A 57,099-nucleotide genomic window follows, 5' to 3' on the forward strand; every position below is an offset into this window, starting at 1 on the left:
AATTAAATTTTTCATATTTTTCACAAAGTCATTTCTTTATGAATTTTTCGCTACTATTCTTTTATATTATAAGTTTAATTATAAAAAAATGAAACAATATTTTAATTATTTTCAATAGATGCTAATTTTACTGAGCGGCTTTTGTATAAACACGAATTTTTCAAGATTACAATTTCTCCTTAGGTTCTTCTTTTTTCCAAGTTAAAAGAGAGGAAAAATAAAGAAATACAAAAAACATTCCTAAAAAGAAGACCGTTATAATACCCCTTTTGACACAAATAAATAATTGATAATTATATGTAGTAAACGGAATCAGAGTTAATGGAATTACGATTGAAGCAATGGAATATAAACAAAATATTATTAAGCCTGCTTTCATTCCTTTTGGCTTTCCTAACGCACTTATTCTATGTGACAATTGTGTCTTTTGAAAATTAAGCCAATCAATCGAATCTTTCAAATTTCTTATTTCACTTATAGCATCGTCATACCATTTATTAGAGAAGAACGGCATTTGATATGACTTCATGTTAAAACTTGGCATGAATAATCCGCCATGAATTTGACGCGTGGTTTCTTCTATATAATCTTCATATGCTTCAATAGCATATTTGCAAATCTCATAATCAAAATCATCTAGATCCTTAACCAGTATACGTGGTATACCGACTTCATTTATATCTTCTTTTTTACAATCTTTATCTAAAATTGTTTTTTTAACCTCATGCCAGATATTATTGCATTTATCCCAAAATGGCATTAGGTCTTCAAAACGTATATTCAAACGATCCTCTTCTTTATACAAATCCACCAGTTTCGTATTTTTTATTAACTCAATTATATTTTTTCTTATGAAGTCCTTAGCATCATCTTCAGTAACTTTTTTTATTAATTTTTCCATTTTGTTTTGTTTGAAAGACAATTCCTCCAAAACCTCATTTAAACTTGTTATTGCATCATTTCTTTCAGTGCTTAGTGTTATAAGTTTACTAGCAACGAATCCTCCTATAATTGCAATAATAGTAGCAGTACACCCTGCCACTGTCGAAAGTAGTGTTGTCAAGTCATATAACATTATTTCCTCCAATTATTGTATTAATACTAGACCTTATTAAAGATCTACTATAAAATCACAATGCTTTACGGGATGATGTAACTAAAATATTATCCAGTGCATCACTGGCTTTCGCATCGGCTGAATTGATAACATGGGCGTAAATATTACCGGTAGTGGATAAATTAGAATGTCCCAGTCTGGATGATACCGTTTTGAGATCCACACCGCTTGCAATCAATATGGATGCATTGGTATGACGGAGTGAATGCAGATGAACCGGCTTTAATCCATGTTTGTCTGTAAATTTCTTTAAATACGCGCCGATGGTATCCAAGCTCATTGGCTGACCGTTCCAACGGGTAAAGACATAATCATTATCATTCCATCGATCCCCTACCTTTAAACGTTCTTCTAGTTGCCAGACCCTATGAGCTTTAAGCAGGTCGAAGATAAAATCAGGAAGCTTAATACTTCTTTTAGATTTGAATGTTTTAGTGTCACCTTCAAACAATCCTTCACCCGGAATATACTTTAGTGCTCTTTTAATGGTGATAATCTTCGCATCAAAATCGATATCAGCCCATTTCAAGCCCCCAATTTCTCCCCGCCTAAAACCACTGAATATCAGCAAATTTAAGGCTAACTTATATTTAAGGGGTTCCTCTTCAAGTAATTCCAGAAACTCCAGGGCCTCTTTATCATCCATATATGCTGGTTCTTTACGGTCGGATTTTGGAAGTTCTACCCTTTTTTCAATAGGATTAAATGGTATTACACTCCATTTAACCGCATTATTCATGATATTATTTAATAACTTATGATAGTGCAATACTGTTTCATTTGAAACCTGTCTTTGTGGATTTGTAGATTTGAAGAGGGTATCAAGATCATTTTTTAGTGCTTTAGAAATTCTCAGAGCTACTTCAAAGGTAGTATTCCCACCCTTCTTTAATCGCCTGAGAGCATCATCATTGATACCGGCCTTCGTTGAAATATCCTTTTGTTTTATTTGAGAAATGATTTCAAGATATTCATCGGACACCTTAAACTTTTCTCCACCTCTTACACCTGTGCTGCCTTTTATTTTTGAATAGAAATCTTGAATATGTTTAGCAGTGATCTTCCCCATTTTAATATGGCCTAACTCTACAACAATCTTTATTGATAAATCCTGATATCCTTTTACGGTTACCGGGGAAAGGCTCTTATTTCCTACGTAATTTTTAAACCAAATCTCAACAAAATCAATGAACTTGATATTGCTATCCATGACATAACCGAGGTTGCATTTTTCTTCAAATTCTAGAGCGACTTTTTTTAGCTCTTTTTTTAATTTAGCCGGGCTCATTTCTTCCGGGGGGTTATAAGTCATTGTATGCCTGATTTGTTTTCCATTGGTATCATAACCAGAATAGGCAGTTATCTTATAAGTATTGCCTCTTTGTTGTATATTAGCCATGATGGTACCTCCTATGTTTAGTGGAAAGGAAGTGAAAACATAACGGCACGTTAACACAAACTTTCAATAATTTCTTAAAGTCCCTTGATTTACTGGTCAGGTTTTTTATTCTGTAATTTTCGCTTAATATGGTTTGTCCATGTTGGGATAACTTCTAAATATAATGAGCTACAATCAAATCACTTAAAGCATATAGAATATCATCATCAAGACGTTTGTGAATAAAATCGTTAATCTCTATTCTTAAGCTATTATCATTTCCTTCTAATGCATCTACTATTTCAAAGTTACCATCTGGTTTTATCAGCAGTTCTTTAATTGGATATTCCTGTTTAAGTTCCCAATTACCGTCTGGTTTTATTATAAGTTGTTTATGATGATTTTTATCTACATATCTTAAAAAAGTTATACTTTTGTATATGTTTGATAGAACTGATGCAGAAGGCTCATAATCTAAGGAAAAACACTCATTTTCATCTATTAGGTCTTCCTCCTCATCAATGTTTATACTTTCCTGTTCAATGATACGGCTTAATAATGGTAACAATTCACTCTCTTTATTCTTTAATTTTTCCAGAATTATAATAGCTCCATCAGATAGACCTAATTTTTCATGTATTGTGCTTATCTCCATATCTATGCTTTTCGAATCTGTTTTGCCTAACATAAAATCAGCAGAAACTTTAAAGTGTTCACATATCAGACTAAAGTTATCTATATCTGGTAATCTTTTACCATTTACATAAAAACTTATTGTCTGCTTCGAAATCCCTATTTTTTCGGCCAATTCCCTTTGGTTGATATTTCTTTCTTCCATTAATTCACTAAGTCTATCTTTGAAGTCATTTCCCGTAATTTGACTATCCATTCCAACACCTCAATACATATTTGTAGTCAATATAAATTATAGCATTATATATGTTTACACATTCTATTTTTACTGCTATAATTATTGTAGTCATAATTATTTCATAGATTGCATTTGTAGTCAATGAAAATCTAAGGAGGTTTTGTTGAATGAAAAATAAAGAAGTTAGAAAATTCATTAAAAATTCCGGCTTTTATCAGTGGCAAATAGCTGAGGCTATAGGAATTCATGAAGTTGCATTTTCTCGAAAAATGCGCCACGAACTAAAAGAAATGGAAAAATTTCAAATTTTTGAAGCAATTGAAAAATTAAGCAAGGAGAAAAATAAATGAACATACCGAGAATGCGAACCGTACCAGAATCCGCTGCCGAATTAAAAGCTCTTGACCAGCACACCGCCCTTACACAATGTGCTATACGTCGTTTAGTCTTAGATGGCAAGATCAAGAGCATTAAAGCTGGTCGAAAGCACTTGATTAACTTTGATGATTTGCTGGGATATTTATTGAACCATATTCCCATCGAAGAACCAGAAAAGGAAACCACAGCCAGCGTTACCCATATTGGCAGTGACCGAATGACCGAATACAAAAAAAATATTGGTTTAATTAAATGATTGACCCATTTGATCACATTAAGAAAAATCTTGATATTTTAGTGGTGGCCCATCGCTACGGGATTGAGGTTTACCGGAATCATAAAGCCCTATGTATCTTTCATAATGATCATCACGAAAGCATGAGCTTTAAAAATAACCGGTTTAAATGTTTTTCTTGTGGAGTTGGTGGTTCTTCAATTGATTTAGTCCAAAAACTATTCTCGTTGGAGCCTCTACAAGCCGTTAAAAAGATTAACGTCGACTTTGGACTTGACTTGGACCTTAAAACAGACTATAAGCCAGATATTGGTAAAATGCAGGAAATTGAAAGAGAACGGCAATTAATGAGGGTATTTGACCACTGGTGTGACAAAATCTATAGCGAATACGCACAGATTGCACGCTTTTACTGGATGAACATACAGGAATACAAACCAATAAATGAAGAAGATGCAATGCACCCATTGTATATTGATGCAGTCCACCAGTGGGATGCAATCAATTATATTCTGGATATTCTTCTAAAGGGAACCTCGGATGAAAAAACCATATTATATAAAGACTTAAATAGTTTTGAGGTGATGACCGGGTGAATGAAAGACAAAAGGAAATAATAGCAATAATGGAAAAAGAGAGAAATATCAAGATTCTTGAAAAAATTCAGGTAATGGAAAATGAAGATCACCATAAAAAAGAAATGATGACTATTAATATTGATCATTTAATCACAAATAAAGATCTGACCATCCAATGGGAAAAACCAAAACCATTAAAAAAAGAAGTCATGTTGCCTTCTTTCCCGCTGGATTCGTTACCATCGGTAGTAAGTAATTATGTTAAAGCCGTTTCAGAAAGTACAGCCACCCCTATCGACATGTGTGCCGTTGCATCCCTGGCGGTCATTGCCGGTACTATACAAGGGAAATATCGAATCAGAGGCAAACCGGATTATTTTGAACCTTTAAATCTCTATACCGTTATCATTGCAAACCCAGGTGAAAGAAAAAGTGCCATAATCAACGCCATGACAAAACATGTTCATGAATATGAAAGAGAAATCAATAAAGAAAGACAGTCAGAAATTGACAGGCAACGCATAGAGCTTAACGCAAAAGAAAAACAGATTAAATTGCTTGAGGACAGAAGTAAAGTAGATGAAGCCTATATACTAAAAACGGAGTGTAGAGAATTGGAAGCAGAACAGATTAAACCTCTCCGATTAATCGCAGATGATGTTACGGCAGAGGCTTTAACATCATTATTGGCTGATAATGACGGAAAATTATCTGTCATATCAGCAGAGGGTGGGTTCTTTGACACCCTGGCCGGGAAATATTCAAACACGGTTTCAATTGATACAGTACTAAAGGCACATTGTGGTGATTCTATCGGTGTTGACCGAAGGGGGCGACCTCGGGAATATATTCCAAACCCTACATTAACCATCCTCTTAGCCGTTCAAAGTAATGTTATTGAAGGCATGTTTGATAATGGGACTTTTAAAGGAAGAGGTTTAACAGCACGATTTTTATATTGCAAGCCTAATTCGATGGTAGGTCATCGTGGTTTTGATACCATCCCAATAAAACCTATATATGAGCTCACATATAGAGATTTGATTTATAGCTTACTAGAAATTAAAAACGATGATCCAATAATTATTAAATTATCAGCTGAAGCAACGGATGCTTACCGGCTATTTTATGAAGATATCGAAAAAAGACAGCAAGAGGGCAATGACTTAAACAGCATAACTGATTTTGCCAGCAAATTACATGGTGCAGTTTTAAGAATTTCCGGATTACTCCATTGTATGGATTATGAAAGATTAATCAATAATGAACCTGTAAGCATGGTTACCATGGCCAATGCTATGGATATTGGCGGGTACTTTCTGAAACACTCAATGAATGCCTATAATTTAATGGGCGCTGATGATCAGATGAAACAAGTAAGGTTTGTATTGCGGAAACTGGAACAAAACCCACTAGAACAGTATAAAAAAAATGAAATTCTAATTATGTGTAGAAATCCTATGATAAAGGTAACTTCGGATTTAGAACCAATATTGGAAATACTCATTGATCATGGTTATCTACTCGAAACTAAACCAGATAACGCAAAACGAAGTGGGAGAAAATCAGCAACAATTTACGAACTCAACCCACTACACTTCAATTTCTAAACATCTGTTATAAATGTTATATATGTTATAAATCAAAGGGTTTACTCATTAATAACATTTGTAACATATATAACGCGTATAAAAATATTTTGACATTCGACAAATACGACACAAAAATTAAATTAGAATTATAGATTGGAGAAATCTGTTAAAACTCATCGAAGGAACTAAAAAGCAACGACCAGCGGTAAATTATGACATTATTTATCTGGGTGGCATGATCAGGGTTATAGAGTCCCAACAATTGGATCCGGAAAACGAAGATATCACGAAAGGTGGATAAATGAACTTATATCGATATACAGAATCCGAAACAAAGAAAATCTTAAAGACCATGATTATTATTTGTGATACCAGAGAACAGAACAATCAACACATTAAAAGCTGCCTGGAAAAGAAATCAATTCCTTATCAAGATAAAGCATTGAATTTTGGCGATTATTCAGCCGTTATTCCGGCTCATCCAGAGATGGGGATATTAAGGCCCTTATTATTCGATCGCTCGGTTGTAATTGAACGAAAAGGATCACTAGAAGAGTTGTCTGGAAACCTTACTCAAGGCCGTGAGCGGTTCAAGGATGAACTAATCAGATCAACAGGGGCAGATGTTCACTTGATGATTGAAGGTCGAGGGTATGAGGATATTATTAAACATAACTACCAAACCAAATTCAGTGAGAAGGCGTTCATTTCTTCCCTCTTCTCTCTCCAGTGTGAATTTGGCTTGAAATTAGCGTTTGTTGAACCTGAGTATTCAGGTTTGTACATTTATTGGGTTCTTTACTATCATGTTAGAAATATATTACTAAAGGGGTAATGCTATGAAAAAATATACTTTTATGTTTGAAGATCCGGAATATGGAATGCGTGTGCCTGTGATGGTTGATGTTATTGCAGAAAGCTTTGAAAAAGCCTGTATTAAAGGTCGTGATTTATTATTACTGGCTGATCGCGTCGCGGATGAGGGTTGTTCTGTAATGAACGTTTTAAAACAATCAAACAATTAGGAGAAAAAATTTGAATAAATCACAAAAGATTTGGAATAGTATTGGAAATGAAAGCTTAGATGCTTTATGGGAATACGTTGAAAAAAAGTCAGATTATGATAAGAACCCGGAATTAAGAGGTATGGTTAAAGAATTGTCAGAAATTTTTAAAGAGGTAAAAGACAATAATTTGAGATACCGACTTGAAAGCGCTGCAAATGAACGCGCGAGCGTTTCATTGTACCAAGGTTTTGTTTTAGGATTCGAAGAAGCCGTTAAAGTGCTGGTTTGGAGCCCTAGGACAAAAAAACCAAAATATAGAAAATAAATTGCTTATGAAAAAATTAAAGTTTAAGAGAAAAGTGTTTAAATGTGTCCTGGACCTTTTCTAGGTTTTAACAAGCGGTGAAGCACTTCGATCTATGTGTAAAATTAGCAACCCTAATATTAAAAAATAAAAGCGCAAAAGGAGCCAATAATGCAAATATTAGCAACACCAAGAGAAATAGCAAAGATTTTAGGGATACCAGTGACAACCATCCGGCACTTATACCGGTATGATGAAACATTTCCCTTTGTGAAAATCCGAGAACGGTATTATATACCAATCGAAAAGGCCAAAACGTGGGTTCATAACAATATTGAAAATAATAATATTTAAAGCACCATGAATCACATATCAAGATCTAAACTTCACTGCTTCTATAATCTAAAAGGACGTATATAAATGGGCAAAAGAAATGTTGGGGCTCCTATTGGAAATAAAAATGCATTAGGCCATGGAGCCCCTAATGGTAATCAAAATTCTAAAGGTCATGGCGTACCATTAGGAAATCGTAATGCTGTGAAAACAGGAACCAATGAGCACATTTTAAACCCGGATGTATTGCCATATGAAGAACGCCACCTCTTCAACAACTTGCTTCTATTCTTTAAAGATCGGAAACCAGCAGAGGAAGTCTTTAAATATATCCGGGCTATGAGTACCCAACAAATCACTTATATTAAGCCAAATGGAAAGCTAAAGATCATGCCTATTCCCTATTGCGTTATGGTTAAATATGCCTTTAATTGGCAATTTACAGCCGCTCACTTATGGTTATTTGAAAACCATCCCTGGATCTTTATGCAATCAGATGAAAATGTATAGTGATATTTGAGAATTCTTCAAGTTTTTGAATACTCTAAAAACTGATATAGTTGGAATTAATTATAAAAGTTAACTGTTCATAATCCTTCATTTGACTGTTGATTCGAGCATTCACCGATTTTCTCATGGCAAATCAATAAAGGAGTATAAAATATAAAAAACCTCCATCAACTTTGCTTACGTATTTTATAGAGCCTGTATTTTTAATATCAAAATAGTTAAGGTGCCTCTGGCACTTTTTTTTTGCTGCAAACATGATAAATTTCTTGATTAAATCTCCATTCATTACAGTTTTGTTGATTTATTGTTAATATGTTATAATTAAGTTGTTTTTGCAATTAATTAATGAATATAGGTGGGTGCAATGAAATTAGGAAGAAATAGCCCTTGTCCATGTGGAAGTGGAAAAAAACACAAAAAATGTTGTTTAGGAAAAAGCAAACAAGAATTGGTATTTGAAAATATATTAAAAAACCAGAGTACTGTTAAAAAAGAATCAAGGATAAAACAATGTCTTCATCCGAATAAGTCGGAATGTACTTCTAAGATTATTCATGCCCATGCTATCCAGAATAATAGAATATTGAATAAAATTGCTGTCAATGGTCTTGTTCAAACGATGGACGGTGTATCAAATTTATTTTTCCAAAGCGCTCAAAGCAAAGGAAGAAAAATTGCCACTGTATTTACAGGATTTTGCCAATATCATGATAAAGTATTATTTCAAGATATCGAGGATCGCGAATTCTTGTGTGAGACAAAACAATTATTTTTATTTACTTATAGGACTTTTGCGTGGCATTACCATAAAAAGCAAGAACAAATAAATAATGAGCGTATAACTCAAAAAAATATTATGGATATATTAAATGATAATTCATATATGCGAGAATTATCCCCATATAATAAGGCATTATACTTAGCTCAACGAGATAATGATATAAAGAAAAAAATGTTTGACAATTGTTTGCTAACTGAAGATTATAATAAAATTAAATCATCCGTATGGGAAATCCCTTACGGATTACAGTTTGCAGTATCAGCAATGTTAGAAATTGAATTTGATCTTGAGGGTCGTAAAATCAATGATATCCATTCGAAAAATTGCATATCGAGTATATATTTGAATATCTTTCCAAATGATGAAAAATCATTTTGTGTTTGGTCATGGCAATCTGAAGATGATAAGCCTTATTGTGATTACGTAAAGCAGTTTATGAATTTACCAATTAAAGAACGAGAGAACTATTTAAATAATAAATTACCTAGATGGAGTGATGCTATTATTATTTCTCCAAGGCTTTGGGAAAAATGGGGTGCAGATATACAACAATCCCTAATTGCTCATGCAAACTTTGAGGCATTATACAGAGCAATGGAAGAAGAAAATGGTTCCTCATATTCATACAGCGATACACCCTGGGATTTTTTTGAAAATTTGTAAAACTAATTTATTCAGATGAAAGGTAACTACTATGAGTTTTGTTAAAGATTTATTGAATACTTTGGATTCAAGAGGATTTGGACAAATTGAAACTGTTGCGTTTCATGCTTGTGACGGTGACTATGCTATAAAAAATTACATAAAGCATCATGATGAATGACAGAAATGTGATTATCGCAAAAAAGTACGTAATCCATATTCACTTGAAAGTGTGATTGGATTAAAATAAGTAATATTCCTGCATAAACAATATGACCACCGACTATTGGCTTAATTTTTTTGAATGGTGTTATACTTAAACAAATGAAAACTATAAATAGGATGGACTTTATGATGAAAAAATGGTTGTTAATTTCGGCTGGTATTGGTTTTTTAGGTGCAATCTTATTTATATCGGATGCAAGTATCATAGATATAGTAAGAGGTAATGTTGATTTGAATCTTATTAAAATAAAGGATATGGGATTCGCTGTATGTATAGGTGTTTTTTCATCGGCAGTTCTCGCTATTTTAATTGAACTTATAAATGAAAATGTATATCAAAAGAAAAAACAAGCAACGTTGAAACCCTCCATGTGGCTATTCATACAAAAATTAAAAAACCAAATAGCCCATTTAACTTGTAATGGCGCTATAGGTGGAATTACATATTATGCAGCTGAACAAAATTTTTTAAATGAATTTATTAATACTAAAGTCAAAGAAACCCATGAACAAAGTGAAAAGATATTGAATTCATTTTGTTGGTATTTAACTGAAGATGAAATAAAATCTATTGATATGATCCATACGACTGCATCAATACTAAGTTGTTTAAATAGGGACCTAAGCAAAGAACTGTATTCCGAAATTCAAAATAGATATAATAATTTAGTAGTTAATCCAAAAGATAATCCAGCCAATTATTCAGAAGAAGCAATAAGAATTTTAAATTTAAACATACAAACTCTTAAAGATTATAAAAATGCATTAGAAAAATCTCTTAAGGTATTCGATTATCTTGACGGAAACAAATATTAAAATTAAAGCATATTTGCAAATTATTCCAGTCTCATACGCCCCCCCAAATGTGGCTTTTACCATTACTCCTTACAAAGGTTTCACTTTTAAAATCATTTGGTAAGCTAATTATTTTTATTCCACACATCTTTGCGTATTGCTTTCACAGTTAAATCTAAATTATTACGATCTGAATTTTTAATAAATTGATTTCAATTGTTTATTACATCTTCGATAGATACAAGATCTAAATAACCGCTGATCATCTAAATAATGCTTTTACACCTCTATGAGCTATTTTATCTGAGATTTTCAATGTATAGTTCTGGGTCTTATTTTAATAGCTTGAAAATGGCCTTTATAGGCTGAAAATCACAAAGACCCGTTTAAAATATTTTGTTCGTATTTTCTGTATTGAAATCTTATGAAATGGCTATATAAAGGGATATTCAAACCCATAGTCTGGTGTTTATTTGGTGTTTATTTTGATTTTTTGATGATATATTTCGTTATTATTTATGATCATTTATGAAAAGATAAACTCACAGAATGGCTTAATAATGGGATATATTGACGAGATGAAAGTTCACTGATTTTCACTTTCTTTACTGGCAGTCAGAAGGCCAGGGGTTCGAGTCCCCTCATCTCCACCAATAAGAATTGCACAAGAGAGCCATTGAGGCTCTCTTTTTTTTATGTTCAAGCATGAAAGCAGATCAAAAAACCGCTACCTTGGGGACAGCTTCTAAAATAAGTAAAACTCAATAACAAAAGTTACTGAGCTTTACGGGATGAAGTGACAAAACTTTAAGTTTCAATGATAAGGCAGTGTTTCACACCTCTCCGGCTTCTGGTATGGCCACACTGTCCTGGTATAAGGTTTCTGGTGCTATATCCACATTCCCATTGCACCAAGTTACGGTATCAAAATCAAGCTGCACATCGTCGAATTACATTCGGTTCGAAACGTGTAATTTTTCCATTAAAGCGTCTTGAAGTACTCTGGATACATTAACATTTGCCTTATCTGCTTCTCGATTAAGCCAATTCGGCAAGGTCACGTTTCTTCTAACCGTTTTATTGTCAAGCCGTCTGCGATAGTCCAAAAAATCAACATCAACCAATGACAGAATCCCTTCACCATCATCGGCAAAGGTGCCTTTTGAAGGATCAATTTCATTTATTTTTGAAGGTTTTGGAATTTCTCCGGCATCGTCCTGAATACAAATACCTTTTAATCCAATGGCATCACGTACCATATCAATCGCATCGGCCATGTCGGCACCCTCTGTAAGAATTTCTAAGTCTGGAACTTCTACCAGTACAATATCTTCTGTTTGTGTAAAAATAGCGGGAAAGATAGTTTTCATTTTGTTCCTCCTGTATTACTTATTTGACAAGTGGAAGCAGGGTTTTATAAACCCCATTTCCTCAAGATCGCTTTTGCCAGTTTTTCATTGATTTCGTTGTGCCGTGGAATTTCTTCGGTGTCTTTATCTCTTCGGTAAACATCGTGCCTACCTCCATGACGTTCAAACACAAAACCAATTTTTTCCAACTTTTTTATCAAGTCTCTACGTTTCATATAGGCCTCCTGATGCTTATATTATACACATTAAAAACACATTCGTCAATAAGACATATTCTGTATAATTTATTTTTTCATTAATTCCACGGGTTCAAAAGCTATTTACACCATTAATACCAGAACCAGAAATAAAAAAAGAAGAGGTCTTTAATTTGTTCTCCTCTTCTGATATAGCTATATTAAAAATCCCTCCAGAAAATCAAACAAAACATTATATTTTATGCGAATTTCTATTGACGCTTGGGCGTAAAATCTGATTATCAAGATTTATTTTGCCGGGAATGATTTCAACTTTATTTTCGGGTTCAATCTCAAGCTTCAGCACTCTAGCAAAGTATTTTGCCGTACTCGCCTGAAACGTTAAAGTAATAATGATGGCCATCGAAGTTACCGCGGATATTAGCTCCGCATTGGGAATGTTCATGGTAATAAGCAGACCGGCCAACGCAGCCGGGATAACTCCGGTTTCTCTGATCCAACACAAATACGCGATCTCTCGGATATTCCACTTTGCTTTTCGGTCAAATGGCACTGTCAGGAGGACTGAGATTGGTCGTACCACAAACACAAAAACCATAATCAGTATCAGTGCTTCTCCCCAAAACTGGGAAATAATCCCAAAATTCATCTGAATTCCCAATAACATGAATATCAACATCCTTATGATTGAAATGGTAACATCCTTAAATATTCCATGTGTCACATGACTCTCTTCAACTGTTTTTATATTAAAAATACTCTTATTTCCACAAATCATTCCGACGGTGAAAGCGGCCATGAAACCACTAACGCCAATATAAAGGGATATAACATAGGCGCCTAAAACGGAAGCGATGGCCATCTCGGCCGTGAATCCTCGGCATACTCCGAATTTGCCTTCACATACAAGCTGGTTCCCAATATAACCGACAACTCCGCCTACCAATATGCCTCCGCCGGCAGTCTTGAGAAGATCCAAAAGGCTTCCGCCAACAGAAAAACTGCCGCCTGCTGCAATTGCAACAATCGCAAAGGTGATGATTGCCCCCGCTGCATCATTAAAAGCCGATTCTGATATGATGGTCTGTTTCAATTTAGGGCTTATGTTCATGTTTTTAAACAAAGGTACCAGAACCGAAGGATCTGTTGAAGCAATTACCGCACCTAGCAGCACGGCATATATAAAATCAATATGCAGGATATGCATGGCAAAGAAACCGGTAAGAACTGCCGAAATTAATACTCCCATCGTTGCTAACAGCCCAACGGTAACCTTCACTTCGTTTAACACTCCAACAGCTATTTCTCTGCCGCCGTCAAACAGTATATATGCCGCGCCGAATTCAAGTATCAGCTGGTTGATTGTACCAAATTGACTGAAATCGATTATGTTAAAAACAGCGGGGCCCACAATTATACCGGCCGCAATATACAATACCACATCGGGTATGTTTATCTTTTTACTTACCTTCGTCAAAACAATTCCCAGAAAAATAATAATTGCCAAAATTCTCATCAGATTATCTGCTTGCTCTACAACATTTACATCCATTAACTTGTTACCTCTTAATTTTTTTCTTTGTTTAAATATTTTTTTTGATCAAAAAAAAGCGCACTTCCAAACGTTGTCTTTTTAGACTAACGTCTGAGAGGTGCACGCCATTGTGCTCTTCTATCAAAATTCAATTTTAACGCGCAGTTTTTGGTGTCGAAAAAGGTCTTTATCCATTAACAATTATGGCTGAAAATTAAATCCAACCATTCAGTTACTCATATGATTTTTCAACTTTTTTTTTACGCGTCATGATTATAACAGATATTAAACACTTTGTATATATTTAGTTACAAATCTTTTTGTTTTGTAACTATGCTGTTATTCACTCAAAACAGAACGGCTTAAATACCTGGGGACAGTTATGTATACTCTTTTTAATTTTTTTCACTGCTCATGTATTATCCATTATTATTTTGGGTATATTCAGACAAATGAACAATAAAAAGAGGAGGTATAAAATGACTACCGTGTTTATTATAATTGGCACCATAGGATTGATTCTATTCTTAGGAATCTTAATCGTTTTTCGGATAATGAAAAAGCCTTTGAAAATTCCGGCTATTTTCCTCGCCGGATTCTCGGTGCTGATGATCATTGGATACATTGCTTTTCAAACTTTATTGCCTGCCCTTGGAATCATCGACAATAATTCATCGGATATTCCTGTTATAAACGAGCCCACTTACAACGCCGGGGCCAATAATACGCCATCCTTCGAGAACCCGGGGATGGCAACGAACATTATTGAGTTGGGCGGTTTGGGGGATGGTGTGTTTGACAATACGGCGGTTATCCAGACCGCCGAAGATAATGGCGTGGATATTTACTTTCCGGATGGTGTCTATCGCATTAACGGATACATTCTGAAAAAAAATTCAAGCTGGTATGGACAGTCTAAATTTGGCACGATCTTCTTGTATGATGACGAATTTAATTATGCGCTCCCCAGCATTCTGGAAGATCCTGAAGCCTCCGGGAATGGCGGCTCTCCATTTTTGCGGACTGAGTTCTCAGACGACCAATTCATCACATCGGATGATTACAATTCATTCGTCATGCAGGATTTCACCTTGAAATGGCGGGTTACCACTGATTATCTGGAACCACTTGGCGGTAAAGCCGATTTATGGTATGTTGGAAACTGCAAAGATATAATCCTCAGAAATCTATGTTTTGATTCCGACGATGCCAGTGTTGTTGGAACCGCATTTTTCACGACCATCGGGGCGGTCGATGGATTGTTGATTGAAGGCTGTACCTTTATCCAGGATTCCAACCCTTTAATGGGAGAATACCACGGCTATGGCGGTCCATTATGTCTGCAAAATTTCACCCGAACCAGAGGATCCTCTAATTTTATTATCCGTAACAACCACTTTGTTAAAAAGCATGGTGCTGATGAATTGATATGGATCAGTGCGGGTTCTAATTTTATCGATGGTATCTATATCCTCAATAATACTTTTGAAGTTACGAGCAATGAACCGGAAATGGGCTTCCAATCCACAGCGATTCGAATTCGGAGCAGTTCGACAACCGGTTATTCCACCCCGGGAAAATCATATGTCGATAACATTCATATTATGAATAATACTATTACCGGCGGAACCTTTGCTTATTCTGTAGTTACCATCAATGAATCCGAAGATAATTCGATGCCCCCAATAAATTATGTTAATGTATCTAATAATGTGATCAATGCCACAACAAATTTCAACGTCGAGGATTATGAAACCTGGGCGTGTGCGCTTAGCCTGAATGGAACGGGTACTGTTTATTCGATTGCCGAAAACAATACCATCGCCGGAAATTTTGAAGCAGGCATTGATGGTTTTAAAATTGTTAGAAACAATCAGTTGGACCTTACCGATTGCCGCCAGGGAATTCGCGGTGCTCAAATCGCACTGGGGAATGTTGTCAATATCAGCGGCATCGGCGTCACTGGGATTGATTGAATTCAGCAGAAAAGCAAACCCTGTAAAGTAAGTCCCAGGGACAATCGTAACATCAGTTGTCGGCATTATGGCGAACAGGCTTTAGCTTGTACGATCATGCAGTCGACAACGATTTACCATTGTCCCCGGGACGATTTTTTTGACGAGCTCAAGAGAACCATTGCGGTTCTCTTTTATGTTTGCCTTAAATTCGAAGGCGGCTTGCCGGCTTCAATCAACACTTTACTGCCGATCAGAAAGAATGCCTGAATAAACAAAAGAATCCCGGTTCCTAAAAGTAGCCACTCTATTTTAATCGAATCCGATAATGGTCCAAATACAAGCATGCCCAGTGGCATCATTGAGGTGGAGATCATCCCTAATACCCCAAATACTCTTCCCAGAAAAGCTTCTTCAACTTTTTCCTGTAGTAAAACCGTCGAAGGGGTATTGAAAATTGGCAAAGCCAGTCCTGTTAATGCCATAAAAATCAAATAGATTCCAAAGATTGGAATCAGACCCAGTGCAATTGTGCATATTCCAAACATCAGACACGCCAGTGTCATGGTATGAATCTTATTTTTAAAGCCTCCCCAGGTTGCCATGAGCAGTCCTCCCAGTATCATCCCCACAGAGAAAGCAATTTCGATGGCTGTTAGGCGCCAAATATCGCTGCCAAAGCTCCGGGCAACCTGTAATGGTGTTAAAAACGCAACCGGGGCAACAAGTATAAAGAAAACAGCGAAAAAGATAAAAAACAATTTTAGATAGTCCTGATTTATAATATATTTAAAGCCTTGTTTCAAATCGCTAAAATAACTGCCGGTTTGCTTTTGCAAAGCTTTCTCATGAACAGGAATACGCAAAAATACCAGTAATATGGTAATGGCTATGGCTGCCGTGATCACATCAATAAAGAAAATCACCTCCATTGAAGCCATTGCATAGAGCGCCGCACTGATTAGGGGCGATATGAGATTTACAATCGCCTGAATACTCCCGTTTATTCCATTTACCTTTGTAAGCCTGTCTTCCGGCACTATCTGAGGAAGTATGGCTCCGACTGCCGGAGTTTGAATGCCGGCGCCAACAGCGCGAATGGCAGACATCACAAACAAAAGCCAAATTTGGTCATATCCCATCAAAAATAAAATAGCCAATATTAGGGTTGAAATCGCAATCAAGGCATCTGATAAAACAATAAGCATTTTTCGATTATAACGGTCGGCCCATACTCCGGCAATGGGTGATAGAATAAAGGTCGGCAAAAAACCGCAAAGAATGCTGATGGTCATCATGACACCTGACTGGGTGGTTAATGTGATGTACCACAAAATCGCATATTGAACCAACGATGATCCAAAAAGTGAGATGCTCTGACTGCTCAAAAAAAGAATAATGTTCTTTTTCCAATTATCATCCTTCTCAGCCGGGATTCTGAAATCAGACATGTGATCCTCCTTAATCCCATTGTTCTGGGATTATCTTAATTGAAAGTTAGATTCCATCCTGAGTTGATCCTGTTTTTTATAGCTCTGGTCCTTCCAATTTGTTTTGTATTGTAAAAGTTTTTCCCTCGCGATAACCTCGGATATACAATGATTCATTATCCTGATGGATTGCTCCTTCTTGGTGCTGCGCATGTTTCATATCCTTGAGCAGCTCCGCTACCTCTGGCGGAACCACCGTCACCAGGCCCCATTCCTGATTTTCTTCTTCCTGAATATGATAGATATCCTCCAACCCTTCATAAAAACCTTTGCCAAAGCTTTCACAGGCGCTGCGAATCTCAGTACCTGTTTTCTCTTCATCTTTTAGTGTTTTAACGATTTGCTTGAGCTGGGATCTTATGCAATCCACCGCATAGGCAAAGGTACCGGTGCAAATGCTTGCATCCTCTTCATAACCATAAAAAATAATGTAGTGTTTTTGGGAGCCTGGTGGTGTAATCATGAAAAAAACACAGCAATTGTTCTCTGCAATGACATCTGCCAACCCGGTCATCCAGTGTTCTTTTCGGGTAGTGTAATAAATGTTGGTATCAACTTTAATCGGTATTTCGTCTTTTCTAAGCACATCTCTTTCAGTCAGCTTATATTCAACCATCATTTTTTTTGCTTTCAAGATGGCGTAGTTTGCTTCATTCTGATTGGGGCTTTTGCCCAGTGCCAACAGTTTTTTTATTCGATCTCTAACAGCTGTATCCATTTTTTTCTCCTTTATCCTTTATCCTCTGTCAATATCCAATTTGTTCTTATTCTAACAGAAATCATTCTTGTTTAGGAGTAAAATCTTAATTGAGTACTAAAATATTTTATATCTTAAGTGGATCTAAAGAAGACCGCATAAAAAAACAAGGCTCCGTAAAAAAGTACGAAGCCTTGAGGTTGTCGATAAACGCGTCCCAGGGACAATGATAAATCGTTGTCGGCTAGCATGATCGTACAGGCTGCCGCCTGTTCGCCATGATGCCGACAACATGATGCTATCAATGTCCCCGGGACTTACTTTTCTGATTTGTTAATATTATTCTTTATCCACTAATATTTCTGACATGACTTCGAAAAGAAAACCTTTTGCTGATGCTAATGATTCGTTGTACGCGAACATTACCAATTTATGGTTTTCAATTAATCCGTCACTGTCAGCATACGGTTTCAATCGTTGAAGAAAAAATTCTTCGGTGATTTCGTCATCAAATTTCTTTTGAACATTGTTGAAGATATCTATCAATTCATTTTGGGTCATTGACATTACCCCCTTCGAATTATTTCTCCCGGACACGGTCGATAAATTCATTATAGAAGAGTAAGAGAAAATAAACAAGGGTAATTTACACTAATTCTTTTTTCGCCGTTGGGCTTCTTCCATTATGTTTTTCAGGGTTAAGAGCAGTGGATTGCTCTTTTTATCGGACTGGGCATCCGCAGAATATGTTAAACCGGTCATTGAATTGGCTTCACAGATGTAGTAGGCATCATCTTCACCGAAGAGAAAATCGATGCTCCCGAAATAAATGTCCAGCACAGCGGCGGCTTTTTCCGCAATTTCGATAACCTGATCCGATGGCGTCAGAAACTGAAGCTCGCCGCCCTGGGAAAGATTGGATTTGAAATTATCGCCATTGTCTCGGATATAAGCCGTTGAGTACTTCCCGCCGCTTAACATGATGCGCATATCCCGGCCTTTTGAAGCAGCAATGCATTCCTGAATGAGAATATGATCGTCAAAGTTCATAGCGGCGTAAATATCCAGAATGTTTTCCAGTTCTTTTTCTGTTTTTATGAGCACCACACCTTTGCCTTTGCTGCCGTGCATGACTTTTACAACACAGGGAAAGCCTATTTCGCTGCCGATAAAGGATGGCTTTGTTTTTGAGGTCATTAAAACGGTTTTGGGGAAGAGAAATTCGCTTGAAGCGGCGCCCAGTTTTTGAAAGGTCAATAATTTATCGGCGGTATTATTGAGGCTTTCTGAGCTGTTTACACACAAAACGTTAAGGGACTCCAGCATTTTCACCACGGCTTTACTCTGATAATTATTCCCGCCGAAAAATGCAGATAGCGCAAAATCCGGGATTTCGGTTGCATCCCCCGAGATAAAGCATTTTTCAATGACTCCCGGTTCGCACAGTACCTGCACTTCACTGACGTCCACGGTTTTGATGTTTAATACCATTTTTTCAATTAACTTAATGATTGTCTGAATGGATGGTTCCGCCAGGGTTTCTTTGTTGACCAATAACCAGCCTAGCATGATTTACCCTCTTTTTCCAAACGTTTTTTCCACAGCGGTTTAGGCATATTTTCAACCTGTTTGACTAAATTTTTAAACATTTCATGGAGATCAAAGGCAATCCCCGGCATGGCGTTGGCTTCGCACAAGTAGAAAGTATCATTTTCGCCAAATAAGAAGTCTACGCTGCCCATATTAATTTTTAGCAGCTCCGCCACTTTTTCGGCCGCTTCCAGCACTGCTGTGGGCGGGGTATACTTAACTATTTTTCCGCCTTTTGCCAGGTTGGATCGAAAGCTTTCCTTATTTTCACGAACAAAGGCGTTGTCATACTTGCCATTGCACAGCACCACTCTTAAATCCCGGCCGGTGGACGCCTTAATGCATTCCTGGATGATAATTTCGTCACCCATTTCGCTGGCGGTGGTCATATTGAGCAGGTTATCCATTTCCTTTTCGGTGTTAACCAGAACAACCCCTTTGCCCTTGCTGCCATGCATAACCTTCATCACCACGGGATACTCAAAAACTCGGCTCACAAAGGCGGCATCGGTTTGCTCCGTCACTAAAAGTGTTTTGGGAAAGTAAATCTCGTCAATGGATTCGGCCACTTTCTGAAAGGTCAGCAGCTTGTCATCGACATTTTTAATGCAATCATAAGAATTGATGCACAAAACACCAACCGATTCCAGCATTCTTAGGACCGCCGCGGTGTGATAGTTTTTTTCCGTGAAAAAAGCGGCAATCACATAGTCAGGAACATCCATGACTTCATCACCCACATAAATCCTGCCATCAAATTCATGATCACAGATCACATGGATCTTTAACGGATCCACCACCGTCAAATCAATTTTATTTTCGTCCACAACCTTCATTATTTTTACAATTGAAGGATCATTCATTTTTCCCGGATTTCTTAACAACCAGCCTTTCATAGTAGCCTCCTTGATTTATTATTTCGAATTTTTTTTGCGAAATTTACAAACAAAATCGTAAATTGCTTTGCTGTCAGTTTATATAAACAGACAGCAAAGCTCACGACACTTTCGCAATTACGCTGTTTTAATTGTCTGATGCGCTTAGATAGAGATTTGCATATAAACCGTTGAGGTTCATCAGTTCGGTGTGACTGCCGACTTCCTTGATATCACCCTCCATCATGAAGATAATCTTGTCGGCATTTTTTATGGTGAAAAGCCGATGGGCGATGATAAAGGTGGTTCTACCCTTCATCATGGCTTCCATAGCCTGGGTGATTAGTATTTCGGTGCGGGTATCCACGGAAGAGGTGGCCTCATCCAGAATCAATACCTTGGGATCTGCAATAATGGTTCTTGCAATGGCCAGCAGCTGGCATTCGCCTTCGGACAAGCTGGTAAAATCGCCTCCGATTGGTGTTTCGTAGCCCAGTGGGAGCTTCCTGATGAATTCATCGCATTGAGCCTTCTGGGCTGCTAAAATGACATCTTCCCGACTGGCATTGGTTTTTCCATAGGCGATATTTTCGGCAATGGTGCCGTCAAAAAGCCAGGTGTCCTGGAGGACCATACCAAAGGCACTTCTGAGATTATGTCGTGAAAGATTCTTTATGTTTTGGCCATCAATGGCAATGGAGCCATGGTTAATCTCATAAAAACGCATGAGCAAATTGACCAGAGTTGTTTTTCCGGCGCCGCTGGGGCCTACCACTGCCAGTATTTCTCCGGGGGCGGCCTTTAAGGACACGTCATGAAACAATGTCCGTTCGGGAATATATCCAAATTCCACATTTTTAAATTCAATGCTTCCTTGTGCGGTTTCAACCTCTAAAACTTCTGTTGCCAGATCCGGTTTTTCTTCTTCGCGATCCAGGAATTCAAAAATCCGCTCTGCGGCGGCTGCCCCGGACTGGAGGAAATTTAAATTATTGGAGATCAGAGCGATGGGACTGGCAATATTATTGGCATAGATGAGGAAGGCCTGAATCCCCCCAATGGTCAGCGTCCCGTTGATAACGAAAATACCGCCGATGACACAAATGCCGATATAGGCCAGGTTGTTGATTAACTTCATCAGCGGAGCTGACAGGCCAGAATAAAAGCGCGAACTCAAATATGATTTGAAAAAGCGCTGATTGATATCATCAAATTTTTCAGCGGCTTTTGCTTCATTATTAAAAGATTTGATAATTAAATGGCCATCGTAAACTTCTTCGATGAGTCCATTTAATGATCCCAGCTCTTTTTGCTGTCGTCTGAATAAAATTTGCGTTTTTTTGGTGATTAATTTCATTACCAGATAGGATAAGGGAATGGCTATGAAAAAAATGAGACTCAGCTGAACATTTAAAACCAACATCATTATCATAATCCCGATGATGGTTGTTCCCTGGACCAGGATTTGGGTAACGTTGCCTTCCAGGGCACTGTCCAGAGTGGTTGCATCATTGGTCACTCGGGACAGAAGATCACCGCGTTCACTTTGATCGAGGACATTTAAGGTCAGTTTATTCAATTTTTCCTGAATATCTTCTCTTAACCGCTTAATAACAAGCTGAGAAAGATAGGTGGTTCTGATGGTGGCATAGTAGGCAAAGCCCGCACTTAAAATATACAGGGCCGCCAGGAGTATTAATTGCTGCCCGATATAGATAAAGTCGATGTCGGTATTTTGGGTGAGGCTATCAGCAATGCTGTCAGTCACATCTTTGGTCACAATCGGAGCAAAAATGATAAATATGGTACTGGCAATCAAAGCAATGGCAATAAAGAAGACCAGGTGCTTCTTATCCTTCAGGTAGTGTTGCAGGCGGCCGGCGATTGATGAAAAACTCGATTTGAGTTTATTCTTCTGTTTTGCTTTCACAGTGATTCCTCCTTCCCTTCATTGTACGATTGGGATTTTAGAATTTCCTGATAGACAAAACAATTCTGTGTCAAATCCGCATGTTTACCCTGACCCACAATGGTACCATTATCTAAAACCAGAATACGATCCGCATCTTTAATGGTACTGATTCGCTGGGCAACGATTAGCACTGTTTTATCCCCAAATTTTTCGCGAATCCCTTTTCTGACCAGTGAATCGGTTTTAAAATCCAGTGCTGAAAAACAGTCGTCGAAAATAGTGATGGGTGCTTTTTTGACCGCTGCCCGGGCGATACTGAGACGTTGACGCTGTCCTCCCGAAAGATCACTGCCCCCTTGAGAAATGGTACTGGTGATGGTGTTTTCCCGGCCATTCACAAAATCAATGGCTTGGGCCAGCTTCAAGGCCTCAATCACTTCTTCATTGGATGCCTTTTCATTACCGGTTTTGACATTATCCAAAATGGTTCCGCTGAATAAAATGGATTCCTGGGGCGAATAGGCGATTTCATTTCTTAAATCATGCTGAGTGCAATCTCGGATATCAATGCCATCAACGGAAATGCTGCCGTCACTGACTTCATATAAGCGCATGATCAGGTTGACCAGGGTTGTTTTCCCCGAGCCGGTGGCCCCAACGATGGCAGTTATTTTTCCCGGTTCGGCCACAAAATTCAAATGGTCCAGGACATTTATTTCTGCACCCTTATAGCCGAAAGAAACATCCTTGAATTCAATCCGGCCGGTGATGTTTTCCAGGGTAATCGGATTTTGTTTATCTTTAATGGAAAATTCGGCGTCGAGGACTTCTTTAACCCGGGTTGCCGATACGGCTGCCTGGGGGTAAGCCATTAACAGCACGGAGACCAAGCTCAGTGCCGACATAAACATCAGGACATACTGGATAAACACCATTAAACTGCCCAGGCTGACAATCTGCTGCTGAATTTCCTGGGAGCCCAGCCATAAAATGATTACCATGGTCAGATTCATCATTAATTGCATCAGGGGAGCGAAAAATGCCACCGCATAGTTAGCTTTTAAGGCGGTGTCCATGCCTTCCTGATTGGCTTGTCCAAATTTTTCTGTTTCATAGTCTTGCCGATTAAAGGCTCGGATAGTGCGGACGCCGGTTAATTTTTCTTTCATTAAGAGATTAAGCCGATCCACCTTTTGCTGCATGATTTTAAACAATGGCATGCTTCGGGATGTTGTAATCACAATAATAACGGTTGTGATTACAAAGGATACCAATAATACCAGGGTTAAGGTTACATTTTCCCTGAAGGCCATAATCAGCGCGCCGAGTCCGGTGATGGGAATGAGCAGTAATGAGCGCAGGCCGTTAATAACCACTACTTGCATCTGGGTGGCGTCGTTCGTGGACCGGGTCAGCAGTGTTGCCGCTCCGAAACGGTTGAAATCCGTTTGGGAAAAATTTTTCACCTTGTCAAAAACGTCCGCTCTTATTCTGCTCGTAAAGGATGCGGTCACATAAGCGGAGTAGTAACTCGAAGCGACCATACACACCGCGGCCACCAGGGAAACCCCCAGCATCATCGCCCCGCTTTGAAGAATATAGGCAGTATTCCCCTGGGCTACCCCATTTTCAATAATATCCCCCATCATCGTGGGCAGATACAGCTGACAGGCGGCCTGACTCAGAACAAAAACAAATACCAGGATCATCTGGATTCGATAATCTTTTAAATACCTTATGAGTAAACTTACCATCTAGGACTCCTTGTCTGCCAGGGCAAAAAAGAAGTTTTCTTTAACCAGAGTATCGATCACCCTGACAGGTTTTAGCTGATTGCCGGAAATCCCCCGCATAATCATCAGGTCGCGATACAATGCATAGGTTTCTTCCTGCACAAAGGTAATGTCGGATGGGCTTAAAACGCCGCTTTTCACCTTAGCACCAATGGATGGATTGGCAATGCCCAGTTTTTCTTCAATGATTCGGCGATACTCATGGTGCTGGTCTTTAGCTAAACGCTTCTCGGTTTCCATAAAGATGACATAGCGGCCCGGAGATACCCCGATATCCGCATAGACACTGTAATCCACCAGCTCGCACTTCGCTTCTTTGACAAATTCTCTGACTGACCAGGAAATGCAGTCTTCAGTGGTTTTTTCGCCGGCGATGCTGACCATTTGGTTTAATCGGTAGACGAATTGAATTTTAGGGCATTTATTGTACCATCCCACCACCCGCACCACATCCTTAATCCGATAGCGATAGAATCCCGAGGTGTTGGTAATGACGATTTCATAATCCTTGCCGGTTTCAAGCTGATCCATGGTCAGGGTCTCGTTTGTTTCTTCCTCCTGATTGGCGGGAATAAATTCGTAAAAGGCACTGTCCGGAATAAGCACAAAGGCCTGGGATTCCATTTCACTACAGATCGCCATAATCGATTCTGACGCCGCATAAACGCTGAAATAAATGGGAATATCCCCAAGATAGTGGCGCATTTTATCGGTATAGACGGAAAATCCGCCGCTGCCGATGGCATGGACAAAGGCAAACTCCGGCCAGATTCGGGGAATAATTGGATCATCAAAGCCCTTTTGAAAGGCCGCCCTTAATGCGGCTGCTCTTTTGGGATCGGGTTTTATTTTTGCCAATAATGTTTTTCTGACATCATCGGGTATTTTTATGTCCTCATTAATGGTGCCATTTTCAATATCGCTGACAATCATTTCCCAGTTAGCTTCCAGATATTTCATCAGGTCGCAGACACCGGTCATAAAAGCCGAAACAATATAGGAAAGGGACTTCTCGATCAACGCATACCGGAGATGAATGTATTTAGAATCCATTATTTCGGTGGGAAAGACCACTTCTTTTGGTGAGGTAAACATTAAAAACAGTAAGTTTTTAATGCTGTATACCCCTCTGCCTGAAATTGAGCCGGCAAAAAGTCCGTTGGGCAAGGTTTCAAACTTGACTTCCATCAGGTTCAGTCCCCGGCCTTTTTTCCATTTTTCACCTAGTGCTTCACTGATCACCGCAAAACTGTATTGGGTGGCATATTCCCGGTACAGTTTAACCGTGTCTTCGGACACCGGAATTTTTTTGGGATTGTCCACACTTCCTGAGGTTAATGCATAATGGATAATGGGGTCGTTGGTAATCAGGCCTTCCTCACCGGTTAGCATTTTTTCAATATACTCGATGTAGTCGTCATAAGTCGAAAAAGGCACACTTTTTTTATAGTCCTCAATTGTTTATTTATTTCCGGAGCATTTTTCGTTAACTCATCAAAATGCTTTATCTTCTTTTTTCCCTTTTTAATGTTGAGAGAATAGATCAGCTTGGGAATTATTTTCATCATCGATTATCTTCCTTTATCCAATTGATTATATTTTCTTCTTCGGGGTAATCATCCACCATTATTTTAAGCTTTGTCTGATTGACATTTTTGCCGGTCATAATGGAGCGGGTAAATAGGGAATCCCGATACCCTTGTTTGGCGACGATTATTTCCAGCGGTTTCATAACATTTTGAAAACGGTTTTCTTTGTATGCTTTGTTTTCTGATATCAGTAGGTTTTCCAGGCTTGTTCGAAAGATTCCACTAATTGTTGAATTGGTTAGAGGTTCAATAATCAACACTAATTTTTTATGGGTCTGATCGGTGATAATCTGAAAAAACCGGATGTCTTCATTGTGTTGGGCGGAGGTCTGTTTGATATAGGTATCCATTTCATAGGTCATTATATTAAAATCATCCAGTTTGATTTCTTCTGAGGCCTTTGAGATAAAGACAATTCGTGGTGAATGAGCCTCGATTTCCGACACATAAACAATATCCTTCATATTATAGCGGTACAATCCTGAATAGGAAGTGATGATGAGTTCATAATAACCGCCTGCTTTCAATTCATGGACTTGCAGGGGTTTTTCTTCACCCACTGCCAGGAATTCAAAGAAATATCCAAACAATGACAAAAACCCTGCGGGGTCATCGGGTTTTGTTGGTATATTAAATTTTCCTTCACTGGCGCCATAGCCCCATTCCAAAAATTTGACCTGTGCTGGCAAACGCATCCTGATGTCGTTCACAATTCTTTCGGCACTGGCTGACATCCAACAGGAAACAACCGAAAAGTCGGGCCAAATACTGGCAATATCCAAATGTCCCTGTTCACTTAAAACGTCTTCTAGTTCCCTGGCACGTTGCGGATCCGGATTAAGTTTATGCTTCAGGCTTTCTCTTAATCCCTCAGAGATTAAAATTTCGCTGCTGATCTGCCCATTTCTAATATCCGTTATGAGATCTTCCTTAAACGCATTCATCTTATTAAGCAGAATATTAAAATGTGCGATGTTACTGCATACCACCCCGGCCAGCTGTTTTTCTTTGAGTGAGAACAATATGGTCAGATAATCGGTGGCTTCATTACTCAGATCTTTGGCGGTAATTAGTTCAATGGGCAACACCATTTTTCTCTGCATCTCTGGGGGTATATCTTTGGCTGCCTGGCCGGAGGCCGACCCAATGGGTATCCCCCCTTCTGTTTTTCCGTATTCCGCGGGGTTTGCAATGGCCAATATTTTTTTACCGGGTTCCAAAACTTCCGGTGCCAAAGTTAACAGCAGAATAGTCCGCAGCTGAGAAACCATGGCTTTTATCAGTTCCCCATTTTTGCTTTCCGGAATTAGTTTAGGGATGCCGGTGGATCCACTGGTGGCAATAAAGCCTGGGGTTTTTCCGTTGTACAGTACATCCGCTTGCCCTCGTTGCAGATCCTCAATGCCGGATGCATAATCACCGTATTGGGATATTGGGACCATATTTTGAAAATCCGCAACGGTTTTTATTTCTGAAAAGCCCATTTTCTGTCCAAATTCACTTTTATCTGCATGCTTTAAAATATCCTGAAGAACCGCCCATTGAGTTTCTTCAGGATTATTTTTCATTTTATAAAAGCTTTGGATCAATGCTTGATTTGATAATTCTTTTAAAAATTCCGGAATGCTTTTTTCCCCGCATTCAGAAAACAGTACGTTTGAAGCTTCATTTTGATTTAAATTCGCCATGTCCAATTACCACTATTCGATGGTTAAAATCCCAGAAAAACCGGTCATTTCAAAAACTTCCTGTATTTCCGGTTTGACATTTTTAATCAGCATTTTGCCTTTTAAAGCATTGGCTTTTTTTTGAATCAACAGCAACACTCTCAGTCCGGCACTGCTGACAAAATCCAGGTTTTCAAAATTAAGAATTAAGCTAAACCCTTCTTTGGTGTAATACTCCTCAAGTTCTTTTTGAAAATCCGCTGACGTGTTGGTATCAATACGTCCAATTAGATCAACCACAGTTGCCTCATTTTCTTGTTTACACTTAATTTCCATTTGCGCTCCTTATTTATTGATTATTATATAAAACTCTAAACACTTTTGCTCAGAATTACAATATCATTTTTTAATGCATCCGTCTTCCATGATTATTCTACAAACATATAAAATTCATCCAACTTATATACATCCCCTGAATAAACAATTAGTCACTGATTGATTTCTTAAATTTAAGAATTTTTCTAATAATACCATAGTATTTTTTATCATGCAATAGTGTATAGCTCCTCAAATATATTTCTTTACAACTGTTTATGTTAATTTCATGGTCACTAAGACTCTTCTACTGAAGCTTAACTTTCCTGATTTTTCAAATTATTATAACTAATTGGCCTTAAAGCCCTGATTTATCAAGCTTCTTGCCTGATTAACTATCAAACTTCAAGCAGAATTAATCGGATTTTAAGTATTGAATACTATAATAATAAAAGTGTGAATTATAGTTTTATCAATCCACTATCTGTCATAAAACGGGTTGGAGCATCTCATCTCCTCCATAATATATATACATAAGAGTACCTTTTGGGGTTCTCTTTTTTTTTCAAAAAAAAAACACCCCAAAATGAAAGTGTCATATCATAAATTTATTTTACAATTTGGTTACATAGTATTTACAATTTGAACTAATTATGATAGAATTGCAACATATGACAAAATTTTGAGAAATCACCTAATTTAAACGAAGGAAATGTGAATAATGAAAAAAAATTCGATTATCGCCATTGTACTAATCTTACTCATTCTTGTCACCGCCATTTTATTTGTCCGGGGCTGTGAGCAACAATCTTCCGAAATAAAAACCTATGGTGTGGCCGGGACGTATACCGAAAAGGCAACCTATAAGAATGCCGAAATTACCGTGCCCGGGGTCACCATTGAAAATGCCACCTTCACTGGGAATGTCCTTGTTGGCGAATCCGTCGGAGAGGGTGATGTTCATTTTACAGCGAGTGAAGTTAAAGGTGAGCTGCTCATTCAAGGCGGCGGTGATGCCATCTATATTAATGGTGGCAGCTACCAGCAAATTACTGTTGATAAGCTAGGTGTCAAGCTTGTTTTACTGGGGGATGCTAAGGTCGAAACCCTTACCGCCAGGCAGCCATGTATCATTATTGCCACTGAAAACAGCTATGTTAAGAATATGATCGTTGAAAAGACGGCCGGACGTACCTCGATAATCTCACAGGACAGTGCGATCATTGAAAACATCCAGGCACAGGGACCTGCTGACATTGTTCTCAATACACCTACCAAAACTGTTTCTTTTGGACCGGATGCGGTGGGATCAATACTTGAAACCAATGCCGTCGTGGATAAAATTGAAACCGAAGCCCGGGTTGAATTGAATATCAATGCAAATGTCGGTGCCTTGCTTCTTACCGGGGCGGGTAAAGGCACTGTCGTTACCCTTGGGAATAATGCTGTCATCGCCGCTATTGGCACGGATGCTTTGGTTGTCATTAATGGCGAGGGTAGTATTACTGCTGCAACCACCAATAATGCCGCCAACCTCACAGGGTCTGTTGTTCCAGATGTTATTTACACCACCGCGAAACCCGTGGTAACCGATCCAAAAGGTGGCTACATGGTGTCCACGTCAACTGTCAAAACGACATCATCGGGAAGTAGCACACTTAATTCCTGGTCGGGATCCGGTTCGTCTAATGGTTTCACCAGCAGTAGCGAAGAAAACTCTTCTTACCGCCTCATTGTTCCCGCTGAAATTCCCGGTGTATTGCCGGCACCTCCGGCGCTTATTGTTCCAGGCACCATCGGGGTTGCATCTGTTGCGATTACGCCGGTAAGTTCTGAACTGCTGATGGGCAATACTCTGGCTTTAACTGCCACCGTGCTGCCTGAAAATGCCGCGAATAAAACAGTTTCCTGGGAATCTTCAGACACCCGAATAGCCACTGTGGCAAATGGCTTGGTCACCCCCATTACAAATGGTGATGTAAGCATCACTGCCAGAACCCAGGATGGCAGTAAAACTGCTGTCTCAAACCTGTCAGTAAAAACCAATATCACCGCTGTGATGATGATCGATACCATTACTGCTGTCAATAATACGATTTCGAAAACCATTGATTATAATGCCAGTAATACTTTGCCTGTTGTTGTCATCGCCCAGGGTTATGGGACAGAAACATTTCCTGTTTCTGTTAACTGGACCCCAACCAATGCTGATACAAAGAAAGTCGGCGAAACAACCTATCTGGGGACACTAACCTTACCTGGCGGCTATCTCAATACGGATGCCGTCCAGCCGGTGATTCAATTAACGGTAAAACCACAGCCGATCATTACCGTAACCTCACTTTTAACATCGCAGCGAATCTATCTTAATGGTGATCCCAGTGAATTTAAAGCTGTTGCCACTGTCACCGAAGGGAAGACCCTGAGTTATCAATGGTCTCAAACCACAAAAGATATTAATGGAATTGATGTTAATACCACTCTTGCCGGAGCCACTGGTGCATCCTATGATCCGCCAGTATCAACAACCCCGGGTACTATTTATTATTATTGTGATATTACTGCTGAAAATGCAGCTCCCGTTAAATTTTTCGCTGGTACGGTTGTAACTGGACCGACTGCGGCCAATCCGGCCGCTCTGGCTGAATTACCCGCTGTAACGACTCAACCGATTGCTATTGCCAGTACCCCTCTATCCGCACCCATGAACCTTTCGGTGACGGCGAGTGTTGTAAATGGCGGCAGCTTATCCTATCAATGGTTTGAACAAACCAAAGCTGTAAATGCCGAGGGCACGGCTATTCCCGGGGCAACCGGGGCAACCCTAAGCACCACTGCCAAAGCTGTTCCCGGCACCACTTATTACTATGCTGAGATCACCAACACCCAGGCTGATACATCAGCCGTAACGGCGGTGAGCCTCCCTGTTTCCGTAATTGTGAATTAATAATAAATAAAAAAGGAGCGATGATCCGCTAGCGGATCATCGCTCCTTTTTGTTTGTAAATTTTAATTTCTGGAGGCCGCCTATACCATTTCCACGACCAGTTCGCCTGATTGAACACTTTGGCCTTCTGAAACATAGATTCCTTTGACGACGCCATCTTCACTGGCGACCATTTCGGTTTCCATTTTCATGGCTTCGACAATAACCAATGCCTGGTTTTTAACCACAGCATCGCCTTCGTTCACCAAAACCTTGAGCACCGTTCCGGGGATACCGGAGCCGATTTGCTTTTTATTTTTTGGATCAGCTTTAAGCATGGTGGTTTTTTCTTTTGCAGAAAGACTGCGTTTATCTTCAATATAAATTTCCCGACGGAAGCCATCGACTTCAAACATCACTGAACGCATGCCTTCATCGTTAGGTGGTCCAATATTTACAAGCTTAATGATGAACTGTTTGCCTTCATCCATTTCTACCACGGTAACTTCGCCTTTTTTGAGACCGTAGAAGAAGTTATGGCTTTCCATTCGCATGAAATCACCGGTTTCCTGAAGAAACTCAACATATTCCTTCATCACCTTTGGATAAAGAGCCACACTGAGAACCTCTCGGTCGTCCAAAATGTATTCATAGTCTTCCATAAACTGAAGACGCAATGCTTCAAAATTTTCATCTGGAAGCAGGGTGCCGGGACGAACCGTTATCGGCTCGATGCCTTTTAGAACAATTTTTTGGAGTTCAGGATCAAATCCGCCTTCTGGCTGACCGATCATGCCCTTGTAAAAATCCACCACCGAGTCCGGATAGGAAAGTTCGCGTCCCTTGGTCCGGATATTATCCACAGTCAAATCGTTTTGAACCATGAAAATCGCTAAATCTCCGACGGTTTTAGAGGATGGCGTTACCTTAACAATATCCCCCAACATCAGATTGGCCTCCATGTATTTATCTTTAACTTCTCTGAATTTATGACCGAGGCCAAAACTTTCAACCTGGGCTCTGAGATTCGAGTATTGTCCCCCGGGAATTTCATATTTATAAATTTCCGTGGATCCGGATTTAAGTTCTGATTCGAATTTTCCATACATTTGACGACTGGCACCCCAGTAATCAGATAATATCTGGAGCTCATCCTGACTTAATCCGGTGTCTCTTGGAGTGTTTTCCAAGGCTGCCACAATGGAGTTAAGAGCTGGCTGGGAGGTCAGACCGCTGAGGCCATTAAGGGCGGCATCGGCGATGTCAGCCCCGGCCATGGATCCGAACAGAACGGTGGCTACTCCATTTCCAGTGGTATCATGGGTATGGAGGTGAATCGGCATGCTAACCTCTTCTTTTAATGCTTTTACCAGTTTATAGGCCGCTCCCGGTTTCAATAACCCGGACATGTCTTTAATCGCTAAAATATGGGCACCGGTTTTTTCAATTTCACGGGCCATTCGCAGATAATAATCCAGATTGTATTTCGTTCTGGAGATATCCAGGATATCTCCGGTATAACAGATACTCACTTCGGCAATCTTATTTGTTTTTAAAACTTCCTCAATGGAAATTTTCATACCCTCCATCCAGTTAAGGGAATCAAAGATACGAAAGATATCAATCCCACTTTTTGCAGATTGCTGCACAAAAGCGCGAATTACATTATCCGGATAATTTTTGTATCCCACAGCATTGGCTCCCCGCAGGAGCATTTGGAATAAAATATTCGGGATCCGCTTTCTCAGTTCATCCAAACGACGCCAGGGTGATTCCTTTAAAAAGCGGTAGGACACATCAAAGGTTGCGCCCCCCCACATTTCGAGGGAAAACAAATCCGGAGCCAGGGCTGCGGTTTCTCTGGCTATTTTTATCATGTCCCGACTACGAACCCGGGTTGCGGCAATGGATTGATGGGCATCCCGAAGGGTCGTGTCGCAAATTAACAGCTTTTCCTGTTCCTTGATCCATTTTACCAAACCATCCGGGCCTTGTTCATCCAAAATTTGTTTGGTGCCGCGAAGATTGTTTTCCTCTGGAATGGCGGGGATATAAGGTTCGTCAAAATCCGGTTTATTCCCAAAGGTTTCATTGACAATGATATTTCCGAAATACTGCAAGATATTGGATGCTTCACTCTTTTGTTCTTCGATGTTAAATAATTCCGGGTGATCATCAATGAATTTTGTATCACAATTTCCACTGACAAAAACAGGATGCTCAAGAACGTTGATTAAAAAGTCCTTATTGGTCTGGACGCCTTCAATTTCCATTTCCTTAAGTCCGCGAACGGCTTTACGGCGGGCATCCTCAAAGTTTCTGGAAAAAGAAGTGCTTTTTACCAAAAGACTATCATAGTACGGTGAAATTTCCGCTCCGGTAAATCCATTCCCGCCATCAAGACGGATACCAAAACCACTGCCTGTTCGATAGACGTCCAGTCGGCCGGTATCCGGCATAAAGTGATTCTTAGGATCTTCGGTGGTAATTCGGCACTGGATGGAAGCCCCTCTTGGTTTTATGGCGTCCTGACCTGGTATTCCGATTTCATCGGAATGCAGGGGTAATCCCTGGGCAACTAAAATCTGCGACTGAACCAGATCGATCCCGGTGACCAACTCGGTGACCGTATGTTCCACCTGAATTCGGGGGTTCATTTCAATGAAATAATGATCCCCGTTTTTATCCACCAGAAACTCAATGGTACCGGCGTTACGGTAATTAACAGCCTTTGCGAGCTTAATGGCATCACGGCAAATGGCTTGCCTTTGTTCATCATCAATGCTCAGGGATGGGGTGAATTCAATGATCTTCTGATGCCGTCTTTGAATGGAACAATCCCGCTCATAAAGATGGACAATGTTTCCGTAGTTATCCCCCAGAATCTGGACTTCAATATGTTTTGGTTCTTCCAGATATTTTTCCACAAAAATAGTGCCGTTCCCAAAAGCCTTGGTGGCTTCACTGGTGGCGGAATGGAATTCTTTTAATAAATCCTTTTGTTCCCGGACAATCCGCATGCCACGACCACCACCGCCGGCAGCGGCCTTTAAAATAATCGGATATCCGGCCTCATTGGCAAAGGCAATGGCTTCAGCATCTGAAGTAATGGGCTTTTCCACTCCGGGAATTGTTGGCACATTTAACGTTTTTGCCACTATTTTAGACTGGATTTTATCCCCCATTTTTTCCATCATTTCATGGGTAGGTCCAATAAAAACAATGCCTTCTTCCTGGCAGCGTTTTGCAAACAAAGGATTTTCGGATAAAAATCCGTAACCGGGATGAATGGCATCCACTTCTTTTTTCTTGGCCAGGGTAATAATCTTATCCATGTCCAAATAGGCTTCCACAGGTCCTGTTGTTCCTGTGATCAGGTAGGACTCATCGGCTTTTGTTCTGAACAGCGATAGATTGTCTTCCTGGGCATAAATGGCAACTGAACGAATGCCCAGCTCCTGGCAGGCTCTAATGATACGGATGGCTATTTCGCCACGGTTAGCTATTAATATTTTACTAAATTTCTTCATATTACCTTCTGCTTTCTTAAACGCATTTTTATACACTCTAAATAACTACAACCTTCTTAAAAATTGGTTGTAGTTATTATATAAAATTGTGTCTGATTATTAAAGCTATTTTTTATTAAAACACCTGTTTTTTTTCATTTCCAGGGAATTTCTTATGTTTCCGAGTCTTTCTTAAAGGTTTGAGTCTCTATTTTACTTATAATCGCTTCATCAGGAATCTCAAGGTCATTTTTCTCTGAACTTTCTTCATTGAGCATATCCGACTCGTTTTCAATTTCATTGCCGTCATTTTCTTCCTTTAAGCCATCAGATCCATTAAGATCCTCGGTTTCCTTATCCAATTCATCATTATAGGAATATAGCTTACCGGATAACCGACTAACTAAAAAGTAACCGGGAACGACAATGGCAAGCACAATCAACAGCATCATCAAGTTCATTTTACATCACTCATGAGAATCGGCTTTTTGAGATGCAATCCAGTCTTTCTGGTAGTCTTTGCTGCTATCCATCAGTACTTGCAGAAAGTCATGATACGCGGATTTATATTCCTGTTTTTCAAGGAGCTTCAGGTTCTTTTCAATGACCGATTGTTCACGGCTTTGATCGAATATTTTTTCATTTTTGTTGAATTTATATTCAGCAACTTTCTGGATACAGTCCATTCGTTTTTCAAAAAGAACACGCATCTCACCATCAATTTCATCAATTTTTTTTCGAATCGCATCCAATGCTTCCAATTTATCCTCCTCAGGTTAACAACTTAGTCGATTGTCAAAGCATTCTTAATTGTACGAACAGTTTCGCAATGACTTTTTAAACAGCTAAATCAAAAAATCCACCAAACATAGGGCGGTGGCAGCTTCGACTACCGGAAAAGCTCTTACTACAATGCAGGGATCATGCCTTCCCACAATTTCCAGGGAAGCATTTTCCATGGCGGCCAGATTAATGGTCTGCTGTTGCTTTCCAATGGAAGGTGTGGGTTTCATGGCTACCTGGAATACCACGGGCATGCCATTGGAAATACCGCCGTTAATCCCACCATTATTATTGGTCAGGGTTTCAACCCTGCCATTGTTGATGATCATGGGATCATTGACCTGGGACCCGCGCTTATTGGTCAGACCGAATCCGGCCCCGAAGGTAATGCCTTTGACTCCTGGAATTGAAAACAGGATGCTGGCCAGCCGACTTTCTATGGATTCAAAAAAAGGATTGCCGATGCCCGGATCTAAGCCAATTACAAATCCTTCGATAATCCCGCCGACGGAATCATGATCGTTCATGGCAGCAATAATTTCATCTTTCATCGATATTTCAAGATCCGGGGTGTACAGGGGAAACGCCGGATTTTTAAAGTTGTTGCTTAAATCATCATAATCCTGCCACTGGGGCAATGATACATCACTGATGCCGCCAATGGAAACTATCCGACTGCTGATGATAAGCGCGGGTTTGATGACCCGTAAAACCTCTTTGGCAACCGCACCTGCAAAAACCAGAGGCGCGGTGAGCCGTGCTGAAAAGTGACCGCCGCCGCGATAATCCTGGAAGCCCTGAAAGCGTATATTACCGCTGAAATCCGCATGACCGGGACGCATTAAATCCTTGGTTTTCGAATAATCCCCGGACCGGGTATTTTCATTGCGAATCAGTCCGGTTAATGGTGCTCCGGTTGTTTTACCATTGAATACGCCGCTGAGGATCTCAATTTGATCCTCTTCTTTCCGTGGTGTTGCCAGGGGATTCCCTTTGGCCGACCGACGGTTAAGCTCCTGCTGGATTCTGGTAAGGTCAATGGGAACGCCAGGAGGCAAGCCATCCAGCACAGCGCCAATGCCTTCTCCATGAGATTCCCCAAAAATTGAAATTTTTAGATTATTTCCCCAGGTTGATCCCAATGGCTTCACCTCCGATTTTTTCAAAATCTTCCCAAAAATGAGGATAGGATTTATTCACCGCTTCCGCACCTTCAAGAATGATGGTTCCTTCGCAAACAATCGAGGCCATGGCCACAGCCATGGCGATCCGATGGTCATTATGACTTTTCACTCGGCCGCCGGTAAGTTTTTCAACGCCTTTTATAATCAGGCCGTCCTTTGTTTCAGTGACCTTGCCACCTAAAGCGTTAAGCACTTCGGCGGTAGCCATCAAACGGTCGGACTCTTTGTACCGCAGCCGTTCGCCATTAATGATTCGGGTGGTCCCGGTGCTGAGGCTCCCCAGGACCCCCAGAATTGGCACCAGATCCGGACATTGGGAAACATCAATTTCAATGCCCCGGGTTTTGTTGCTTTTCGCAACAATGCCCACCGGATTAATATCCAAGTCACCACCCATGGTCTTGATAATATCAACGATGACCTTATCGCCCTGTCGTGAGCTTTGGTTTAAATCGTTGCACTGAATCCTATCACCAATGGTTCCACCAACCAGCCAGAAGGCCCCCTGGGAAAAATCGCCTTCCACTCGATAGTCACAAGCGGTGTAAGCCTGATTACCCTTAACTATAAAACGCTCGTTATTTTCATTGTCAATGACGATCCCAAAGGATTTCAGGACATCGATGGTGATGTCCACATAGGGCTTGGATTCCAGTGGCGATGTCATTTGAATAATGGAGTCTCCGGGCAGCAGCGGCAAGGCAAAAAGTAAGCCGGTGATGAACTGGGAACTCACCGAGCCCTCAAGACGATATGTTCCCGGAGTTAACTTGCCCTTCAGGGCAAGTGGCAGATCCTGGCTTTGTTTCAGGTGTTCGTAAGCAATTGATTTTTCTCTAAAGAGGTCATAATAGGGTGTCATGGGACGTGTTACCAACCGCCCTTTACCGGTAACCACAACCCTTTGGTTCTGGAGTAATAAAACCGGGATCATAAAGCGCAGGGTCGATCCGGATTCATTACAATCTATTTCGGTGGTGTTTAATTTTAAAACATCACAGCCTTTTATCTTGAGGGTATGACGGTAATTCGCCTGTTTCTGATAGTCTATTTCTGCGCCCAGGGCCTCCATGGCGGTACATGTGGCAATCATGTCCTGGGATAAAAGCACATTGGAAATAAGGCTTTCTCCCCGGGCTAAGCCGGCTGAAATAATGGCACGGTGGCTCACACTTTTAGACGGCGGAATCTCCAGGCTGCCACTGAGTTTTCCGGGTTTAATCTCAACTGTTTTCATTCCTAATCCTCATTTATTTCTCTTCGTTTTGAAGGTTTAGACCTTTTCGTGCCGCATTGCTGTCTCTTCACAAAACCACTTCTTATTTGAAGAGCTCAATGGCCTGCTGCTTTTGAATTTTCACAATTTCGGCCTTGCCAATTTTTTCCAATGCACAAATATGAAGGGCTTCATTCTCGAATTTTTTATCCGTGAACAGAATTTCCTGAACCTTGTCTAAAGGCATGTTTGGCAGCTTTGACGGCAATCCATAGGCATTTAGAATTTCAACGATATTGCGGTAGGTATCAGCTTGGGAAATTCCTTCGGCCACGGTTTTTTTCGTAATTTGAGCCATGCCGATGGCCACTGCTTCGCCATGAGAATATTTTTTAAATTTATAAAAGGTCTCCACGACATGACCAATGGTATGACCAAAATTCAAGGTCCTGCGAATGCCATGCTCGTGTTCATCTTCCTCGACGATATCCCGTTTAATCTGACAGCACCGGGCAATAATTTCTTCGATATCTTCAATCAGATCTTCATGATAGGTGTAACCCATTAGTTTGACAAAAAGATTGGCACTGCTGATGCAGCCGTACTTAATGACCTCGGCCATGCCATCAATCATGTAATGATCTTCCAGGGTTTCTAAAAAAAGCGGATCGATGATCACGGCTTTGGGCTGGTGGAATGCCCCCACCAGATTTTTTCCATAATCAAGATCAATGCCAACCTTGCCCCCGACACTGCTGTCAACCTGAGCCAACAGAGAGGTGGGTAACTGGATCAAATCAATGCCTCTGAGATAGGTTGCCGCACAAAATCCGCCTAAATCGCCAACTACGCCGCCGCCCAGGGTAAGAATGGCATCACTGCGGGTAATATTGCATTTTACTAATTCATTATATATGCTTGATGCCTGGTCGAGGCATTTGCTTTTTTCTCCCGGTGGTACCACAATATTGTAAACCTTAGGACCTGACATCCGTACTTGCCGTTCAACCTCGGTCAGATATTCTTTGGCAACATTTTTATCTGTAATAATCATAACCTTATGGTATTGAGAAAACAGCGCCTTCATTTGTGACAATCGACTCTTTAATCCTTTTTCGATCATAATCGGGTATTGATGAGTATTCGACGTTGTGCAAATCAATTCTTTCATTATTCTCTGGGCTCCTTTTTAATTTTCACTTCTATTATACCATAATTTCCGATTTGTGCAAAAAAAGCCGTCTAAAAAAAGACGGCTGGTCTGTTGGTGAAACCGTCCCGGGGACAATGGTAAATCGTTGTCGGCTACATGATCGGACAGGCTAGCGCCTGTTCGCCCTGATGCCGACAACTGATGTTACGATTGTCTCCGGGACTTACTTTTCTGCTTTATCTAAAATCTGATGCGCCAATTAGTTTGGCAAAATCGTCCCAGGCACAATGGTAAATCGTTGTCGGCTGCATGATCGGACAGGCTAGCGCCTGTTCGCCCTGATGCCGACAACTGATGTTACGATTGTCCCGGGACTTACTCTTCTGCTTTTATATTTGTGGACAAAGCCCTTTGCAGCTGTGATTTAATTCTAACGGTCTTCTTTGAAGTAATTTTTTCCGAGCCATGCCGGTTCTTTTTTGTTAGCACGCTTTCGGATGGAAGTAAATACAAGCACAAAGACGGTTGCCAGGTATGGCAGGGCTGTGAAAAAATAAATGGAAATGGGCAGGTTGTATTTTTGCAGCCAGAAGCTGGCGATGTCCATGGCGCCAAAGAAATAGGCACCCAGCATGGCCTTGCCCGGGTTCCACATGGCGAAAATAACCAGGGCCACGGCGATCCAACCACGACCGCTAACCAGGTTTACCGGGAAGATGCTGATGTAAACCAGAGATAAAAAGGCGCCACCCAAACCACACAGGGCTCCGCAGATGGCAATATTAATGTACTTGTAGCGATCCACCGGGATACCACTGGCATCGGCTGCCACAGGATTTTCACCGATCATTCGGGTATTCAGTCCCCACTTGGTTTTATACAGATAAATATAAACCGCAATGACCAGCAGATAAGAGAAATAAACATAAACACTTTGATTAAAAAAGATTTGTCCAATATAAGGAATATCCCCAAGAACGGGCAATTTTATGGGTTGGAAAAAAGTCACAATCGCTTCCGGTACTTTTTTCCCGACAAACGACTTTCCGAAGAAGGCAGCAAAGCCAATCCCAAAAATAGTAAGTGCCAGTCCGGTAACGACCTGGTTGGCTTTTAGACTCACGGTGAGGACGCCGTATATCAGTGCCCCCGCCGCACCTGCAAGCGCAGCACAAAGAACCGCTAAATAGGGATTTCCAAAGGTAAATCCGGCAATAAAACCAATGACGGCACCGATTTGCATCATTCCTTCAACCCCAAGATTTAAATGACCAACTTTCTCAGAAATAATTTCGCCAAGGGTTGCATACAGTAAACATGTTCCGGCCTTAACCGCCGCACTTAAAAAAAATACAAATTCCATTTATGCAACCTCTCGTTTCTTTTTATCTGATATAAATCGATAATGCAGTGCAAATTCAGAGCCAAGAATAAAGAAAAGAATAATGGCCTGAATCATCTCTGCCACTGAACCGGGAATCTGGAAAGCCGTTTGAATATACGACCCCCCCTGGAGCAGCACCGCAAAAGCAAAGGAATTCAAAACAATAAAGGGCACCTTGAGTCCCGACAGCCAGGCCACGATTATGGCCGTAAAGCCAAGCCCACCAGTGATTTCAACGGAAAGAGCACCACTGATCCCGGCGGTTTGAAACATTCCCACAAGTCCGCAAAGACCGCCGCTGATCAGTGCCGCGGTGATAATTGTTTTGGTGATATTGATGCCAATGTAACGGGCTGTATTTTCACTTTCACCCAACACTGTAATTTCAAACCCGATTTTTGAATAATTCATCAAAAAATAGATCAGTATCACCAGTATAATGGCAAATGCAATACTCAAATTAAAACCGCTAACGCTTGGCAATAAGGCATTGTCAGGGAAATTGGCAATCTTTGGCATCCCACTGGCTCCGGGATCTTTCCAAAAATCATATTGCAGTGCAACCACCAGGTTAAGGGCTATGTAATTCATCATCAGGGTAAACAGCGTTTCATTAGTACCAAACTTTGCCTTGAAAAAAGCCGGTATCAGCAGCCAAATGGCACCAAAAACAAAGGCCAGCACGCCCATAGCAAAAATCATCACCGGCAGGGGCAAATTCGGAAGGTATCGAACCACAAGGGCAGCGCCCACGGCCCCCATGAGAAATTGACCTTCTGCACCAATATTCCAGAACTTCATTTTAAAGGCTACCATGACCCCTAAAGAAAGCACCAGCAGAGGAACCATTTTCTGAATGGTTGCCGCAAACCGGTAGAGATTGCCAAAGCAACCTTCAATAATGCCAATGTATAATTCGATGGGATTGGCCCCGGCAAAAATCACAATAATCGAAGCTGCCAACAAGGCCCCCAAAATTGCCAGTAATCTTATTATTATGGTATCCCTGGTTTTAGGGCTATCTTTCTTTACAACATGGATCATTCTTTTTTACCTTCTTCCATCACCCCGGACATCAGCAGACCAATGGCTTCTTTTGTAGTTTTTCTGGGATCAACAATACCAGTGACCTTGCCTTCGCACAACACGACGATGCGATCACACAAGCTCATAAGCACATCAAGATCTTCACCAATGTACAGGATGGGTATCATTTTCTTTTTTTCATTATTCAATAAATCATAAATAATCTGTGAGGATCTTACATCCAGTCCCCTTGTTGCATAGGCGGTCAGCATTAATTTAGGCTGAAGTTCAATTTCCCGGCCCAGTAGAACCTTTTGAATGTTCCCTCCAGAGAGCAGACTTACCGCATGGTTTTCAATACCAGGGGTTGAAACATTTAATTTTTCCACCAAAGCCAAGGCTTTTCCCCTGGATATGACTCTGGAAATCCCCATTCCCTTTTTGTTTTTATAATCCTTAAGGAGCACGTTGTCGATAATATCCATGGACGATACCAGCCCCATTCCCAATCGATCCTCGGGAACAAAACTGAGACTGATACCCATCTTGCTGATATCTTCAGGGTTTTTTCCAACAATGTTGGTATTATCAAAAATAATTTCCCCGGACTTAATAGGATATAGTCCGGCGATGCCTTCACACAGTTCTTTTTGTCCGCTTCCGGCAATGCCGGCAACCCCGAGAATTTCACCGGCATAAAGGTCAAAGCTCACATGATCCAGTACCGCCACCTTGTTCTTATCAATGGCGATAAGGTCTTTAACTTCAAGACTTTTTTCGCCCCGTTCTACTTCAACCCAAGGAATATTAAGTTCCATCACATCACCCACCATCATTCCGGCTAATTTCTCAGGGGTTGTATCTTTTTTATCCACGGTCTGAATGAAGGTGCCTTTTCGCATAATGGTAATGCGATCACTGATTTCCATAACCTCGTCCAGTTTATGGGTAATAATAATCACCGAGCACCCCACACCGACCATTTTTCTGATAATCTGAAACAGGTTTTTTATTTCCTGGGGGGTGAGCACCGCAGTGGGTTCATCCAAAATTAATATGTCTGCGCCACGGTACAGTACTTTAAAAATTTCAAGACTTTGTTTTTCCGCCACTGACATGGCATATACTTTTTTATTGGGATCAATGTCCATTCCCAGTTGGTTGATCAATTTCCCCATCTCATCTAAAATCTTTTTCTTATTTAAAAAAGGGGTTGTCTTTCGACTTCCGGCCGCAACATTTTCAAGAGCGGAAAAAACGTCCACTAATTTATAATGCTGTGGTAACATACCAATTCCCAAGTCCAGGGCATCTTTTGGCGAACTGATGGTCACGGTTTGACCCTTAACCTCAATTTGCCCTTCATCGGGCATATAAATTCCATTAAGAACGTTCATCAGTGAGCTTTTCCCTGCTCCGTTCTCACCTAATATGGCATGTATTTCTCCCTTTTTTAATGAAAATTCCACATGATCCAGGGCTTTGACCTTACCAAAAACCTTGGTAATATTCTTCATATTTACGACATATTCATCATTCATTTTTTCACCTTCACTATAAAAACAGCGGACAGAGTCCAGAGGACTCTGTCCGTCATTACATTTTTATGACTAATTTAATGTTCCTACTACATTGTCGACAAACCAATCCATACTTAGAAGTGCTTCATCGGTCATAGTTGAACCTGAATTCACGCGTACAGTTCCGGTTTGGTCTTTAAGTTCACCTGAGAAAATAACAAGACTGCCATCTTTAATCGCTTTTTCTGCAGTATCTACCTGGGCCTGAGCGGCTCCCGGTGCAAGAGCAGTTAAATCGTCTAATAAAACAATTCCGTCATTCATACCACCCCAATACTGATCAGATACCCAGGTACCGTCAATGACTGATTGAACTGCATCGGTATAGTAACCGCTGAAATCCCAAAGAGGAGCTGTCATGTATACTTCTGGCATAGTTGTTGCCGCACTCAGATCGTATCCGACGGATAATTTTCCAGCTTCTTTTGCTGCTTCCATTGTCGCTGTTGAATCCTGATGCTGAGCTGTTACGTCACAACCTTGTTGAATAAGGGCTTCTGCTGCTGCTTTTTCAACGGTTGGGTCGTACCAGGTGTTGGTCCATGATACATTTACTGTTGCATCTGGATTCACTGCTTTTACGCCAAGAGCGAATGCGTTAATTCCGCGAATAACTTCTGGAATCGGCATTGCTGCAACATAAGCAATTTTATTTGATTTTGTGGCTAAACCTGCAACCATTCCGGAGAGGTATCTTGGTTCTTCAATTTTACCAAAATAGGTTCCTAAATTATCAGCTGTCATATAACCTGAACAATGTTCAAATTTAACATCCGGGAATTCTTTGGCTGCTTCTGCCATACCATCCATAAAACCAAAGCTGGTACCAAAAATAATGGTAGCACCTTGATCAACCATATCTCTAATTGATGAGATAACAGCACTTTTTTCTTCAGGTACATTTTCTTTAACGATGGTTTCAACTTTCCCACCCAGATTCTCTACCATTTTCGCACGGCCTTGATCATGGGCCTGAGACCAACCGCCGTCATCAGCAGGGCCTACATACAGAAAACCAGCCTTAACAACGTCGCTTTTGTCAGAAGTGGTTCCAGAACTACATCCGGCAACACTTACAACAACCATTGCCAACGCTAATAAAATTACACTTATTCTTTTTTTCACCTTTTTCCTCCTAATAGAATAATTTATGTTCGGTGCTGTTTTTTAACAATACCTCTCCACATTGATATTTTAACTAAAAACGATCAAAAAAGCAATCTAAAATGAAGATAAAAGCTATGGATAAAGATGAATTATCTTGCATTTAACCCCGTAGTTCGTTATGATTATGTTATGTAAACAGGGTAAACTATAAACCATCGGTCACAAACCAATAAATTTTTATCTTGAAAGGAGAGGTATTTTGAAAAAAGAGAAAAAAAGCAAGAAATCTGATATAAAAGAAGTCAAGGATTCGAAAAAGGAAACTAAAAAGAAAATCGCCAATGACGAAAAAAAACTTGAGGTTGAGCACAAAAAAACAAAACCATCCTATGACGGGGATTATGATTCTCTGAAAAAAGTCATGATCGATTCTGCCACTCTCTATCAAAATATTCTCGTCTTACCACGCACCTATCATGCACCCGATGGTGCGCATTCTTTATATCCTTCTGAGCTCAAGGCACTTGACATGATCGGGGCCTTTTCCCCAATCAACCTAACTCAGCTGGCAAATAAACTGAACATTTCTAAAAGCGCTGTTTCTAAATGCTCAGCCAAACTTCTGGAAAAAGGCCTGATTACCAAAGATAAATCAGAAACCAGTGTCCGGGAAGTTGTTTTCATGCTTTCACAAACCGGTCAATTTATTTATAATCAACTGGAAAAAAGCAATCTTGAATTATTCCAGCCCATCAATGAAAATCTCAGTCAGCTTTCGCCAGATGAAATTGGCGAATTCCAACACTTCTTTTCTAATCTATACACCAGCCTAACCCAAATCTACGAAGAGCTCCAAAAATAAACCCCGGGTTTGCTGCTATAATCGTCCTGGGGACAATGGTAAATCGTTGTGTGCTGCAAGATCGTACAGGCTGTCGCCTGTTCGCCTTGATGCACACAACTGATGTTACGATTGTCCCCAGGACTTACTTTTTGCTTTTTTCTCCGAACTGCGGGCAGCTTCTGTGAGTTTATAAACAACACGGTCCTGAGAACAACGATAAATCGTTGTGTGCTGCAAGATCGTACCGGCTAGCGCCTGTTCAACCTGATGCACACAACTGATGTTACGATTGTCCCCAGGACTTACTTTTTGCTTTTTTCTCCAAACTGCGGGCAGCTTCTGTGAGTTTATAAACAACACGGTCCTGAGAACAACGATAAATCGTTGTGTGCTGCAAGATCGTACCGGCTGCCGCCTGTTCGCCTTGATGCACACAACTGATGTTACGATTGTCCCCAGAACTTACTTTTTGCTTTGTCAAATGACTTTATCGCTAAACTTAAATTACAGGCTCTCCTGGGCGACGATTTCTTGTTCGGTGCCGAAGGTTTCTTGGGAATAGATTTTTTTCTCGTAGACTTTGGTTCCCGGACGTTCCAGGGCGCCCTTAAGGAATTGATAGTATGCCCCCGGGGTTACGATGTTTCCGGTGGCGGGCTTTTCAAAACCGGTATTTTCAAAAAGTGAATCCGCAACTTTGACACAATTGGTATTCAAGGCGAAGTAGGTTTTAAGAGGGCCTTTTTTAAATTTATAAAAATCAGCTCCGGTGCCCTTATAGATAATGTCTTCCACGGCGTTGTATTCTCCGGGTTCCAGCAATCCCTGCTCGGCCAACTGGGTATCGCTGTACCACTCAAACATATTTTCCTTGAAACGTTCATAGTTATCTTTAATCTTTTCCAGTTCTTCATCTGTGAAGGCGACCTTAAATGAAATTAGAACCTTGCCGTCATTGATTACCGATTCTTTCAGGTATCGGTCTTTGTCACAAATAAAAAGGACGCCGTCACTCATTGCTCCGCCTAACCGATAAGAATGGTGATCAAAATTCCCGTAGGAAATTGCCTGGTCTCCAAAGATTAAGTCTACATGTCCAAAGGCTTCCATGAATTTTTTCGACAAATGCACCAGAATTTCGATGTTCATTGGATCCATCCCGGCTTTTTCCGGAATGATGATTTCCTGGGACTTAATATATTCATTGGCATCCTCGGAAGCAACCTTATTATCGTAATGTTTTAACAGACCCATGGGAAGTAAGGCGCCGAATAGGGATGGCAGGGCAATACGCATTTTCCGTTGGAATTTTTTGGCGGACTTCGACATTTTTTCCTGGGTTTCTTCTTCGTTAAAAGCATCAAATAATAGCGTTAAACCGTACCAGATAAGATAAGCACCGGCTAGAACAGCAAAGCTCACTGTTTTAAAATAGCTGTTAAATAACAGAAAAACGCCAAAGATAAAAGTTAATGCGCCGTCAATAAAATAAAATCCAAAATTAGGAACACCATCTCGCCAGTAAGTGACCGCTGTTATAAATTTAGCCCCACTGTTTAATATAATATATGCCGCAAAGACAAAGGGCACCGCCTCGGCAATAAACAAACGAAAATAAAAAAGCAATCCCGCAAATACCAGATTGAAAATCGCCCAAAGAATTTTTATTCTTCTGTTTTCTCCTCGAAATTTAAATACCACCGATGCCAGATGCACCAGAGCCAGGATAACCAGAGCCGCCATCAGTAAACTCACAATCCTATCCACAGAGCTTTGTCTCTGAATAATCATATAGATTCCAATAACCATAACCCCAAGTCCGGAAAGAATGCCAACCAGTTTATTGCCAGTTTTTAGCTTCATGTTATTTCCTCTTCTTTTGAATTTTATTGCTCCTGTTAGCGCTTTCAATCTTATTCTCTTTAGTGAATATGGGAATTAAGGTTGATTTAGTCCTTCCACCGTTGCCTGGTCGAGTGTACCATAGCTTTCCAGATTCAATGTCATTGTCTTAATCCCCGGTTTTTCTTCTTTTATACCCATTTCGTTGACTTTTAAAACGGGTTGGTGGTTTTTAATGGCCTGGATAAAGTGTATACAGCTTTTCTCATCGCCCTGAAGAACCACAACCATGGCACATTTTGCCAGGGTTCGTTGATCCGGTCCGATAATCGACTTGGCTTTTGATCCGTCATAATCTGTTTTTAAGGCAATACCCACTGACTCATCCATACTGATGGTAATGGGTTTAAATGCCACTGACACCAAGTCAATCTGCGCTTCTCCAACCATTAGAATAATGGATGCATACAGCGCTGCGGAATCGATTGTATCCGGAATATTTTTTTTACTTGCTTCTAAGTTGTCCCGGATCATCTGTATTTCTGTCCGATATGTTTCCAGGGACATTTCCTCCGGATATCCCATTTTTGTATTATTTAGCTCTTTTAAAATTTCGCCATTGTCCCGATAGGTCTGATATTCCGGAAATAAAAAGAGAACAGATATTATCACAAGCAATGCCCCAAGAATAAGCCCTTTTTCAATATTACCCTTCAGATTATTTTCGTTTGTCTTATCCAAGGATTTATTCCAGCGATTGTCTCGTCCCCTACTCACGATTCTGCCTACCTATCAACTCAATTTTCAGAATAAAATTCCAGCTATCCTTTTTCAGCGTTTCAATTGCTCCACTGGTGCCGATACTTTCCTGATTCATTTCTTTCACACTATTTTCGATGTTTGCATTTTTAAAAAGACCCAATGCCATTAATTCTTCTCTAAACACCAGAATATCCTCCTGGTTCTGACTGCTGCCAACCAGCATTAATTCGTTCTTTTTAAATTGGTAATCCACAATTGCCATATCTATAGAACTGGCGGCATTTATAACACCGGTAAGCACATCCAGAGGCATTGCTTTATCAGCGTTTAACACCGATGCTAATTGATTGTGATATGCCAGCAACTCATTTTTGCTTTCTAAATCTTCATAGGGGATCTGAAAATCTTTTTGATTATTAATAGCAGCTTCAACCTGTTTTATTTCCATTAAACGATTTTGGTTCATCACCGTCAACACACCAACCAGTACCAAAAACAAAACCAGGCATCCCCCAACAGTAATCATCCATGGATTGTGAGTGTAGCATCTGCTCTTTTTCTGACTCCTTGAATGAACTGGCAGCAAATTGATTTCTGTTTTCATTTTACATATCCTCATCATTCTGGTTTATTTGGCCATCCCAGCATGCCTCCTAAACAGGACATCAGAAGACAAAGCTCTTCCTCTTTAACCTCCTTTTGAAATTCAAATAACTCTGAATCCCTTCCCAATGCAGAAAGCATGGTAATTTTCCTATTAATCTTCTCGCCAAAATATTCAACCACTCCTGAATTCAGGCTTCCGCCGCCTGATAAAAACACTGTATCATTTTCAAATCCACCCCGGGCAAGCGATAACGGGGAATAAAAACTTTCCTTGACTGCGTCGATCACTGGCATCAGGAAACTTTCCAAATCGTTTGATGTCACTGTATTAATGCGTCGTTCTTCTTGAAAAAAACCGTCTGTGTAAAATAAAAGCCGTGTGGTTGTGCAGCCCATATCAATAATAAGGTTGTTTTTCTCACCAAGTTTTTGTAAAAATTTACCCAACCCGAGAAATTGCGGTTCGATGATTTTCAGGGTATGTTTTGCACCTTTAAAAATCCCCTGAAAATCAGCCAAAACATTCTTCGGTACTGCAATTCCCAAAACATCCAGCTTTCTATCATCAACTCCCAGAAGCTTAAAAACATCAATCCGTTTTCTGGCCAAAAAATCAATGCGCCACTGTTCAAACCCCTGAGGAATGCTTACCCGCATCTTCCAACGAACGGCGTCTTTAACCTCGTCGATGTCCATCATTGGAAAGGCAAAAGATTCAAGGATCATGTTTTCATGGTTAATCACAAGCATGAGTTCATCCCCATGATGATGCTCTTTCAAGAGGCCTCTTAAAAACACCATAAGATCCATGTTTTTTCCAGGGGCTTTATCCGTAAAAACATCAGCCGGCGTTTTCTCAATCCAATAATTCTGAATGAGGATTACCCCATTTTCATTGATTGCCCCTATAACTATTTTTGTTATGGCCTTTCCCAAGTCCACCACCCATAATTTCCCCCGTTTTTTCACACGACCATTCTCCATTTAAATTGTGATATTTTTGCTTTATTAAAGGCCGCACTGTTTTTGACAAGATCCAGTTCCGCCATGAATTTCTTAGTGTATTCATTATAGTGACTTTCAATTTCAACAAGCCGCTGTGTTTCTGAAACCCATGTAATTTTCACACTGTAATACCCGCCATTTTCGTCTTCTTCCATGCCTTCTGTACCCATATAATTAAGGTCATCTTCAATGGCAGACTGAACCACTGCCATGGCATTTTTGGCGGTTAAAATGCAAAATTCATAATCACGGTTCATGACATTGGCTTCCAGTTCTTTATTTCCCTGGGCAAGAAAGAAACCTGCCCCACTAACCAATAAAGCCAGAATTACCAACACCAGCGGCAACACAAAACCTTTACGATTAAAAGAAATTATTTTATGGGTACTCCACAATCTTGCCATGTTCAATCGTGATTTCTCTTTCATAGGTTTCACCTTCATAGGACAGTGTGTATTTAAGTATAATAACCGCAGCTGCAGCTGGATCCAAAGAGATTGAAAAATTTTTAATGTTGTCAGCCAGCTGGCTACTGGCTCCGGTTCCAATAGTGGAAAGATTTGTTTCATAAACTTTATAACGTTTTATCATGCCGTTTGACATAATATAATAATTATAATAGTTGGGGGTTTCCAAATCCTGGAGATACAATCGATCGGATTTTACAATAATTCTTCTTGACTCCAGAATTTGTTTCTGAAAATAAAGATTGAGAAAACGTTCTTCGTTAAATATTTCCTGATTAATCCGGGCTTTTGTATTAATGGTATTGGAAAAAAATAATCCAAATAAAAGCATCATAAAAACCAATGCAATTACGGTCAGTACCGTAATCATTTCAATTAATGAAAATCCCCCATTTTTAATTTTTCCCAAATTTATCATTCAATAGACCTCCAGAAGACTTTAATCCAAAAATATTTTACTTGACTTCGGATACCCTTTTGGGAAATCTTTATGATATAAAGGTCTGACTGTTCGCTTTTAATAATTTCTTCCAACCGATAATTTGGGTATTTCTGCAATACCTCATTTGCCTTATCAGAGAGTGTGACTCGTTCAGGATCCGGCAAGACCCTCAGAATTTCATCTGAGATACTGTTGATTTCAAGCGATTGCTCAAAAATGTTCTCCGAGACTATTTGAGTTTCAAGGGCAACCCCATAAAGACCCAGAATTGCAGCAAGACCAAAACCGCAAATGGCGATGGCGATAATTGCTTCAATCAGGGTATATCCACATTCTGTCCCAAGCCCCAAAACGCGCCGCCAATAATTTTTATGGTTCATCCAGGTAAATCCTTCCGTTGCCCAATTGAACCGTAATATGCCTAACCTCACCGCTGGGACTGGTGAGCGTAACCGTGCCGGCCATGGAAACAGTGCCCTGGGGGTACAGCACCAGCGCGTTTGTCCCGGTATAAGCACCCGAAAAGCTAAAATTATTTACCGGAACCAACACCTGATGCATTACTTTGTCTTTGGTCCAGAGAATCGACATACTTTTATCCTGGAAGCGAACCTGACGGCGGCAGCCATCCATCATGGCTTCATTTTGATACTGGAGCAAGGTGTACAGGATTTGCCGGGACTCCGCATTAAACGCGCTTTCCAATATCCTATCCTGATTTCCCAGACTGAGGGTTGCCATTGTAACCGTTAATAAGGATATTATGGCCAGGGTCACCAAAAGTTCCATCAAGGTATAACCCTTTTGAAAAATCTTGAATAATTTTCTACCCGGCCTTGGCTTTTTAATTTTTTTAAACGTTTTCATTATGATTATGGAAATTCTTCTTACTCTTTGACTTTTTCAGTAAAAACAACTTCTCCCTTTTCATATGAGAAAGTTCCGCCGGAAACTGATTCTATGGATGCGGTCTTCAGATAGCCCTCATTGTATAGTTCCGTAACCAATTCACCGAATGAATCAACATCTTCGGGTATTTCATCTAATTCGGCACGATACAATTCCACGGCATTTTCCACAATACGAAGATTTGCCTGATCTGTTTTCGTCTGTGAATTTGCCAAAACCCCGGTAAATGTTGGCACTGCCAAAGCCGTCAAGGCTCCTAAAATGGCGATCACTACGATTACTTCCATTAGCGTAAAACCAAAAATATTTTTACGCCGGCCTTCTATTTCGTTCATTTTTGTTCCTCCCTATCACTTTTCTTGATTTTAGCACAATAAAAAAACATAAAAAAGAGTAAATATTAGCTCATTACTCTTTTTTATGTTTTTATTCTATTTTACCTTTTCTATTCAATATGATAGTCATCATAGCCTTTATTTTCCTGTTTTAGTATCGAATAATACTTTCGCATACTCAGGGATTGAAGCACCAGGAAAAGACCGAAAATTCCTAAAACAACGCCGATAACAATGATAAAAATACCCGCCTGTCCCAGAGGATCAAAAAAAGCATAAATTCCAAAAGCAATCAAAGCAATCCCAAAGATGATTTTGATGATTTTTCCAAGACTTTTTGAGTTTCCTGAACTAATCAGTAAAAAAATTCCGGTAATAATGGCCCAAAGACCGATGATAATCATAAAGAAGGTTACCACGACTTCCGGTACCAACAAAAATATTGCACAAACAATCAGATCAAAAATCCCATGGCCCAGACTAAAACCCATATCTGATCCATACTTGGCTTTGGCAACCAGCGCCGAGACAATATAAATCACGCCCATGATCCCGCGATACACACCAAAAATAAATATCAGCAGTGTGAGTGCCAGACCACTGTTGATAATGCTCACTACACACAATGCAATAAGGCATAGGCCATCCAGCAGCATAAGCCACCAGCGGCCATACGCACGTTCCAGTAAATCAACTCCAATTAGCCTGGCTTTGTTATTATTCATTTAACAAACCTCCATTACTTTCTATTTTTCATTTTCTATTGCTTCCACAACTCGGTTAAAAACTTCCCCTGCCCTTATTTTTACAGGATTACAGCCTGTCTCAGGATCCCTATGGTGTTCTTTAATATAGTCACAATTGAGACTGCCAAATTCTTCTTCAAATTCTTTAACTAAAAGTTTGGACACCTTGGTCATTTCTGCCTGATCAGATGGTCGTTTCTCTGTATATAATACCCCCAGTGCGGCCAATGAACCAGAAAAAGCGCCACAGGTTTTTTCACAATAGTATCCGGCGCCAAAACCCTGAAGCATTCGAAAGCTGTCTTCACTCAAATTAAAATTGTATTTGTCATTTGCGGCCCGAAGCATCACTTCAGCACAATTCATATGATACAAAGGCTGCTCTTCTTCCGGTTTATCTTTACCAAATGCATTGTAAATTTCTACATATTCTTTCATTTTTTCCTCCATTTATTTCATATAACTTTATTATATATAAATTTTCCGCATATTTATAGGGGAAATTAAAAAATATTACAAATTTATTTTTTCTCTGACAGACTTATACAATTATTTCGTATTTTTTAATTTTATTGTATAAGGTATTTCTTTGCATCCCCAAAACTTGTGCGGAGTGGCTAATATTCCCTTTGCATAATTTCAACACTTTAATTAAATGCTTTTTTTCTACCATTGCCATGTCCAATTGCGTTACATCAATGTCTGCTAAATCAATATTTTCAAGGTCAGATAATTTTTCAAAGTCATTGTCTCTAACCATAACAGGTGACCCTGTATTTCCTAATTTACACGCATCGAGAAAATATACGGTTGGAAAAGATTCTGAATTGACGATTAACTCCACTATATTTTCTAGCTCTCTAATATTTCCCGGCCAATCGTAATTGACTAAAATCATTCGTCGCTCTTCCGAAATTTCCATTTCATTTTTCCCATATTTATCTGAAACATTTTTCATAAAATAATCGAATAGAAGTAAAATATCACTTTTCCGTTCTTTAAGTGGCGGCAGGTATAATGGCAGCACATTCAATCGATAATAAAGATCTTTTCGGAATCTTCCCAACTCAACTTCCTGTTTTAAATCTTTATTCGTTGCCGCTATGATTCTCACATTAATGGAAATACTGCTTTCACTGCCAATGCGCGTAATTGTATTTTCCTGCAATACTCTCAAAAGGCGAACTTGCATGTCCAATGGCATTTCGCCAATTTCATCCAACATAATGGTACCATTATTTGCCAATTCAAATTTCCCAATACTGCCGCCTTTTTTCGCGCCGGTATAGGCGCCTTCTTCATACCCGAACAACTCTGATTCAATTAATTCATTGGGAATTGCGCCACAGTTTAATGCAATAAAAGGTTCATCTGCACGTTTACCATGATTATGAATAGCTTGTGCAAAAAGTTCCTTTCCTGAACCGCTTTCGCCTAAAATGAGTATGGTTGATCTGCTGCTGGATATTTTTTTTGCATACTTAATCGCACTTCTAAAATTATTATCGTTACCGATAATTTTATCAAATGTATAATAGGGCTGAAAATTCCTTCTTTTCTTCGACTTTTTTTCATTTAAAACATAGACAATTTCAATACTGTCATCCTGAGGATTATAAATAGGACTGGCTGTTAAATGACAAGGAAATCGATTTCGCAACGCCTTTATTTCAACAATGCGCGATACGTTTTTTTCTGAATGAATGTCTTCATTGATACCATCCCATCCATCGATAAGGTCATTGATATCTTTTTCAACTAAATTCTTACTTCTGTTTCCAAACAACTCCAGGGCCTTTTGATTATTAATTTTAATTTTGCCATCCAGATCAGAAGTAAGAATAGCCACCGGCATTGAGTTAAAAATTGTTTTAATATGCTTATTTGTCATATTTTGAAGCCGATTGTATTCTTTCACCTTTAACATCTCTTCAATGGCATTGGATGCGGCAATAACCATTCCCAGAGTATGAGGATGAACAAGCTCGGTGTATCCTGTTAAATCCAATACCCCAATCAGATTACCGTTGCCATCTTTAATCGGTGCTCCGGAACATGTCCAGCGATGATAGGCTCTTATAAAGTGCTCATCTGCTGATAATTGAACAGGTTCTCTGACTTTAATGACATATGACATCGCATTGGTCCCGATGGATTCTTCATTCATGTATGCACCGGGAACCATTTTTAAATCAAAAGCTTCTGATAATATCTTTTCATCCCCAATAGCATTGAGTATGCATCCTTCGCTATCTGTCAGCAGAGCAAAAAAATTATTACCCTTGACGATATTAATTAAATGTTCCATATAAGGAGCTGCCGTTAAAATTAGATCTCGGTTTTCTGAAAACTTTATTTGTAATTCAGAATGATCAATCATTTTCTTGCTCCAAATTTGATCCTTTTCAATGCCCATTGCCGTGCAGCGCGAGTGGGAATCTTCAATATGCCCTTGATAACATTTTCTATTCATAATTACTTTTCCTTTTCCCTGGTTTTTAAATATTCAGTTATCCTTATTTTATCCCAACTCTGACCCCGATTACAAGGATAGCAAAAAAATAAATGAATTTTAAAAGAACATTCTTCGCCAACCAATTTTCAAACATTGTTTTTTTATCTTCTGCCATTGTAGGACACATTTGTATCATCCTTAGTCACTCTGCGTACTTGTACTATTTCAGCCACAATGCTAATTGCAATTTCTTCAGGTGTCTGACCATGAATTGGCAAACCGATAGGACTGTGAACCCGATCTAAATCTTGTTGAGTAAATCCATCAGCCAAAAGACAATCATAAATGTATGTTCTCTTTTTTTTGCTGCCAATCATACCAATATATTGTGCCTTTGTTTCCATCATCTGTGCCAATATCTCTTTGTCGTAACTGTGCCCTCTGGTTACAATAACAACAAAAGATTTTTTGTTAATATTAATATGTTCATTCAGACCTTTATAATGCGGAATAAACTTCATTTCATCTGCTATTTTAAATTGCCTATCATTGGTAAAATCCTCACGATCATCAACCATTACAACATAAAATCCTAACATTTTACACAATTCTGCTAAAACTTTTCCGATATGACCCGCTCCCATAATACAGACATTTTCATTGTTGAAAGATGGCTCTATAAAATACCGGTTATTTTTAAAAAATGGTTCCAAATATTTTTTCTCATTAAAATTTGTTTTTATTTCATTTATGATTGATAAGATTTCCTGGCTTTCAGAACCATATAGGCCGGTTTCTGTGTAAATCCATTTTTCTGTTGATGCATTTTCTTTCATTGGTATTTTAGTAATCATAAGAAAATCCATCTTTCTTTTATTCAGCAACTTGATTTTTTTTGCAAATTTCATCATCATTTTATCATTACAATCCACGTATTCCAATAATATTTTCAGATCCCCCCCACATATAATGCCCAAATTTCCTGGCTCTTTATTTGAAAGACTGAATTTTTCAACACGAAAAAATTTATGCCTAAATACTTTCGCAGCTGCTTGAATCGTCATGGCTTCAATCAAACCCCCGCCAATATACCCGACGCTGGAAAAATCATTTTTAATTAACATCTTCGCCCCTGGACTTCGTTTGGATGAACCTGATTTTTCTATAATTGTGGCAATCACAAAATTTTCGTTATCGTCAAAACAATCACCAATCGCTTCCAATAACTCAATCATTTTTCTTCACCTTTCTATTTAATAAAAATAGGGATTGCAGGCTTCGAAGCCTGCAATCCCTATTATGATAAAAATTAGCCTATTTTTTTAAGGCTTCTAAACCTGCTAAAACTTTTTCAGGATAGGCTGGTAAATGTTTGATTCGAACGCCGCAAGCATTGAAAATAGCATTGGCAATGGCCGCATGTGGGGCCGACAATGGCATTTCTCCAGCACCTGAAGCACCATATGGTCCCAGTGGACGCGGTGTTTCCTGGTGAATCAAAACAATATTATCCGGCACATCCTTGATTTGAGGAATCCCACAACCAGTTAATGTTGTGTTCTTTTTCAAATCCTCAAAATCTTCGCTTAATGCTAATCCGATTCCCTGGGTCAGACCGCCATAGAGCTGACCTTCAATTACCAATTTATTAATTATTTTACCGCAATCGGATACCAGCGTGAGTTTATCAACCGCCGTTTTCCCGGTAGTTGTATCAACAGCTACCTCGGCTAAAAGCACGCCATACATGTAGGTTGGGAATGGATCTCCCTGACCTGTTTCAACGGATGGAGCCGTACAGGGTGCTGTCCATTTGCCTTCATAACGCAGCGGTAACTTTTCGGCAACCATTTCGTCATAGGTTCGGTAGGTTCCATCGGCTTTTTTCAAGGCCGCCAGTAAGTTTTCACAACCGACTTTAATAGCATTCCCGGTGAGTACATTAGATCGACTGCCGCCGGCAGGTCCGCTGTTCGGGGTTAACTGCATGTCATTCATAATCAGTTTAATCTGTTCCGGTTTGATTCCCAGTGGACGCAGGGTTTCATGGGAAATGGCCAGAGAACCCATGTCGGCCCCTTGACCGTGATCTTCCCAGGAATTTCCAACGGTGACGCCTTCAGGTGTGAGCTCTACCCACATTTCTGAGGAGTCCGGACCATCCAGACCACAACTGTAGATATTTAATGAAACACCCACACCGTATTTGGTGTTGCCGCCTTTTTTGTTTTTTGCGGCTGCTTCTTCTTTGGCTTTTAAATAATGGGGTCTGATGGTATCAATGGCCTGTGGCAGGGCAATGACATCTGGCGGACAACCGGTTGGTGTCGTGTCCCCTTCTCGGTAGACATTGGCATAACGCAGTTCCAGTGGATCTTTCCCCATTTGTACTGCCAGCATATCAATTAAAGTTTCAGAGGCAAACAGACTCTGTGGTGAACCGAATCCTCTGAACGCAGATCCCCAGGCATGGTTGGTGGCAACGGTTCGGCCTTCGCCGCGAATATTGGGAATGTTATAACCGGCACCGATAAACTGTGATCCACGGGTGGTTACCAAATCGCCGAATTCGCAGTAGGGACCATGATCCACAGACCAATCGGTTTCCATGGCTTTTAGAATGCCATTTTCATCGGCACCGAATTTAACGTTCATAAAAAATGGCGAACGTTTTCCGGTATAGGTAATCTGTTGGAACATATTGAATTCAAGATAAACCGGTCGTCTGGAAACCAATGCCGCAACTCCCAGTAAGCCTTCAATGGTTGGGCTGAACTTATAACCGAAGGTCGCGCCGGTGGGATTCTGAACAATGAAATATTTGGATGGGTCCACGCCAATACCTTCGGCGGTCATCAACTGATGGAAGTGAAGGGCAATACTCTTGGAATGCACCATTAAATTATCATCGTCATCAAAGTAAGCAAACCCAACGTCTGGTTCCAATGGTAAATGGGGCTGTCTACCCACATAGAAATCATCTTCGATGATATTCGGCAGACTTTCCATTAATGGTTTTGGATCCTCGCCTTTGACAACATTGGTTGTAAAATAGACGTTTGGTGTGCCGGGATGGATTTCAATGGCA

54 protein-coding genes and 1 tRNA gene are annotated in these 57,099 nt (G+C 39.9%); 15 read left to right on the forward strand and 40 right to left on the reverse strand.

Annotation, left to right across the window (positions count from 1 at the left end):
• Positions 1-166: 166 nt before the first annotated feature.
• The 3 genes from AKG39_RS12270 to AKG39_RS12280 all read right to left on the reverse strand — a co-directional run bounded on the left by AKG39_RS12270 (position 167) and on the right by AKG39_RS12280 (position 3,384).
• Complete coding sequence (locus AKG39_RS12270; RefSeq protein ID WP_050740694.1) at positions 167-1,075, reverse strand: hypothetical protein; 909 nt, start codon at positions 1,073-1,075, stop codon at positions 167-169.
• A 55-nt stretch (positions 1,076-1,130) separates the two neighbouring features.
• Positions 1,131-2,516 (reverse strand): tyrosine-type recombinase/integrase, encoded by a 1,386-nt coding sequence (locus AKG39_RS12275; RefSeq protein WP_050740695.1) that lies wholly within the window; start codon positions 2,514-2,516, stop codon positions 1,131-1,133.
• Between the two features lie 154 nt (positions 2,517-2,670).
• Positions 2,671-3,384 (reverse strand): helix-turn-helix domain-containing protein, encoded by a 714-nt coding sequence (locus AKG39_RS12280; protein WP_050740696.1) that lies wholly within the window; start codon positions 3,382-3,384, stop codon positions 2,671-2,673.
• Positions 3,385-3,533: 149 nt separating this feature from the next.
• Here AKG39_RS12280 and AKG39_RS12285 point away from each other — a divergent pair, with 149 nt between their 5' ends.
• From AKG39_RS12285 to AKG39_RS19790, 12 genes are all read left to right on the forward strand, one after another.
• Complete coding sequence (locus tag AKG39_RS12285) at positions 3,534-3,716, forward strand: hypothetical protein (RefSeq protein ID WP_050740697.1); 183 nt, start codon at positions 3,534-3,536, stop codon at positions 3,714-3,716.
• Positions 3,713-4,000 (forward strand): MerR family transcriptional regulator, encoded by a 288-nt coding sequence (locus AKG39_RS12290; RefSeq protein ID WP_050740698.1) that lies wholly within the window; start codon positions 3,713-3,715, stop codon positions 3,998-4,000. The genes AKG39_RS12285 and AKG39_RS12290 overlap by 4 nt, the downstream gene beginning before the upstream one ends.
• Positions 3,997-4,575, forward strand: a complete 579-nt coding sequence (locus AKG39_RS12295; RefSeq protein WP_050740699.1) for a CHC2 zinc finger domain-containing protein — start codon at positions 3,997-3,999, stop codon at positions 4,573-4,575. Before AKG39_RS12290 ends, AKG39_RS12295 begins: the two co-directional genes overlap by 4 nt.
• Positions 4,572-6,167, forward strand: coding sequence for a YfjI family protein (locus AKG39_RS12300; protein ID WP_050740700.1), 1,596 nt, complete (start codon positions 4,572-4,574; stop codon positions 6,165-6,167). The genes AKG39_RS12295 and AKG39_RS12300 overlap by 4 nt, the downstream gene beginning before the upstream one ends.
• 283 nt (positions 6,168-6,450) lie before the next feature.
• Complete coding sequence (locus AKG39_RS12305; protein WP_050740701.1) at positions 6,451-6,984, forward strand: ERCC4 domain-containing protein; 534 nt, start codon at positions 6,451-6,453, stop codon at positions 6,982-6,984.
• A gap of 4 nt (positions 6,985-6,988) precedes the next feature.
• Positions 6,989-7,174: a hypothetical protein gene (locus AKG39_RS12310; protein ID WP_050740702.1), complete on the forward strand. Its 186-nt coding sequence runs from the start codon at positions 6,989-6,991 to the stop codon at positions 7,172-7,174.
• A gap of 10 nt (positions 7,175-7,184) precedes the next feature.
• Positions 7,185-7,481, forward strand: coding sequence for a hypothetical protein (locus AKG39_RS12315; protein WP_050740703.1), 297 nt, complete (start codon positions 7,185-7,187; stop codon positions 7,479-7,481).
• Between the two features lie 150 nt (positions 7,482-7,631).
• Positions 7,632-7,814 (forward strand): MerR family transcriptional regulator, encoded by a 183-nt coding sequence (locus AKG39_RS12320; protein WP_050740704.1) that lies wholly within the window; start codon positions 7,632-7,634, stop codon positions 7,812-7,814.
• A gap of 66 nt (positions 7,815-7,880) precedes the next feature.
• On the forward strand, positions 7,881-8,303 hold the full coding sequence (locus AKG39_RS12325; protein WP_050740705.1) for a hypothetical protein: 423 nt from the start codon (positions 7,881-7,883) through the stop codon (positions 8,301-8,303).
• Between the two features lie 364 nt (positions 8,304-8,667).
• Positions 8,668-9,747, forward strand: coding sequence for a YecA family protein (locus AKG39_RS12330; RefSeq protein ID WP_050740706.1), 1,080 nt, complete (start codon positions 8,668-8,670; stop codon positions 9,745-9,747).
• A 330-nt stretch (positions 9,748-10,077) separates the two neighbouring features.
• A complete protein-coding gene (locus tag AKG39_RS12335) occupies positions 10,078-10,767 on the forward strand; it encodes a hypothetical protein (protein WP_050740707.1) in 690 nt (229 codons plus the stop codon).
• Positions 10,768-11,309: 542 nt separating this feature from the next.
• A tRNA-OTHER gene (locus AKG39_RS19790) sits at positions 11,310-11,399 on the forward strand.
• A gap of 297 nt (positions 11,400-11,696) precedes the next feature.
• On the opposite strand, the gene AKG39_RS12340 is transcribed toward AKG39_RS19790, so the two are convergent.
• The 3 genes from AKG39_RS12340 to AKG39_RS12350 form a co-directional block, all read right to left on the reverse strand.
• Positions 11,697-12,116 (reverse strand): type II toxin-antitoxin system HicB family antitoxin, encoded by a 420-nt coding sequence (locus tag AKG39_RS12340; protein WP_050740708.1) that lies wholly within the window; start codon positions 12,114-12,116, stop codon positions 11,697-11,699.
• Between the two features lie 44 nt (positions 12,117-12,160).
• Entirely contained in the window at positions 12,161-12,331 is a 171-nt protein-coding gene (locus tag AKG39_RS12345; protein ID WP_050740709.1) for a type II toxin-antitoxin system HicA family toxin, read from the reverse strand.
• 214 nt (positions 12,332-12,545) lie between these two features.
• Positions 12,546-13,865, reverse strand: coding sequence for a cation:proton antiporter (locus AKG39_RS12350; RefSeq protein WP_083439535.1), 1,320 nt, complete (start codon positions 13,863-13,865; stop codon positions 12,546-12,548).
• Between the two features lie 461 nt (positions 13,866-14,326).
• Between AKG39_RS12350 and AKG39_RS12355 the strand changes: the two genes are divergently transcribed.
• Positions 14,327-15,823 carry a glycoside hydrolase family protein gene (locus AKG39_RS12355; protein ID WP_050740710.1) on the forward strand — a complete coding sequence of 499 codons (1,497 nt, stop codon included), beginning with the start codon at positions 14,327-14,329 and terminating at the stop codon, positions 15,821-15,823.
• A 173-nt stretch (positions 15,824-15,996) separates the two neighbouring features.
• Here the strand turns inward: AKG39_RS12355 and AKG39_RS12360 are convergent, their stop codons facing one another.
• From AKG39_RS12360 to AKG39_RS12410, 10 genes are all read right to left on the reverse strand, one after another.
• On the reverse strand, positions 15,997-17,253 hold the full coding sequence (locus tag AKG39_RS12360; RefSeq protein WP_050740711.1) for an MFS transporter: 1,257 nt from the start codon (positions 17,251-17,253) through the stop codon (positions 15,997-15,999).
• A gap of 76 nt (positions 17,254-17,329) precedes the next feature.
• Positions 17,330-18,010, reverse strand: coding sequence for a DUF2786 domain-containing protein (locus tag AKG39_RS12365; protein WP_050740712.1), 681 nt, complete (start codon positions 18,008-18,010; stop codon positions 17,330-17,332).
• Positions 18,011-18,328: 318 nt separating this feature from the next.
• Complete coding sequence (locus tag AKG39_RS12370) at positions 18,329-18,550, reverse strand: hypothetical protein (protein ID WP_050740713.1); 222 nt, start codon at positions 18,548-18,550, stop codon at positions 18,329-18,331.
• 90 nt (positions 18,551-18,640) lie between these two features.
• Positions 18,641-19,558: an ATP-grasp domain-containing protein gene (locus AKG39_RS12375; protein ID WP_050740714.1), complete on the reverse strand. Its 918-nt coding sequence runs from the start codon at positions 19,556-19,558 to the stop codon at positions 18,641-18,643.
• A complete protein-coding gene (locus AKG39_RS12380; RefSeq protein WP_050740715.1) occupies positions 19,552-20,475 on the reverse strand; it encodes an ATP-grasp domain-containing protein in 924 nt (307 codons plus the stop codon). Before AKG39_RS12380 ends, AKG39_RS12375 begins: the two co-directional genes overlap by 7 nt.
• A 127-nt stretch (positions 20,476-20,602) precedes the next feature.
• A complete protein-coding gene (locus tag AKG39_RS12385) occupies positions 20,603-22,384 on the reverse strand; it encodes an ABC transporter ATP-binding protein (protein WP_050740716.1) in 1,782 nt (593 codons plus the stop codon).
• Positions 22,381-24,120: an ABC transporter ATP-binding protein gene (locus AKG39_RS12390; RefSeq protein ID WP_050740717.1), complete on the reverse strand. Its 1,740-nt coding sequence runs from the start codon at positions 24,118-24,120 to the stop codon at positions 22,381-22,383. Before AKG39_RS12390 ends, AKG39_RS12385 begins: the two co-directional genes overlap by 4 nt.
• The gene (locus AKG39_RS12395; protein WP_083439536.1) at positions 24,121-25,617 is read right to left on the reverse strand and encodes a GH3 auxin-responsive promoter family protein; all 1,497 of its coding nucleotides are present in this window, start codon (positions 25,615-25,617) and stop codon (positions 24,121-24,123) included.
• A gap of 106 nt (positions 25,618-25,723) precedes the next feature.
• A complete protein-coding gene (locus AKG39_RS12405; RefSeq protein WP_050740720.1) occupies positions 25,724-27,436 on the reverse strand; it encodes a GH3 auxin-responsive promoter family protein in 1,713 nt (570 codons plus the stop codon).
• A gap of 12 nt (positions 27,437-27,448) precedes the next feature.
• Entirely contained in the window at positions 27,449-27,751 is a 303-nt protein-coding gene (locus AKG39_RS12410) for an STAS domain-containing protein (protein WP_050740721.1), read from the reverse strand.
• Positions 27,752-28,451: 700 nt separating this feature from the next.
• On the opposite strand from AKG39_RS12410, the gene AKG39_RS12415 reads away from it, so the two are divergent.
• Positions 28,452-30,677: an Ig-like domain-containing protein gene (locus AKG39_RS12415; protein ID WP_050740722.1), complete on the forward strand. Its 2,226-nt coding sequence runs from the start codon at positions 28,452-28,454 to the stop codon at positions 30,675-30,677.
• Positions 30,678-30,757: 80 nt separating this feature from the next.
• On the opposite strand, the gene AKG39_RS12420 is transcribed toward AKG39_RS12415, so the two are convergent.
• The 10 genes from AKG39_RS12420 to AKG39_RS12465 form a co-directional block, all read right to left on the reverse strand.
• Positions 30,758-34,186 carry a pyruvate carboxylase gene (locus AKG39_RS12420; protein ID WP_050740723.1) on the reverse strand — a complete coding sequence of 1,143 codons (3,429 nt, stop codon included), beginning with the start codon at positions 34,184-34,186 and terminating at the stop codon, positions 30,758-30,760.
• 152 nt (positions 34,187-34,338) lie between these two features.
• Positions 34,339-34,626 carry a hypothetical protein gene (locus AKG39_RS12425; protein WP_050740724.1) on the reverse strand — a complete coding sequence of 96 codons (288 nt, stop codon included), beginning with the start codon at positions 34,624-34,626 and terminating at the stop codon, positions 34,339-34,341.
• A 6-nt stretch (positions 34,627-34,632) separates the two neighbouring features.
• Positions 34,633-34,926, reverse strand: a complete 294-nt coding sequence (locus AKG39_RS12430; protein ID WP_050740725.1) for a chorismate mutase — start codon at positions 34,924-34,926, stop codon at positions 34,633-34,635.
• Positions 34,927-35,010: 84 nt separating this feature from the next.
• Complete coding sequence (gene aroC, locus AKG39_RS12435) at positions 35,011-36,090, reverse strand: chorismate synthase (protein ID WP_050740726.1); 1,080 nt, start codon at positions 36,088-36,090, stop codon at positions 35,011-35,013.
• On the reverse strand, positions 36,068-37,369 hold the full coding sequence (gene aroA / locus AKG39_RS12440) for a 3-phosphoshikimate 1-carboxyvinyltransferase (protein ID WP_050740727.1): 1,302 nt from the start codon (positions 37,367-37,369) through the stop codon (positions 36,068-36,070). Before aroA ends, aroC begins: the two co-directional genes overlap by 23 nt.
• Positions 37,370-37,451: 82 nt before the next feature.
• On the reverse strand, positions 37,452-38,519 hold the full coding sequence (gene aroB / locus AKG39_RS12445; protein ID WP_050740728.1) for a 3-dehydroquinate synthase: 1,068 nt from the start codon (positions 38,517-38,519) through the stop codon (positions 37,452-37,454).
• Between the two features lie 412 nt (positions 38,520-38,931).
• On the reverse strand, positions 38,932-39,864 hold the full coding sequence (locus AKG39_RS12450) for an ABC transporter permease (protein WP_050740729.1): 933 nt from the start codon (positions 39,862-39,864) through the stop codon (positions 38,932-38,934).
• Positions 39,865-40,929, reverse strand: coding sequence for an ABC transporter permease (locus tag AKG39_RS12455; protein WP_050740730.1), 1,065 nt, complete (start codon positions 40,927-40,929; stop codon positions 39,865-39,867).
• Positions 40,926-42,452 carry an ABC transporter ATP-binding protein gene (locus tag AKG39_RS12460; RefSeq protein ID WP_050740731.1) on the reverse strand — a complete coding sequence of 509 codons (1,527 nt, stop codon included), beginning with the start codon at positions 42,450-42,452 and terminating at the stop codon, positions 40,926-40,928. The genes AKG39_RS12455 and AKG39_RS12460 overlap by 4 nt, the downstream gene beginning before the upstream one ends.
• Positions 42,453-42,521: 69 nt before the next feature.
• The gene (locus AKG39_RS12465; protein ID WP_050740732.1) at positions 42,522-43,616 is read right to left on the reverse strand and encodes a BMP family ABC transporter substrate-binding protein; all 1,095 of its coding nucleotides are present in this window, start codon (positions 43,614-43,616) and stop codon (positions 42,522-42,524) included.
• Between the two features lie 241 nt (positions 43,617-43,857).
• On the opposite strand from AKG39_RS12465, the gene AKG39_RS12470 reads away from it, so the two are divergent.
• Positions 43,858-44,460, forward strand: a complete 603-nt coding sequence (locus tag AKG39_RS12470; protein WP_050740733.1) for a MarR family transcriptional regulator — start codon at positions 43,858-43,860, stop codon at positions 44,458-44,460.
• Between the two features lie 486 nt (positions 44,461-44,946).
• Here AKG39_RS12470 and AKG39_RS12480 read toward each other — a convergent pair whose 3' ends face one another.
• From AKG39_RS12480 to AKG39_RS12545, 14 genes are all read right to left on the reverse strand, one after another.
• Positions 44,947-46,305 carry an HdeD family acid-resistance protein gene (locus AKG39_RS12480; RefSeq protein ID WP_050740735.1) on the reverse strand — a complete coding sequence of 453 codons (1,359 nt, stop codon included), beginning with the start codon at positions 46,303-46,305 and terminating at the stop codon, positions 44,947-44,949.
• A 75-nt stretch (positions 46,306-46,380) separates the two neighbouring features.
• Complete coding sequence (locus tag AKG39_RS12485; protein WP_148568675.1) at positions 46,381-47,061, reverse strand: hypothetical protein; 681 nt, start codon at positions 47,059-47,061, stop codon at positions 46,381-46,383.
• A complete protein-coding gene (locus AKG39_RS12490; protein WP_050740737.1) occupies positions 47,054-47,650 on the reverse strand; it encodes a hypothetical protein in 597 nt (198 codons plus the stop codon). The genes AKG39_RS12485 and AKG39_RS12490 overlap by 8 nt, the downstream gene beginning before the upstream one ends.
• 14 nt (positions 47,651-47,664) lie before the next feature.
• Positions 47,665-48,636 carry a type IV pilus biogenesis protein PilM gene (locus tag AKG39_RS12495; RefSeq protein ID WP_126981236.1) on the reverse strand — a complete coding sequence of 324 codons (972 nt, stop codon included), beginning with the start codon at positions 48,634-48,636 and terminating at the stop codon, positions 47,665-47,667.
• Complete coding sequence (locus AKG39_RS12500) at positions 48,618-49,085, reverse strand: hypothetical protein (RefSeq protein ID WP_126981237.1); 468 nt, start codon at positions 49,083-49,085, stop codon at positions 48,618-48,620. The genes AKG39_RS12495 and AKG39_RS12500 overlap by 19 nt, the downstream gene beginning before the upstream one ends.
• Positions 49,036-49,542, reverse strand: coding sequence for a prepilin-type N-terminal cleavage/methylation domain-containing protein (locus AKG39_RS12505; protein ID WP_050740740.1), 507 nt, complete (start codon positions 49,540-49,542; stop codon positions 49,036-49,038). Before AKG39_RS12505 ends, AKG39_RS12500 begins: the two co-directional genes overlap by 50 nt.
• On the reverse strand, positions 49,539-49,946 hold the full coding sequence (locus AKG39_RS12510) for a prepilin-type N-terminal cleavage/methylation domain-containing protein (RefSeq protein ID WP_050740741.1): 408 nt from the start codon (positions 49,944-49,946) through the stop codon (positions 49,539-49,541). The genes AKG39_RS12505 and AKG39_RS12510 overlap by 4 nt, the downstream gene beginning before the upstream one ends.
• A complete protein-coding gene (locus AKG39_RS12515; protein WP_050740742.1) occupies positions 49,936-50,433 on the reverse strand; it encodes a prepilin-type N-terminal cleavage/methylation domain-containing protein in 498 nt (165 codons plus the stop codon). The genes AKG39_RS12510 and AKG39_RS12515 overlap by 11 nt, the downstream gene beginning before the upstream one ends.
• A 20-nt stretch (positions 50,434-50,453) precedes the next feature.
• Positions 50,454-50,810: a competence type IV pilus major pilin ComGC gene (locus AKG39_RS12520; protein ID WP_050740743.1), complete on the reverse strand. Its 357-nt coding sequence runs from the start codon at positions 50,808-50,810 to the stop codon at positions 50,454-50,456.
• 110 nt (positions 50,811-50,920) lie between these two features.
• A complete protein-coding gene (locus AKG39_RS12525) occupies positions 50,921-51,535 on the reverse strand; it encodes an HdeD family acid-resistance protein (RefSeq protein ID WP_050740744.1) in 615 nt (204 codons plus the stop codon).
• A gap of 21 nt (positions 51,536-51,556) precedes the next feature.
• Positions 51,557-51,994 (reverse strand): C-GCAxxG-C-C family protein, encoded by a 438-nt coding sequence (locus AKG39_RS12530; protein ID WP_050740745.1) that lies wholly within the window; start codon positions 51,992-51,994, stop codon positions 51,557-51,559.
• Between the two features lie 103 nt (positions 51,995-52,097).
• Positions 52,098-54,029, reverse strand: coding sequence for a sigma-54-dependent Fis family transcriptional regulator (locus AKG39_RS12535; RefSeq protein ID WP_050740746.1), 1,932 nt, complete (start codon positions 54,027-54,029; stop codon positions 52,098-52,100).
• A gap of 143 nt (positions 54,030-54,172) precedes the next feature.
• Complete coding sequence (locus AKG39_RS12540; protein WP_050740747.1) at positions 54,173-55,246, reverse strand: XdhC family aldehyde oxidoreductase maturation factor; 1,074 nt, start codon at positions 55,244-55,246, stop codon at positions 54,173-54,175.
• A 79-nt stretch (positions 55,247-55,325) separates the two neighbouring features.
• Positions 55,326-57,099: xanthine dehydrogenase family protein molybdopterin-binding subunit (locus tag AKG39_RS12545; RefSeq protein WP_152912174.1), on the reverse strand; the 1,774-nt coding region annotated here is incomplete at its 5' end.

The sequence above is a fragment of the Acetobacterium bakii genome, from assembly GCF_001263355.1.
GTDB lineage: Bacteria > Bacillota > Clostridia > Eubacteriales > Eubacteriaceae > Acetobacterium > Acetobacterium bakii.

Excerpts from the sequence above, each read along its gene's own strand:
- AKG39_RS12270 (WP_050740694.1), bottom strand. The coding sequence starts at position 1,075 with ATGTTATATGACTTGACAACACTACTTTCGACAGTGGCAGGGTGTACT.
- AKG39_RS12275 (WP_050740695.1), bottom strand. The coding sequence starts at position 2,516 with ATGGCTAATATACAACAAAGAGGCAATACTTATAAGATAACTGCCTAT.
- AKG39_RS12280 (WP_050740696.1), bottom strand. The coding sequence starts at position 3,384 with ATGGATAGTCAAATTACGGGAAATGACTTCAAAGATAGACTTAGTGAA.
- AKG39_RS12285 (WP_050740697.1), top strand. The coding sequence starts at position 3,534 with ATGAAAAATAAAGAAGTTAGAAAATTCATTAAAAATTCCGGCTTTTAT.
- AKG39_RS12290 (WP_050740698.1), top strand. The coding sequence starts at position 3,713 with ATGAACATACCGAGAATGCGAACCGTACCAGAATCCGCTGCCGAATTA.
- AKG39_RS12295 (WP_050740699.1), top strand. The coding sequence starts at position 3,997 with ATGATTGACCCATTTGATCACATTAAGAAAAATCTTGATATTTTAGTG.
- AKG39_RS12305 (WP_050740701.1), top strand. The coding sequence starts at position 6,451 with ATGAACTTATATCGATATACAGAATCCGAAACAAAGAAAATCTTAAAG.
- AKG39_RS12310 (WP_050740702.1), top strand. The coding sequence starts at position 6,989 with ATGAAAAAATATACTTTTATGTTTGAAGATCCGGAATATGGAATGCGT.
- AKG39_RS12320 (WP_050740704.1), top strand. The coding sequence starts at position 7,632 with ATGCAAATATTAGCAACACCAAGAGAAATAGCAAAGATTTTAGGGATA.
- AKG39_RS12325 (WP_050740705.1), top strand. The coding sequence starts at position 7,881 with ATGGGCAAAAGAAATGTTGGGGCTCCTATTGGAAATAAAAATGCATTA.
- AKG39_RS12330 (WP_050740706.1), top strand. The coding sequence starts at position 8,668 with ATGAAATTAGGAAGAAATAGCCCTTGTCCATGTGGAAGTGGAAAAAAA.
- AKG39_RS12335 (WP_050740707.1), top strand. The coding sequence starts at position 10,078 with ATGATGAAAAAATGGTTGTTAATTTCGGCTGGTATTGGTTTTTTAGGT.
- AKG39_RS12340 (WP_050740708.1), bottom strand. The coding sequence starts at position 12,116 with ATGAAAACTATCTTTCCCGCTATTTTTACACAAACAGAAGATATTGTA.
- AKG39_RS12345 (WP_050740709.1), bottom strand. The coding sequence starts at position 12,331 with ATGAAACGTAGAGACTTGATAAAAAAGTTGGAAAAAATTGGTTTTGTG.
- AKG39_RS12350 (WP_083439535.1), bottom strand. The coding sequence starts at position 13,865 with ATGGATGTAAATGTTGTAGAGCAAGCAGATAATCTGATGAGAATTTTG.
- AKG39_RS12355 (WP_050740710.1), top strand. The coding sequence starts at position 14,327 with ATGACTACCGTGTTTATTATAATTGGCACCATAGGATTGATTCTATTC.
- AKG39_RS12360 (WP_050740711.1), bottom strand. The coding sequence starts at position 17,253 with ATGTCTGATTTCAGAATCCCGGCTGAGAAGGATGATAATTGGAAAAAG.
- AKG39_RS12365 (WP_050740712.1), bottom strand. The coding sequence starts at position 18,010 with ATGGATACAGCTGTTAGAGATCGAATAAAAAAACTGTTGGCACTGGGC.
- AKG39_RS12370 (WP_050740713.1), bottom strand. The coding sequence starts at position 18,550 with ATGACCCAAAATGAATTGATAGATATCTTCAACAATGTTCAAAAGAAA.
- AKG39_RS12375 (WP_050740714.1), bottom strand. The coding sequence starts at position 19,558 with ATGCTAGGCTGGTTATTGGTCAACAAAGAAACCCTGGCGGAACCATCC.
- AKG39_RS12380 (WP_050740715.1), bottom strand. The coding sequence starts at position 20,475 with ATGAAAGGCTGGTTGTTAAGAAATCCGGGAAAAATGAATGATCCTTCA.
- AKG39_RS12390 (WP_050740717.1), bottom strand. The coding sequence starts at position 24,120 with ATGGTAAGTTTACTCATAAGGTATTTAAAAGATTATCGAATCCAGATG.
- AKG39_RS12405 (WP_050740720.1), bottom strand. The coding sequence starts at position 27,436 with ATGGCGAATTTAAATCAAAATGAAGCTTCAAACGTACTGTTTTCTGAA.
- AKG39_RS12410 (WP_050740721.1), bottom strand. The coding sequence starts at position 27,751 with ATGGAAATTAAGTGTAAACAAGAAAATGAGGCAACTGTGGTTGATCTA.
- AKG39_RS12415 (WP_050740722.1), top strand. The coding sequence starts at position 28,452 with ATGAAAAAAAATTCGATTATCGCCATTGTACTAATCTTACTCATTCTT.
- AKG39_RS12420 (WP_050740723.1), bottom strand. The coding sequence starts at position 34,186 with ATGAAGAAATTTAGTAAAATATTAATAGCTAACCGTGGCGAAATAGCC.
- AKG39_RS12425 (WP_050740724.1), bottom strand. The coding sequence starts at position 34,626 with ATGAACTTGATGATGCTGTTGATTGTGCTTGCCATTGTCGTTCCCGGT.
- aroA (WP_050740727.1), bottom strand. The coding sequence starts at position 37,369 with ATGAAAACAGTTGAGATTAAACCCGGAAAACTCAGTGGCAGCCTGGAG.
- aroB (WP_050740728.1), bottom strand. The coding sequence starts at position 38,519 with ATGAAAGAATTGATTTGCACAACGTCGAATACTCATCAATACCCGATT.
- AKG39_RS12450 (WP_050740729.1), bottom strand. The coding sequence starts at position 39,864 with ATGGAATTTGTATTTTTTTTAAGTGCGGCGGTTAAGGCCGGAACATGT.
- AKG39_RS12455 (WP_050740730.1), bottom strand. The coding sequence starts at position 40,929 with ATGATCCATGTTGTAAAGAAAGATAGCCCTAAAACCAGGGATACCATA.
- AKG39_RS12460 (WP_050740731.1), bottom strand. The coding sequence starts at position 42,452 with ATGAATGATGAATATGTCGTAAATATGAAGAATATTACCAAGGTTTTT.
- AKG39_RS12480 (WP_050740735.1), bottom strand. The coding sequence starts at position 46,305 with ATGAAGCTAAAAACTGGCAATAAACTGGTTGGCATTCTTTCCGGACTT.
- AKG39_RS12490 (WP_050740737.1), bottom strand. The coding sequence starts at position 47,650 with ATGAAAACAGAAATCAATTTGCTGCCAGTTCATTCAAGGAGTCAGAAA.
- AKG39_RS12495 (WP_126981236.1), bottom strand. The coding sequence starts at position 48,636 with ATGGAGAATGGTCGTGTGAAAAAACGGGGGAAATTATGGGTGGTGGAC.
- AKG39_RS12500 (WP_126981237.1), bottom strand. The coding sequence starts at position 49,085 with ATGAAAGAGAAATCACGATTGAACATGGCAAGATTGTGGAGTACCCAT.
- AKG39_RS12505 (WP_050740740.1), bottom strand. The coding sequence starts at position 49,542 with ATGATAAATTTGGGAAAAATTAAAAATGGGGGATTTTCATTAATTGAA.
- AKG39_RS12510 (WP_050740741.1), bottom strand. The coding sequence starts at position 49,946 with ATGAACCATAAAAATTATTGGCGGCGCGTTTTGGGGCTTGGGACAGAA.
- AKG39_RS12515 (WP_050740742.1), bottom strand. The coding sequence starts at position 50,433 with ATGAAAACGTTTAAAAAAATTAAAAAGCCAAGGCCGGGTAGAAAATTA.
- AKG39_RS12520 (WP_050740743.1), bottom strand. The coding sequence starts at position 50,810 with ATGAACGAAATAGAAGGCCGGCGTAAAAATATTTTTGGTTTTACGCTA.
- AKG39_RS12525 (WP_050740744.1), bottom strand. The coding sequence starts at position 51,535 with ATGAATAATAACAAAGCCAGGCTAATTGGAGTTGATTTACTGGAACGT.
- AKG39_RS12530 (WP_050740745.1), bottom strand. The coding sequence starts at position 51,994 with ATGAAAGAATATGTAGAAATTTACAATGCATTTGGTAAAGATAAACCG.
- AKG39_RS12535 (WP_050740746.1), bottom strand. The coding sequence starts at position 54,029 with ATGAATAGAAAATGTTATCAAGGGCATATTGAAGATTCCCACTCGCGC.
- AKG39_RS12540 (WP_050740747.1), bottom strand. The coding sequence starts at position 55,246 with ATGATTGAGTTATTGGAAGCGATTGGTGATTGTTTTGACGATAACGAA.